The organism is Nostoc sp. (assembly GCF_036917615.1).
GTDB lineage: Bacteria > Cyanobacteriota > Cyanobacteriia > Cyanobacteriales > Nostocaceae > Nostoc.
The window spans coordinates 1-57,671 of sequence record NZ_JBALCZ010000059.1 but is presented as its reverse complement, the minus strand read 5'-3'; the positions used below and the strand labels follow the sequence as shown (position 1 = coordinate 57,671).

Genomic DNA, 57,671 nt, shown 5'->3' with positions numbered 1-57,671 from the left:
TAAATGACTGGTAAGACTTCTGGAAAACTTTGTGATCTACTGAATTCTGATTGAACAACTAGGATCAGGAGCGAAGCTTTTATCAAAAACGAATCTAGCATTGATTCCTCGACCACCTGCTATATAGGGGCCACCTAAGTAATGTTGATTATTATCTTGGATGCCTGCATCTCCGGTATTGAATCTTTTTGCGGGTAAGAATCCGTTGTCAACATAATAAACATTTGCTTTATTACCGCCGCGATTGCTTCTCTTGTTAATTTTATAGTTGATTCTTACTACTGGGCCTAGATATCTTCCGGAGGGAGTGTGATCTATTACAATTGTGCCTGTAAAACCTCTTGTACTACATGAATAGTTACTAATAACGGCATCAGCAGTAGCTGGAGTTAAAGCAATGCTACTGCAAGCAACAGTCATTGCACCAGTAGCAATAACAAAACGGTTTGTAGCCTTTCTAATTTGACGAGCAGTCAAAGTATTAACCATTTCAGACTTCCTTTTTGATTGAGTTATACTTGCATTAATAAAATTAAAATGAATAAATACCAATAATTTCAACCCTATTACAAAACTTTAAATAGAACTCCATTCCCCTCACACCCCCAAATTACACCCCGTATTACCTTCAGTCACCTAAAGCATTGAAAATTCCTTCATTATTAACCATAGAAGCTTTCTACAGCTTACCCCGACCCTATGAAGTAGCTGTAAATGATATGCTGATTGGGATGGGCGATCGCTCCTAATTTACCAACCTCCGCAAATGCTCACGAGTACGGTTCTACTGACACTGTATATTTAGATAATTTTTTATTGAAAATCCCTTGCTTACCCAGCCAAAAAAAGCTATCTCTGAATGCAAGTTGGTATCATTGTGCAAGACTACCCTAATCTGGTAGCGATCAAGTTACGATCTTGTCACACCCTTTTTTTGATTTGAGAAGTCCTATTCCAGTATTTTCTGGTTAAAATAGTATATCTGTTCTACTCAGACTCCCAGAGCAACACTCCTTAAAACCATATATTTAGAGGCATTAGAGGCAGGAATGGCTATCAACACCGATACTTCTGGCAAGCAAAAAGCGCTGACTATGGTGCTCAACCAAATTGAGCGCAGCTTTGGTAAAGGAGCAATCATGCGCCTGGGCGATGCCACCCGGATGCGGGTGGAGACGATTTCCAGTGGGGCGCTCACCCTAGATTTAGCATTGGGTGGTGGTTTACCCAAGGGGCGGGTAATTGAAATTTATGGGCCGGAAAGTTCCGGGAAGACTACAGTAGCGCTACATGCGCTCGCCGAAGTGCAAAGAAATGGCGGGATTGCTGCCTTTGTTGATGCTGAACACGCCCTTGACCCTACCTATGCTGCGGCATTGGGTGTAGATATTGACAATTTGCTGATTTCCCAACCTGACACTGGCGAATCAGCTTTGGAAATTGTCGATCAGCTTGTTCGCTCTGCTGCGGTTGATATTGTAGTCATTGACTCAGTAGCAGCATTGGTTCCCCGTGCTGAAATTGAAGGGGATATGGGTGATATTCACGTTGGTTTGCAGGCGCGGTTGATGAGCCAAGCCCTACGTAAGATTACAGGCAATATTGGTAAATCTGGTTGTACAGTAATTTTCATTAACCAGTTACGGCAAAAAATCGGTGTTACCTACGGTAGCCCAGAAACCACAACTGGCGGTAACGCATTGAAATTTTACGCTTCGGTGCGCTTGGATATTCGCCGGATTCAAACCTTGAAGAAAGGTACAGATGAATTTGGTAACCGCGTTAAAGTCAAAGTCGCCAAAAATAAAGTAGCGCCGCCCTTCAGAATAGCGGAATTCGATATTATTTTTGGCAAAGGTATTTCTACCTTGGGTTGTATTGTAGACTTGGCAGAAGAAACTGGCGTGCTTGTCCGCAAGGGAGCTTGGTATAGTTACAACGGCGATAATATCTCCCAAGGACGAGATAACGCCATCAAGTATCTAGAAGAAAAGCCTGAATTTGCTGAACAAATTAAGCAACTGGTGCGTGAAAAGCTAGATAAAGGTGCTGTTGTTTCTGCTAACTCTGTAGCTAAAGCCAGTGAAGGAGAGGAAGAGGAAGAAGTCGATTTAGAGCCAGAAGAATAAAGAATGTAGATTTATTAATCTGTAACTTTTAATGTGTAGTGGGTTACAAAGATAGCTAACCCACCTTTTCCAAGGGATTGATGAGTTACAGCAAGCCTAAGGAAATGATTGCTCCTCATCTAGTAGCAATCATTTTTATGGCGTTTCTGGTTGGAATCAGGTAAAAGTGGGGCACAACATTGTTATGCCCCTACCAATTATGTATACTTAACGCAATTTAAAGTTTCTATAATTTCCAATTTTTTAGCTGGGATTATATGGTATTTGTCTGCTCAAAAAGCGGTCTAAAATTTCTGATTTCTGTTCTGAACTGAAGTTCTCATACCAATGTTCAAACTTCTCAACTAGTCCGGAATTTCTGAAAATCTCTAAATTCTCATCTGCTTTTTCAGGTAGAGGTTTTTGTCTGTCACGAGAATAAGTAAGTATTTCTACTTTATTATCGCTCTTTCGATGCACAAGTTGCATCAATAACTCCATTGCTACAGTTGGCAAAACGCGGCACGAATAATTCACGAAAAAATCAAAAGTCATACTACCTAGACGGATGCGATCGCCATCTTTGAGTTTAATTGGCCGATCAGCGCGATCGTCATTCACAAACGAGCCATTGGTACTGTTGAAATCAATTAAGTAGAAGCCTTGATCATCAATATGTTGAATAGCAGCGTGACGACGAGACATATGACTATCAGCAATGCAAATACCACTGCTGCGATGACGGCCGATCGTCCAGATCTGCTGTGGCTGTCGTAAACTTTGAGTTTGATTGTCGCACAAGTTAGTCATCAAATAAACAGCAGTAGTATCCACTACACCATGTACATAACATGCCTTGACTCTCGTCAACGACGGTTGAGATCGGTTTTCTAGGTGAAGAATTTCATCTAAAAGGCTGCTGTGGTGTTCATACAACTTGAGGAATACTTGATATAAAATTAATCGCCGTTCTATTTCCGTTTGTGCAAAGTCAGCCATTATACGTAAACCTTGTACTACCTGATTTCGGTTATGAATCTTCTGCTTCAGCCTACAATCAGGAATAATTGATTTTTCGCTTTCCGCTGCCATCGAAAAACTTGAGTGGCTTAAAAGCGTTATGTTTTACAACTTTTAGGTGCGAGATTCCCTGTTGTTTCTAGCCATAAAAAGCATGAAAATCTCTTTAAAAAATTCTTATGATCCTTTATTGTTTATTGTAAATAATTATTTGTTATTTGTAACAGATAAAATCCATGAAGATTTGATTAAGAATTACCAAGCATCTGCGTATTTTTGCTAGACAACTGGATCTTTCGTAAAAGTGACTCTTGCTGGGGATTAGGGATTGGGGATTGGCGTAGGCAGTCCAAATCGAAAAATTATGGTGGTTGCTGATTACCCACTTGTCAAATTTAAAAAACTTTTCCAAGTATTGAGTACCAAGTATTGAGTCACGGAGCGGCGTCAGTAAAGCAGTGTCAGAACAGGGCCCCCCCAAGTAGAGCGTTTGAGTCCCCCACCATACGTAAAAAGTTGGTGGGGGACTCAGACGCTCTCCTAGCGAAAAAATATAAGCCGTGTGCTTCTTATAAAATAAATTTTTGAAAATTGTTAAAAAAAATATAAATAATAGATAGTTTAAAAAGCAGGAAGGCTATTTTCCTAATCTAAATAATCGGTTTTAAGAAAAAGGATTCATCCGTAAAGATAGTCTAGAATCTAATATCCAAATTAAGTCACCCAATCTAAAAATCATGCCACTTCGCTCAACTCTGGCAACCAGAACAAGCAAGTGGCTCCCAAATTTAAACTTTCAACTTACAACAAGCCTCGTTTACCATTGGGGCGGACGGTCATCCAATTTGTTTTTGCTAGTGTTAGCTGCTCATCAGAAATTTTGGCACTGGTGAGATTAGCACCACACAGATTAGCTCCTCGGAGGTTAGCATTGCTGAGACAAGCATTGCTGAGGTCTGCGCCTCGCAGATCTGCCCCTTCTAAATCAGCATGATTAAAGTATGCTTTGCTCAAATTAGCATCCTTGAGATTTGCTCGAGTCAGACTGGCTCTGCCAAAGTCACTACTGTGCAGATTAGCCCCCTGGAGATTGGTTTTTTGCAATTGAGCGGAATGGAAATTTGTTTGGGATAAGTCAGCACCTTGCAGATTCAGGAAACTTAAATTGTGTAGGGCAAAATCCCGTCTTCCCTTTAGATAGGCTGTTAATAAACCTTGGGTATCTAACTTACGCCCAACTTTAGAATTTTGAACTTGCGAGCTATTGCTGTTACTGTTAGCTAAAGTCGTTGATTTGGCCATCCCAGAACCTTGCTGTAATCCAGCCGCTTCCGCTGCCTTGGCTCGTCTAGCACGAATTGCTGCCGCTACCTGTGCTACTCCTGTACTGCTAACAGCAGCAGAAGGGTTGTTACATAAAACAGCAGAATTTTCCAGGTGGTTGTGTGTTCGCTCTTTAGATCCACTCTCAGATTTAATCAGTAAACCCTTTGCTAAACTATCTAAGTATGGTTCTATTTCCAATGCTCTAAGAACTTCTGCCGCTGACTGATAGCGATTACGTACAGACACGTCTAACATTTTCCGCAATACATTGCTCAAGTGGTCACTCACTTGTACAAGCTGCTCCCACATTATCTCGCCAGTGTTGGGATTGTAATCTAAATCTTTAGGAGTTTTGCTAGTCAGTAAATAAATGCATGTCACCCCCAGTGCATAGATATCACTGGCGTAGACTGGACGCATAGCCATTTGTTCTGGAGGTGCAAAACCAGGAGTACCAATGGCATATGCAGTTAATGCTGTCTGTCCCGATTGATTTGTCGCAACTTGGCTAACTTGGTCTTTGACGGCACCAAAGTCGATGAGTACCATTCTGGCATCTTGAGTGCGGCGAATTAAGTTGGCTGGCTTGATGTCACGGTGAATCACCTTTTGCTCATGGATGTATTGCAGCAGTGGCAAAATCTCGCTCAAAAATTGCTTGACTCCAGTTTCGCTCAAGATGCCGTTAAGTTTGAGCTCCTCCTGCAAGGTATCACCACTGATGTATTCTTGAACTAAGTAGAATTGTTCATGATCTTCAAAATAGTCTAACAATCTTGGTACTTGGGGATGATTGCCAATCTTACCTAGAGTTTTAGCTTCTCGCTCAAAGAGTTCTCTGGCCATCTGTAAAACGTGTGGGGCGGTTCCTGATGGGCGTAATTGTTTGATTACACAACTCGGTTCTCCTGGTAAGCCTTGATCATAGGCTAAGAAGGTTGCTCCAAAGCCACCCTGACCTAATGGTTTAATCACCTGATAGCGCGAGCGCAACAGTAGTTGCGAGCCACAAGACTGACACCTTTGGCTATTTACCAAATTTTCTGGATTGGGACAGGTAGGATTTAAGCAGTAGCTCATGCACTGTCAACTCGCTGCACGAATAATCACGGTGAGTGTTATACTCCCTTTCAATTATTTAGATATTAATCAACTCTTGCAAGGTAATTTTTGCTGGAAATCCTTTGAAGAGTTCCTAAAGTTTAACTAGTATTACGTAAAGCGCTCGCCAAAGCAAGATGATTTATTATACTTACAGCAACAATTAGTGTTTGAGCTACATAGGTAGTTTTGTTTGACATTGCTGGAACAGTCTTAAGGCAGAGACTTTGAATCCAAAATCCGGCGTTGCGCTTCCAGCGCACCAAAGGTGCGACCGAAAGTCCAAAATTTGGTATTAGAGGTATTGGAGGGCAGTGCCCATCCTACAAAAAATCGCTGTAGGATTTTGGATGCCCAAATTTGGAGGCAATTTAGAATCGTCTCCATTAGTCCTTAAGTGACTATTAGCTGGCTTTCATGTCCACACTAATCAGCTGTTCGATCAGTGCAAAAACATCACTGCGGCTGAGTTTCTCTTTACCATTAGCAAGGGCATCAAGGGTGCCATTAGCCAAGGTTAAGGGAATTTGGCAAAAATCTAAGGCTGGACCGGTAGGAAGGTCTTTGGTGTAAGCTTCTGCTAGGGCTAGATTGCGCCGAGCATACTCTTGCATATTTGCTGCACTCCAACCCTCTGGAAAAAAGTCTACCCCCCGCCCTAAATCTTCAGTATGGTTACGCAGGATATTAACTGCTTGTAAACTCCGACCAAACCCAATCGCCTGGGTACGGTTAGTTTGCGTTCCATCGTACCAAGTCCATAAGTCCGATAGTAATAATCCCACTGCACCTGCAACCCCAAAAGTATAACGATCCAAATCAGATTCTGTGTAAATTTTCCAGTTTCTTTCTGCCCAGTAAGCCATCCGGTCTGCCATTGCAGCAGTGGCATCCCAAATTCGAGGTGCAATGGTCTCTGGTGCTAGCAGCGACCATTCTCTAATCCTCACAGTGACTTCTTCTAAGGTATTCTCATACCCACTAAATCCTGCCAAGAAAGCATCTACCGCGAAGCCATCAACTCCTGCCTGTAATGTCAGACTAATCGTTCTTAACAGCTTTGCTTTAGTAGCGTTATCTAGTTCTGGATGATCTTCAATTTCATCAATGGCACGCATACACAAATATGCTGATGCTACTGCTTCTTGCAATCCTGGCGGTAAAAGACTAATTGGGATATAAAAAGTTCGGCTAGTTTCTTTGAGGATTTGCAATGCATCTCTACGTAAATTCATGTTTTCACTCCCCACTTGATTTTTGCACCACATGAAGTTTGCAGTTTTTTGATGATACTGGATATAGTTTTGACTAAACTTTAAAAACTATAGACCATAAGATACGCTAGTATTTCATCTAAAAATTAATAGTTTTTGGTGTTGCAATTAACAAAACTCTCAAATTTATCAAAGTCTAATCTAGTATAAAGGTTTTTGGTTGCAAAAATGCGTCAGGTGTCGTTTAATCTAGCTTTCATAAACTTTTAGTTTAGATATAAAGAATTATGGTAATATTTGGTTGATTACCGCGAAATTTTTCTCTGAGCAAACATCCATTTTTGGGATTTGAAAGTGTTTTAAGTCTGCGTTAATCTGACTAACAAAGTGTAATTGTTGTATATATAAAGACAATTCAGCAAAAGCTGACAACGGATAACAGTAACTGTACGCACCTTTAGATGCGAACGGCGGCTTGCCGAAGAGTTAGGGTAAGTTAAATTGGACATAAAGGGCTGTGATGCCTTGGTTGGGCTACGCTTACGCTTGAGCGGTTACAGTGGGAGCCTGCTTGCTGTTCAAGGTGACATAAAGTGACCATAACCCAGAAGAAGAAGTTCCCCTATATTTACGAGATTGACAATAAAACAGTGGGCTGTTTGCCCACTCAACAAAACATTTGTGAATATTTGACCTCTTATCCGTCTCAAGATATGGAAATTCAAGTAGTTGTTTCGAGTCAGGCTAAAGCTCCTTTGATTTTTTCTACGTGCGTCCCAGGATAAATTCTACCGCCACGGCGTTCAATTACTTCTGTAAGTCCAGCTAGATACTTGAGTGGGTCAAATTGCCCTTGTTGAGGAAAGCGTAGATACACTCCTGTATCAAAATCAGTCAGGGGCGATTTCTTTACCATTTCTACTGAGGTGAGTCCAGCCCGGTGTACTGCTTCTAACTCGTGCTGAATCTCATCTATTGATTTTCGCTCTGAGGGAAAGAGATAGCCGTCAGTCGCTCAAAGTCGCAGTTAATGTTTTCTTGGGTAGCGATCGCCTCTATAGTATTAATTGCTGTTGTATGACTTTGAGCAACAATTTTGCGCCCTCTTTACCGTGCATTTGCTCCAGTTCGTGGTAACGGGAAGTCAGCACATTCGATAGGTGTGCCGTTGTTATTGCCGTTTGACCGCCACCAATGGGGCGATCATCCAGCACCACTACTGACTCACCTTCACGGAACATATAAGCAGTTGACATCGCCGCTATCCCAGCACCGACAACGCACACATCTGCACTATGATCGACAGTAAAAATATACTTTCTTGGGGATAAATTTGCCAAAAAATATCCTATTAAAACAAGTTAGATTATTATATAATTTTTTTGACTTTTAATTTACCATAAATTATCAATAAAACCATTATTAGTATTGGCAAAGCTAATTTACGTTAATAAAATGCTTTTTAATTAAAAAATAAATATTAAATTTAAACCAATACGCTTGGTGTTAGTGATATTTTGCCTCGGAAGATTCTCCCAACCCCCTTTTTTCAGGCTAGCTCTAATTCCTAGGACTTACGCACTGTACAAATTTATTATCTTGTGCATTGACGAAAATACGTCGTTTCAGACTTTGACCAATTATGCTTTGATAAATAGCGATCGCCTAAAAACGGTCGAAAAATCAAGGCTTAATGCCTGAAATCCATACAACACATTTGGGATTTCCTGTCAATGCGTAAGTCCTAATTCCCTCCTTTTTAAGGACGGTTAGGGAGGATCAAGCCTTAACCCAAGCGTATTGAAATTTAAACTAGTATTTGCAAAATCTTTCGCTAGAGAGATGTAGACTATTGTCAAAGTAATAAAAGAAATATACTTATGTTGGCTATGGAGGGTCTAGGAATGCCAGAGCTTGATAAGTTGGCATCTGTAATTAATTGTTTATTAATATTGACATTGTTAGTTTCTTGCAGTGATAAAACGTCCGCAGAAGATATGGACAAAGAAACACAAAGTGTCTCTTCTTGGGTAGCAACAGCAAATATGGTTGGTGATGCCTGGATACGCGATGTTGTGCCAAATAAATATGCTGAACAAACATTGAAAAAAGCCCAGGAAGAACTGCGAAAACAAAAAGAGAAAATAGACAAAATAAAATTATCTAAAGATGTAAGTGAACATGATAAATCAGTGTTATTAGCTGAAATTTTACAGTTAGCAAATAAAACAGAGGAAATGTCCAAGGCTGTGGCACAAAAGAATCGTTCATTGGTACAGCAAAAACTTGGAGAATTAGCAGCAGAAAAGCAAGCGTTAAACAAGCTAAGAAAAGTTGCAGGGCAAACCAATGAATAAAATTTTTGAAATCGCTCTTGGTATTGTTACCAGTATCGGCAGCTTTTTGGATGTAGGTGCGATCGCTACTGCTGCGGAAGCTGGATCCATCATTAACACAACTTGGCTCTGGTTTATTGCCAACTCTGCCACAACAAGACATCGCACATTACTTATACCTTGCCGTTGGCATCCTGGGGGCAGTGATTAGCCCGTACTTGTTTTATTTCTACTCATCTGGTGCAGTAGAAGATAAATGGGATTGAAGGGTATATCAGTGTGAATCGCGCTGTTGCTGGTTTGGGGATGGGCTTTGGTAGTATCGTATCGCTGGCAGTCTTGATTGTGGCAGCACTGGTACTCAATCCCAAAGGTATCCAGGTTGATAGCTATGAATAGGCGGCGCTGATGTTGACAGAAACCCTTGGTTACTGGGGCTTTGTGCTATTTGCGGCATCTTTAGGGATTGCTTGCTTTGGTGCAGCACTGAAGGTAAGCCTCGATACAGCGTATATTGTGGCCCAAGCTTTTGGTTGGAATTGGGGCGAAAATCTTAAACCAAAAGATGCCGCACGCTTTAGTTTGGTCTATACTGTGTTTGTCTTTCTCGCCTCGTTACTGATGGTATTTGGTATCGATCCATTGCAATTGACTTTGTTTTCAATGGCAATTACAGCGGTGATTTTGCCGCCTGTAATTATACCTTTTTTTGTTTTAATGAACGATGAATTATATGTTGGCAAGTATCGCAACGGGTGGATTAGTAACAGCGTTGTTATTTTTACAATTGCGCTGACATTTGTGCTAGCGATCGTTGCTATTGCACTGGAAATTATTGGAGGATAAATCGATTTTATATTTTAGATTTTAAATTTTGGATTAGGATTTATAACATTTTATTCCTTTGCAATCTTTGCGACTCTGTGACTTGGTAAATCTATCAATAATTAACGGGAAGTGATAAGAAAATGGAATGTTATTAGAGATGTTCTTGATAACCAATTGGTTGACCGCAATCAACGCAAAATGGGTAAAGTCGATGGCATTGTGATGGAGTTGCGCGATGCCTTCGGCGGGCAAAGCCTACGCGAACCACCACGACTTGCTTATATTGAAGTAGGAGTGACAACCCTTACCAAACGGCTAAATCCGCGCTTGGCACGTTTGGTAGCAGCAATTGTAAGTAAATGGGGTGCTAAACAAAGTGAACCGTTTCGGATTCCGTGGTCAAAAGTGCGGGATATTGGTATTGATGTCGAAGTCGATGTTGAAGGTGAAGCAACACCAGTCTTAAATTATGAAAAATGGTTGCGCGATTGCATCATCGCCCGAATTCCAGGAGGGGGATAATGACAACTCGTGAAATTCATCTAGAATTACTACTGAGTAAACCACTATTAGACTCAACTGGTAAAGCCGTCGGACGCATTGAGGAAGTACGCGCCGAACAACAAGGCGAAGAATGGATTGTTAAGGAATATCTTATCGGTTATGCTGCGGTGTTAGAACGGCTATCCGCTTGGACAATTGGGTTAAAAATTTTGCATCTACTTGGGGCGCGTAAAATTTACGGTGGTTATACAGTACCTTGGGACAAGCTAGATTTGACTGACCCTGACAAGCCGCGTTTGCGTTGTAGTTTAGATGCATTAAAGTCATTAAACGAGCAACCGCAGGATATAGAGTAACTTGGCTTGAAGGAGACAGAAGTATGATGTCAAAATAATTCGTAATTGATAATGACGCTTTCTGGGAGACGCTGTTCGTAGCTTGCTTAAGAGTAGAGGTATGCGGACTCGCTTTGCGTGGCGCTTACGTAATTCGTAATTATTACCTGCTCTTAAGCAAGCTAGATTTTTATGATATGGCTTTCTACTTACGGTTAAGTACCTTGCTTGCTCCTAGCACAGCACCAACCGCCAATACAGCTAGCCCGATTCTAGGTTCAGGAACAACAGTTGTGTCTTCAGTGAAAGCCAAAAAGCCAGCCCCATTTAATCCGCCTCTACCGGCTGGGATAAAGGTGTCAATAAAAGCTCCTGTCTTGCCGTCATAACGCAACACATTGTTACTATTTAAATCACTGACATAAAGGTTTCCGTCGGGACCGAAGATTGGCTTAACAGGATCATTGAGTCCGCCACTGCCAGCCGGGACAAAAGTATTGATAAAGGCTCCTGTCTTACCATTAAAACGCGAAATATTGTTAGTCTTAAAGTTAGCGACGTAGAGATTGCCGTCTGGTCCAAAGGTCAAGCCACCAAGTTCTGACCCTTTTTGCTCTGTTGCAAAAGTGTCGATAAAAGCTCCAGTTTGCCCGTTGTACCTTAAAATACTATTAGTAAGAGTACTACTGACGTAGAGGTTTCCGTCTGAACCAAAGCTCAAACTAAAAGGTGCACTGAGTCCGCCGCTACCTGATGGCACAAAAGTGTCGATAAAAGCTCCAGTTTGCCCGTTGTAGCGTAGAACACTATTACTAGTGCGGCTGTTAATACTGGTAACGTAGAGGTTGCTGTCAGGTCCAAAAACCAAGTCTTCAGGTGAATCTAGTCCACCACTACCGGAAGGAACAAAGGTACTAATGAAATTCCCTGTTTTTCCGTCGTAACGTTGGACGCTACCGCTCAAAATACTACTAACATAGAGATTTTTATCGGGTCCAATAGTTAAACCAGTTGCTCCCTTTAGTCCGCCACTATCGGAAGGAACGAAGTCATCAATGAATTCTCCCGTTTTTTCGTCATAGCGCAGAACGGAGTTATTATAATAACTCCCCGCTAAAAGTGCTGCGTTAGCTCTTGGGGCTATCCACCCTAGCAAGACAAAGCTTATCAGTGGGAGGCTGATCTGACAAAAATTCAAAAATCTCATAATTTTGTTAGCTCCTATAACCATAATTACTTAGTACAGTTAATCATAGATTTGTAGCCTATCCTTGTTGGTTGTTAACTTTGGTTGTAAGCAAAAGTAATTTAGATGCGTTTACCCTGCCCTACTTTGCCTGCATCCTCTGCTCTGGCTGCCTCAACGGATAAATTTCCACAAAGCCAAGCGTATTGGTATTGAGTATGGTAACAGCAGTTTGTGCATTACAAAAACCATTCTTGGTAAAAAATATCTCCTAATCTTTCACCCAACTTCTAGCGAAAGAAAGAGTTTCAGGCTGAGTATCTCTGTAATCATGAAATGCGGACAAGTATTAATCTGTTTAATAACTGATATGCCGCAATATTTCGGAAAACTACCTACTACCAATCAACCTTGGACAACCATTGGCAATGTAAAAGCTGTAACCTGCGACAATAATATTATTAATTTTGACTGTGGCGACTCACGTCTGACCATCAGTGTACTTGCCCCCAATTTAATCCGCGTGCGTTTTGCACTGAATGGAGAATTTATGCCTCGCCGCTCTTGGGCAGTGACGCTGGATGATACAGAATGGGCGACAACACCTTTTACAGTCCAGGAAACTGAAACAACGGTAGAAATTGAAACAGCACAGATTCGTGTGTGCGTCCAGCGAGAAAAGTGTCGCATCGCCTGTTTCGATAAAGATAATCGCCCCTTTGCCCAAGATGCAGAGATGGGTACAGGTTGGCGGATGGGCGCAGTTGCAGGGTGGAAGGAAATTGCAGCCGATGAACATTTCTATGGCTTTGGTGAACGCACAGGCTTTTTAGATAAACTCAGCCAAGTAAAAACCAACTGGACAACGGATTCCTTAGATTATGATGCACTAACTGATGAAATGTACCAGGCAATTCCATTTTTTATGGCTTTGCGCCCTCAGGTAAGCTATGGCATCTTTTTCAATACCACTTTTTGGAGTCAGTTCGATATTGGTGCTGAACAACCAGGTATTTGGAAGATGGAGACTCGTGGCGGTGAATTGGATTATTACATTATCTACGGCCCTGAACCAGCCCAAATCCTAGAGACTTATACTCAGCTAACTGGGAGAATGCCATTACCGCCGAAATGGGCGCTAGGTTATCATCAATGCCGTTGGAGTTACGAATCAGAAAGCGTTGTGCGGGAACTAGCAAAGGAATTTCGTCAACGCCGCATTCCCTGCGATGTTATTCACTTGGATATTGACTATATGCGGGGCTATCGGGTGTTTACCTGGAGTCCTCAGCGTTTCCCCAACGCCGCAAAACTCATTAGTGATTTAGCACAGGATGGCTTCAAAACAGTTACAATCATTGATCCTGGTGTAAAGTATGAACCAGAAGGCAATTATCACGTTTTTGACCAAGGATTAGAAAACGACTATTTTGTGCGTAAAGCCGATGGTGCGTTGTTCCACGGCTACGTTTGGCCTGAGAAAGCTGTTTTTCCTGACTTTTTACTTCCTGATGTGTCTAACTGGTGGGCTGATTTACACAAAAGCTTAACCGATGTTGGTGTGGCAGGAATTTGGAATGATATGAATGAACCTGCTATAAACGATCGCCCCTTTGGTGATGAAGGTGAAAAAATTTGGTTTCCGCTAGATGCACCACAGGGGGGAGATGGGGATAATTCACAATCCAAAATCCAAAATCCAAAATCTAAAATTGATGTGACTCATACAGAAGTGCATAACTTGTATGGGTTGATGATGGCTAAAGCTTGCTATGAAGGCTTACAACGGCATCGAAACTCAGAGCGATCGTTTGTGTTAACGCGATCGGGTTATGCTGGTGTGCAGCGCTGGTCTTCTGTATGGATGGGAGATAACCAATCGTTGTGGGAGCATTTAGAAATGTCTTTGCCGATGCTTTGCAACATGGGACTTTCTGGTGTGGGGTTTGTGGGTTGCGATATTGGCGGGTTTGCTGGTAACGCCACAGCTGAATTATTTGCTCGCTGGATGCAGGTAGGAATGCTGTACCCAATGATGCGCGGTCATTCGGCAATGTCTACTGCTCGTCATGAACCTTGGGTATTTGGCGATCGCGTTGAAAATATCTGTCGAGAATACATTAATCTACGCTACCAGTTACTTCCCTACATCTATACTCTTTTCTGGGAAGCGGTAACAACGGGCGCACCGATTTTAAGACCATTATTATACCATTTCCCCAACGATCCGAAAACCTATAGCCTCTACGATCAGGTATTGCTAGGTGCGTCGCTGATGGCTGCACCAATTTACCGCCCTGGAATTGAGCATCGAGCTGTCTATTTACCCGCCGGCACTTGGTATGATTGGTGGAGTGGTGAGCATTATGAAGGCCCGATTCACATTCTTGCTCATGCACCACTAGAAAGAATGCCACTGTATGTCCGTGGCGGTGCGATCGTTCCCATGCAACCTGTCAGGCAATACGTTGATCAAGCCCCACTCGACGAGATCCGATTACGGATTTGGCCTGGTAATAACGAATATCAGCTATTTGAAGATGATGGCCAGACAAACGAGTATCAAGATAAAAAGTTTTCGCTAACAAATATAAGCGTATTTACTCAGGCAAACCAAATAGTAGTCGAAATTGGAGCAAGAGTTGGGGAATGGACACCTCCAGCGCGTGAAGTGATTGTAGAACTTGTTGGTGTTGGAGAGCAACGTTTCCAAGACGATGGTAAGCGTCATCCTCTGCAATTTTGAAATACTCGTAAAGGTGGTTTTTTGAACCACCATTATTTCTTACTCTAAATTGTGCAACAAAAAATATGCATAGAGGTAGATGAAAAGCAAGTCAAGGCGTAACATACAATACAAAAGATAGAAATGATTAAACCGTAAGAAATACGTAAGTTTACTACGCTAGATAGATGCGGTTAGAGAACACTCAATGTTAAACATTAACCGCTTGCGGCTGCAAGATATATCTAAAATCCCTACAGATTCACTTGTGGCAAAAGTCGCAAGTGCGATCGCTGTTTTGGTTGGCAGCTTGGTACTAGTTGGCTGGTGGCTTGGCATTGAAGTTCTGAAGCGCGGCTTCCTTGGTAGTCCTGCCACAATGAAAGTCAACACAGCGCTGTGTTTTGTGCTGTGTGGTGTGTCGCTATGGCTATTTTTAAAAGCAGGGGAAAACAATTCAAAATCACCGAAGTTCAGATCGCTGGAAGCCAGCGCTCCGACTTCTCTCAAAATTCAAGTTGCGCTGGAACCGCACCAAAGGTGCAACTCAAAATTATTTCCCCACTTCCCTATTCTTCTAATTTCTAAGGTGTGTGCAATAGCTGTCACCACAATTGCTGCGCTCACACTCTGTGAATATCTGTTTAGCTGGAATTTCGGCATTGACGAGCTACTGTTTCGTGATTCGCTAACTAGTATAGCGACGCATTCAGGGCGAATGGGAGTAAACACAGCAGTGAACTTTATGCTGGTCAGCGTCGCCCTACAGTTTCTGGTTTATCCAAAAACCCACCGCAGTTATTGGTATGCCCAGATTATCGCTCTGATCGCTACTTTAATTTCCTTTCAGGCGCTCATGGGCTATACCTACAAAGTAAAAGTTCTCTACGGACTTGCCCCTCATACAACATCAATGGCCTTACACACAGCGGTGTTGTTCCTCTTACTAAGTATAGGCATTCTGTGGGCACGGGCAAAACAGGGGTTAATGAGGGTAGTTACAAGTGATACTGACGGCGGCTTACTTGCACGTCGTTTATTAATTGCCGCGATCGCAGTACCTTTTGGATTGGGGTGGGTAATTGTTGAAGGTCAACGGGCAGGACAATACGATCCGGCGTTTGCAATATCGGTGTTTGCGATCGTCCTGATTGTGATTTTTACTATTTTGATTTGGCAAAGTGCGGCGATTATTGAACGTCTCAGCTATCAACATGATCTTGCCCAAGAAGCACTGAGAACCTACGAAGCTAAACTGGGAAGTTTTGTAGATGCTAACGTCATCGGCATTCTGTTTGGCGACGTGTATGGCGGTATCCAGCAAGCAAACGACGAATTCTTGAGGATGATTGGTTACACGCGGGAGGATTTGTTAGCAGGCAGGCTAAGTTGGAGCAATATCACACCACCAGAGTATCTATATTTGGATGAGCGAAGTGTCGCCGAAGCACAAGGAAGCGCCAACGCTGCTTGTACGCCCTACGAGAAAGAATATATTCGCAAAGATGGTAGCCGTATCCCGGTTTTAGTTGGTTACGTGCTGCTAGGAGAAAACCGGGAAGAGTCAGTAGCATTTATCCTCGACTTGAGCGAACGCAAGCAAGCAGAAGCAGAGCAACAAAAATTAGTATCGCTGGTAGAAAATAGCTCTGACTTTATCGGCATCGCCACCCTTGAAGGTCAATTACTCTACATAAATGATGCAGGTCAAAAGCTGGTAGGGCTTGCAAGTCTTGATGAAGTCAGGCAAAAGGCAGTATTAGATTACTTCATGCCCAAAGACAAAGCCTATTTTCAAGAACATATACTGCCGACTGTACTATTACAAGGGCGCTGGCAGGGAGAATTCTGCTTTTGCCACCTCCAAACAGGTCAACCGATACCAGTTGATTACAACATCTTCACTCTTACAGACAATAAGACAGGTCAGCCAATTGCCTTAGCAACTGTGACTCGCAACATCAGCGAACAAAAACAGGCTAAGGAACAAATCTTACAACTAAACAAGGATTTACAGCGCCGCATTGCTGAGTTACAAACTTTGTTGGAGGTGATTCCCATTGGAATTGGCATTGCCGAAGATCCAAAATGCCAAAATATCAAGGTCAACCCTGCTTTTGCCAAGCAGTTGGGGATATCCTCAGATACAAATGCCTCGCTCAATGCTCCCAGTGACGAAAAACCGACAAGCTTTAAATTCTACCGAGAAGGAAGGGAACTCTCAGCAGAGGAACTCCCGATGCAATACTCTGCCACTCATGGTGTCGAAGTTCTGGATTATGAACTCGATGTTGTCCATGAAAATGGAAAAATTGTCAACCTGTTGGAGTCCATTGCACCCCTGTTTGACGAAGAAGGTAAAACCAGAGGAAGCGTTGGTGCATTTTTAGATATTACGGAGCGCAAACAGGCAGAGGAAGTACTCCTAAATCAGCAAAAATGGCTGGAGGATGTGTTAAATCTGATGCCAAGACCGTTGCTGTTTATTGAACCAGGAACGGCGCGGGTAACTTTTGCTAATCGCTCTGCTGACGAATTAGCTGGGGGCGAATTTCCCAAAGGTGTACCAGCCGCAGAGTATCACACAGTTTACCACTACACGAATGCGGCTGGCGATCGCATCCCCAATGAGCAAATGCCAGGAGTGCGGGTTGCCCTTGGCGAACGCCTGAATGGATTGGAGGTAGACTGGCACACTCCTGCTGGTGTGCGCTCTCTACTAATATTTGCCGATACCTTGCCAGCAATGCACGGTCATCCGGCTACCTGTATTTTGGTGTTCCAAGAGATTAGCAACCTCAAGCAGGCAGAAAAAGCCCTCTCGTTAGGTTACAAAAGGCTAAAGCTACTATTTGACACAGCCAACGATTTACTATCAAGCCAAGAACCAGTACTACTAATCGATAGCGTCTACCAAAAACTAAGAGACCAAATTGGTTTAGATATTTACTTTAACTATTTGGTTGAGGATAACTCTCAGGTAATGCGGTTGGGGTCTTACAGTGGCATTTCCCAGGAACTGGCTAAGGAAATTGAATTTTTGGCATTTGCTGAAGCGGTTTGCGGTACTGTAGCGCTCTCACGCCATCCCATAGCTGTAGAAAATGTGCAGCAATCAACTGACCCGAAAACAGAATTGATTCGCTCTTTAGGTATTACTGCTTATTATAGTTATCCGTTGATCGCCCAAGGACGGCTGTTGGGTACTCTTTCTTTTGGTAGCCGGACTCGGTTAAGCTTCACCGACAATCAAAAGGGAATGATGCAAGCAGTATGCGACCAAATAGCGATCGCAATGGAACGGGCTAGTTTAATTGCTTCTTTGCAACAACAAACTGAGCAGTTGCAAGAGGCCAACCGTATGAAGGATGAATTCTTAGGGATATTGTCCCACGAGTTGCGATCGCCACTCAATGCCATCCTTGCCTGGGCGCAATTACTGCAACGAAGCAAGCTCAGTGAAACCCAAATGGCTAGGGCTATGGAGACAATTGAGCGGAATGCGAAAGCGCAAACCCAGCTAATTGAAGACCTGCTGGATATATCGCGAATGATTAGAGGCAAGTTACGCCTCAATGTTGGTACTTGCGATTTGGTTGGGATGATTGAGTCAGCCATCGAGACTGTTAGTTTAGCCGCCCAGTCCAAGGAAATCGATTTGAGATTTTCCCTCATTCCCTCAAAAGAAACGCGAAATGCGCCACCAGGGATACTCCCCGTGGTCACTTTCGCGCCAAAGTCAGATTGGGGATTAGGAATCAATCGCGAAAATCTAGAATCTCTAGAAGCACAATCCCAAACCAATCAACACTCAGAGGACAGCAAGCTTGGCGAAAATTCTCAATTCTTAATTTCTGGGGATTTCGAGCGCTTGCAGCAAATCATCTGGAATCTGCTATCCAATGCCATCAAATTCACACCCGTAGGAGGACGGGTAGAGGTGCAATTGTCAGTAGTCACTGACCCAGAAAAACAACAGACAACGGATAAATATGCCCAAATTCAGGTGATTGACACAGGCATTGGTATCAGTCCTGACTTTCTTCCTTACGTCTTCGATCGCTTTCGTCAAGCTGATAGTTCTAGCACTAGATCCTATGGTGGATTAGGACTAGGATTAGCGATTGTGAGTCATTTAGTAGAATTACATGGCGGTACTATCCACACAAATAGTCCAGGTGAACAGCAAGGAGCGACGTTTACAGTCAAACTACCACTTCTGAAGAGTCCGCCCCTTTCCCATTCCGCCTCTTTGCTCCTCTCTCCCTCTCCCCCTCCCTCCCTCTCTCTGTTTGGCGTGCGCGTGCTGGTTGTAGATGACCAAGCCGATACCCGTGAATTTATCACCACAGTACTCGAACAGTGCCAAGCCGAAGTTCAGGCTGTAGCATCAGTTCAAGAAGCATTGCAAGTAATTACACAGTGGAAACCAGATGTTTTAGTCAGCGACATCGGTATGCCCCAGGAGGATGGTTATTCTTTGATCCGCAAAGTGCGATCGCAACCACCAGAATTAGGAGGAAATATTCCCGCAGCAGCGTTGACAGCTGATGCTAGAGCAGAGGATCGGATGCGAGCTATACAAGAAGGTTATCAGCTGCATTTACCTAAACCTATTGAGCCAGCTGAGTTAGCTACAGTAGTCGCCAGTCTTGTTGGACGGACTTAGAGAAAATAGGAAATAGAGAATATGAATTAAATTCTGTCCCATTCCCTTTTTCCTAATATCAAAATTTATCTAAAATTCCAAGTTTTTTCCAATTACCAAAAAACAGTTTTTTTCTTTGCAATTTAGCGTAGTTAGTGAATACCTGCATTATAAAAATATTATTTATGTGTATATTTTTATTTAGATCTGAATAATTATTGTCTTTTGGGGTGTTCGTTATTTAGTATATAGCGCTTCTCCTTTGGATGCAATACACTCTGACCTCACTTCCATTCCTCTCTCCTAAAAGGAGAGAGGAATGGAATCTTACTCCCCAACGCTACAAGGGTTGGGGCTGTTCTTGTTAGGTCTGTATTCTATGCAATTGAGAACCGCTATAAGTTGCTTCAAGACAGAAATATTATCCGAAGCCTATTAAAGCGGCTTCCGAAATAGGCAATTCAGGAGTTGTATTGAAATTATGTAACCTAACTTAATTTAAGTAGACTACATAAACTGTCACTTGAGTATTTTAGGTAATTAATGTAAAAAAAACTTTCATTTATCTTGATTAGCGTGATTCATCTGGAGTATTCACTCTTCGGGTGACGCTTCTACATCGCTATTGCTACGCTAACGCTACTTGCTTTATGCCTCTTAACCCGTCCACTGCGGTGGCTGAGCAAATTTGCTCAGATAATCATCCAAAAAATCAATGGTGCATATTTAAATGCCCATGATTCTAATAAATAAGCATGATTTTATACATTACCATACCTCATATGATTGCCCTAACAAAGACATTAGTAAAAACAGTAGCTGAACCAGAACAGCTAGATAGTATTGACTCATATGACTCGAAGCGAGCTGATTTTTTACAAGAAGTAATTGAAGGCTTAGAAGACGGTATATTAATTTTAAGCCAAACTGGTGAAGTAGTTCATGCTAATGCATCTGCTCATCGCTTTTGTTGTCAATTCAATCAAGGTAATTTCAACCAAAATTTTGTCCCGCCAGCCATTTGGAATCTTTGTGAATCGTTACTTAGCAATCGGTATTTGTTTTCTGATAAACTGATCATTCTGTCGGATGAGGTTGTGCTTGATAAGTCAAATGTTTTTCGTGTTAGGGTGAGACTGCTAGATTTAGATGGTTTTGAACTGCCTTGCTTATTAGTGACCATCGAAAACCAATATGAGTCTCTGAAAAATTTAGCAATCACTGAAGTTAAAAAATTTGACCTGACGCCACGAGAAGCTGAAATTTGGTTTCTCTATAGAAGTAACTACAGCTACAAAGAAATTGCCACTAAGCTTTACATCACTATAAACACAGTGAAAAAGCACATGAAAAATATTTACACCAAGCGACAAGCATGTCTTGTAGTTGAATAGTATTAAGGGACTTCCAAGAAATAAAATATACAGTTGCTGAAAATGATAATCATTCGAGAGGGGGGAGAGCAACCTTTGCCCTCCCCAAATAAGCATGAAAATCTGCACTTTCCTGACTTTGCGTCAAAAGTGTTATTATTGGTAGTATTATTAATTATGTGACAAAAAACGTTAATAACTATTTTTTAAAACTATGTTATTCCATAGCAAATATCAATAAACTATTTCCCTAAATCCGGGAAAGTTTCATGGCTTGAATAAGTCAAACGCTTGATTTGTTTCTCAATTGTTGACATAACTTCAATAGTTAGCTTAGCTCCTAGTTCATAAGTTTTAGTGACTAGTTTAACAACAGGATGTTTGCCATTCCAATTTTTTGATATAGCAACGGACAGGAAGCTTAGGACAAAAATAAATTCACAATGTACGCTTGTTGAAAGCATCTACCGCCAACTTGTCCTAACGGCTTTGTCCACTGCTATACTGTCTTCGCAGCCTCAACTCTTGGAGAGGCTGCCGCCAACGAGTCCACGTCCCTTACGCGTCTCGTAGAAAGCGTCATTACGAATTACGAATTAGTAATTCTTTGGTCATATCATAAGTAAAGCTAATCAATTAACAGAAGAGGTAATGTCAACCCTGGTATAAGAACAAAGTTTTGCATGGCGACTGAATAATTTTTATAATTCACATAAGTCGCAACAAGCAAAATCGTGAAAAGTCAGAATAATCTATAGCTGATCAAATCTTTATGAAAGTTTTAACTACGGAGACTCAGGAGTTTTTTGCAGGCGTAATAGGGTATTGTAAACCTGCCGTTTTAACATATTGTTATTTTGTAGTTCTAGAGTAATTTTGTTGAACTGATCAATGCTCAAACCATTATCTTCAACAATTTTTTGAGAGTGGGTACAGTAATTGACTGCGATGTCTTGAGCCTTCCTGGGAAGACCATTTATGCTATTAGAATCGTTACAAACAATCTTGGGAATTTCTCCATTGCCAATAAGTTTTTTAATTTCTTCAAAGGCATTTTGACGTGCTGGCTCCATTGCTAGGACAGCTTGAGCGTAGCTGTTGATTTCAGTATTATTAACTATTGGTGGTGGAGTTTGAGCGTCAGCTTTTGAACTTAATGAAAAGGCGTTGGAAATTACACCCGCAGTGGCGATCGCGCCGAAAAAGAATGATCGGCAAAGGATTCGCTTTCGGCTAGGTCGGAAAAAGAAGTTGGAAGTTTTCTTCATATACTGTGTAATACAAAACTACATCAGGGATATTATAAGAACTTGGAATTATTTTCGGAGTTGGAAGTTCCAGCAACCGCTGAATACATCAAGCTTTTATATTTGATTGTCAACTTCCTCGGCATACTTGACAAAGTTCGATGACTTTAGTCTGGAGTGTTGACATTTCTGATCCTCCTTGCTTGAGGCTCACTTCTAACTCCAGTAGTAGGGGTAAGCAAGAGATTAACTGTTGCATAGAAAGCAGCCTGATTTCTTGCTGTAAGAAGTAGATCCGTTTAGGATTACCGATATCAGCAGCTTGAGCGATCGCTTGTTGATTGCGCTCACCACTTTCTATCATAATCTTGACCCATACCCAGGTGCGAAATTGTCCAATTAGTGTGGCAACTATCCGTAATCCCGGCTCGGAAGCATTGATCAGATCCGCCAACGTTGTCAAAGCTTTAGCTGTATCTCCTGTTCTGATTGCTGCTGCTAATTGTAAGCTATTTTGAGTAGTATTTATTACTAACTTCGTAACAGTATCTGTGTCTAAAGGCTTATTGCTACCTTGGGCATATAGCCGCAATTTCTCTAACTCATTGAAAAGAAGCCGTGTATCATTTCCTACTGATTCTGCCAACAACTGGGCACTATTGGCAGTCAGTTTCACGCCCACAGCCTGGGCTGCTTGATTAACAGATTGCACCAGCAATTCTGTTTTCCAAGGGGGAATCAGCGGAAATTCTCGGAATTCGGTAGCAAATTGTTTTAACAATTTCGTAGATTTGAGGCGTTCATCTGGTTTGTTTCGGCTGGTGAGCAATAAAAATGAGTTTTCGGGAATGACTGGTAGCGATCGCACCAATTCTGCTAACACATTCTCTGGACAGTGCTGGCAAAGAGTAGTATTTATCAGCCATACCAAGCGCCCACCAGCGCCAAAAGTGGGTGTCATCACCTGATTTAACCCCTGGATCGCAGCATCAGCTTGATCTGGGGGGAATGAAGTGTAGTTAAAACTTATCCATTGGGGATCGAGGACGCGATCGCGCAAAAGAGCGATCGCTTTTTCTATGGCAAAATCATCTTCACCCCAGTAAACATAGATTGGCATAGATAAACCTCATTGGGCATGGGGCATTGGGCACTTGTACTGAGCGAACGCAAGAGCGTCTCTACGAGAAGCCGTTGGCGCAGCCTCTTGTAGAGAAGTATTGGGCATTGGGAAAGAATTCTTATGACTCCTAACTCCTCACTCCTAACCGGAGGCAAACCGTCTCCGGTTTTGCTCCTAACTCCCTCAATCATCACACCCAAAAACTAAATACTTTTTAAATGACTCTGCTAATCGGGATAATTTTCCCTAAAATCTATCAAGTGAGAGCGTGAGGCTATGAAGATTGGACGACAACTATCAAACTTACTTAAATCGGTTAGCACGACTGACGCTGCCAGAAACTTACAGATCCCAAGTCCAGCATATTCAAGAATCCTCTAAATTCCAGCCACATTCTGGGTTGAGACAAGCAGCGTCCTTTCCTGGCTATTCGCTAATTACCCCGCCCGCAGAAGAATCACAAAACTCTGCTTTCTATGCCAAATTACAGACTTACCAACAGGAACTTTTACAGTTGCCTGTAGACCGTAATTTGATTGTACCTGTACCTCCTGCTAGCTTCCATCTGACTTTAGCGGATTTAATTTGGGACAGTGCTTACCTTGATGCCTGCGAAAAAAATCCCAAATTTGACCAGGAGTTACACTCTTGTTTAGCCGAAATGTTTCAGCAATATCAACAATTGATGACAAACAGGAGTCATCCGATTCAATGGCAAATGCTGGGACTGATACTAATGCCAAGAGCTGTAGCCGTTTGTTTAGTACCTCAGGATGAACGCTGCTACGAGGAAATTATTAAATTTCGCCGAACAATTTATCAAAATCCCAAGTTAATTGCTTTGGGTATTGAGCAGCATTATCACTTCACAGCCCATGTTACATTAGCCTATTTTGGGGAGGTTTCATCTGACTTAGACCGCACAAGTTTCAGCACAATGCTTTCTCAATTGAATGAACAATGGCTGTTGAATTTGCCAGAATTTGTGATCAATCGCGTCGAATTGCGAAAGTTTGACAACATGACACGCTATTATCGCCAACCAGACTGGCCGATTTTAGATTTTTAAGTAATTAGTTAGTAGTTAGTAGTTAGTAGTCAGTGGTTTCCACTTACTAACCACTGACTACTGATTATTAGTTATGTCTTCTTGAAAATGAAGCAATTGTCTAAAGTCAGTTAATAGGGGTATTGCAAATGCATTTTGGCTAAATTACCCATCAACTAACGATTGTTGCGAGGAGAGGAATGAAGATTAGTAATGCATTAGCTAAATGTTTCTCGATACAGCACCTGTAATTACGCGCTAGTTGTAGACATACATAGCAGAGAAAATAAGCTCAAAGATAAATCCGATGATTTTGTCTTTTAGGTAAACCTAGCTTTTTGTCAATTCTCTAAATAAAATCTCTAGCCTAAGAGGTTGTTTGAAAAGTGTTTTCCTGTGATAGGCACTTTTAGATTCCCCCTAACCCACGCCAGTCGAGGAAAGGGGAAAACCTCCAAGTAGAGGAGCCAGCCGCATGGGCGGGTTTCCCGACTTGAGCGGACTAGCGTCAAGTGGCGTAGATTTGGAGGGATCTAAAACTTTTGATACCGAAAAGAGAACTTTTCAAACATCCTCTAAAATTCTGGTTGTTGATAAACGAGGTAAACAGCTTCTAAAAATACATCAGGTGTAACAGCTTCTGGTAGCTTTTCTAAATTAATAATAGTTTTAACTTGCTCGGCTAACTTTAGAGATAGTGAGGCTCTTGCCTTTAATGACATTGCATCACGTCGCTGTAAATACTCACGAATAACAGCAAAATCATCGGGCAACAATTGCGATAAATCGGCAATTTCTACTAACTGCTGATTGAGTACCTTAGCCTGTTCTGAAATTGTTAATGTCGCTGATGCAGTAGGTGTTTGGACTTGAATCACAATTGTGCCAGCTGCCAAATCACCTAAGCGCTTTTCTTGACGGCCAAACATAATTAAAAATGCGCCAATAAACAAAGTCTCATCAAAGGGTCGCAGTAAGGCTCGTAGCGTTGCTTGTTGTAGCCCGATCAGTCTACCATTATCTCGAACCACGCGAATTTTAGCAAACCGTTTACCAGGAGTTTGCCCAAACCAGAAAGTTTCAAAAAATACAAAATAGCTGATATAAATTGCAAAAACGATAATGAAGAAAATTGCTAACAACCAAAGTCTTAAACTCTGAGCATTCGTAATAAAATCCTCAAAAAAATTGAACAGTTGCGTTGAAAAGATAGTCCAGGTAAGAAAAAACACAAGCAAGGTTACAGTCAAGACTGTATAGTCAATTAGCAGTGCCAAAGCTCGATTGCCGATTCCCGCTAAAGTAAATTCCAACTCTACACTTTCTGGAGTCTGGAATGTGATGCGATTAAAAAAGCGCATATTTTAACTAATTCAAAATTAATAGAGTTGAATCAAGGTGTTGAGTTAACGAAAATCTTGCGAGGGTGGTTCTCGTAACTGCAAACCTAGACCCTCACGCCGAGTACGCAAGTCCAAGTATAAAACAGCTTTTAGTGCTTGCCAGAATGGCATGATTAAAATTCCACCTATAAAGCTTCCAATCCAAGAAATCAAATACACAAGCGAGTAGATAGCAGAACCTTGCTCAAGCTTTATTAAAAATAGGCTAGGTATATAGTTTAATACAAACAGCAAGGGTAGTGTCACCACAAAACCAACTAAAACTACGCCCTGAATGCGAAATACCGAGGCTTTAGTTAACTCCCAACTTCTGGCAACACTTTCGCCACCATTGATATTTTCCTCAACTGCTAAGGGCACCTCAGCTACTATCCAACGGGAGTAAAACCATGTTAGTCCCAACAGCACAATACATGCCGTTACAATTATTGCCAATGTGGTTGTGACTATAATACTTGAAGTACCTAATATTCCTTTTAATACTACTCCAATCAAGCCAGCTAGCACACCGCCCGCGATCGCTAGTCCCAAATAAATTAGAATCAAAAATATTCCTACTTGGAAAGCAACTCTTAAAAATGACCAAAGACGTGGATTAATATAGCTGCTGGCAGTTTGAACACCTTCAGGTTGGTAAATCAATTCTCCAAAAGCCAAGCGTGAAATTAGTCCAGAAATGGCTGCATATTTTGCCCAGCCGTAGATAGGAACTATAATCCACAAGTGAGCAATTAAAGCCAGTTTCAGATAAATCTTTAGATGAGAACGATACAACCGTACCGCAGCACTGACAACGTTACCGATACTCAGTGGTTGTATCTGACTGAAAGATCCAAAATTTTCAGACATAATGGCAAATTTACCTTTAAACTACGGAGATGAATTTGAGGCTATCTTAAGCTAAGTTAAACTCAGTGTTGCTAAAATTCATGAATATTCAACGTTGGATTGCGCGACGAGAACCGAATTGGCAGCGTTTGGATGCCCTATTAAGGCAGATAGAAAAAAAAGGGTTAAAGTCCTTACGGGCAGCAGAAATTAGAGAGTTAGCGAGTTTGTATCGTTCAGTAGCGGCAGATTTAGCTCGTGCCCGCACGCAGCAAATCGGCAATACTTTGATGCAAAGTTTACAATCTTTAACAACTCGTGCATATACGCAGATTTACCAAGGTTCGCGGCGCCAGGAATGGCAGGCAATCCGAAAATTTTACAGTTGGGGATTACCATCTATAGTCCAGAAAACATTTGCATATATTGCTGCGGCGACAGGGCTGTTTCTGGTGGGGGCACTAGTAGCTTGGTGGTATTCCTGGCAAAACCCTAGCTTTATGTCGTTGATAGTACCTGAAAGCTTGATTACCAAGGTGCGAGATGAGCATAAATTGTGGATGGGGTCAATTGTCGGCGTTGAACCTCTGGCATCTAGCAGTATCATGATCAATAACCTGTCGGTGTCTTTTGGGGCTGTTGCTGGTGGCTTCACGGCTGGAGCATACACAGCTTATTTGATGGTATTTAATGGCTTATTGATTGGTGCTGTTGGTACTTTGGTTGCTCAAAATAATCTGGCTTATCCTTTTTGGGCGTTTGTGTTGCCGCATGGTTCCTTGGAATTACCCGCCATCTTTTTTGCTGGGGGTGCGGGATTTTTATTAGCAAGAGCAATTTTATTTCCTGGTAAATATCGCCGTGGGGATGCACTTAAATTCTACGGTTCGCAAGCGGTGCAGCTAGTATTTGGGATTGTACCAATGTTGATTATTGCTGGTGCGATCGAAGGCTTTTTTTCACCTAATCCCAGCGTACCTGAGCCGATTAAATATTTGGCAGGAATAGGATTATTTGTACTTTTGGTAATGTATTGTAGCCGCAAGCAAACATGAAATAACTTAGGTGGCAGCGGATTGTTGAATTTAAAAAATATTTTTCCACAGACTCACTGATAACCACAGATTTTTTATTTATTTAAATTAAACTGAAGTTTGTCATCAGCATATTTTTACCAAACTAATCTACTCAATCAAATATCAATAAATAAAAAAATATTTAAAGTAAGATTTAAACGCACCTTAATCCTTTGTTTATTCATCGTTAACCAAAAAAAATGTAAGTTATTTTAAGGCTGGAATTACAGCAGAAAAGTATTCCTTGAATCAGAGGTAATATGGTTTTTTTGACCACCATCTTGAATCGTGTCGTTGCTACTTCAGTGGTGACAACTTCTGTTGCACTCAGTCCATTTTTTGGTGCGATCGCACAAGCTGAAACTCTTAATGGTGCAGGAGCAACTTTTCCGGCTCCGCTTTACGAACGCTATGCTCGTGAAGTTAAGAATAAATATCCAGACTTGAAAATTAACTACCAAGCAATTGGTAGTGGCGGTGGTATTCGTCAAGTCACTGCTGGAACCGTTGACTTTGGTGGTAGTGATGCTGCAATGAAAGATGATGAAATCGCTAAAGTCAAGAACGGTGTAATCTTAGTACCTACAGCAGGTGGTGCCGTTTCTGTGGTTTACAATCTTCCAGGCGTTAATAATCTTAAATTGTCCCGCAGTACACTACCAGCAATTTTCTCAGGTCAAATTACCAAATGGAATGACGCAAAAATTAAAGCTGATAATCCGGGTGTCAATCTACCAAATCAATCAATTAAATTTGTTGTTCGCGCCGATGGTAGCGGTACAACTTTCATTTTCACTAACCACTTGAGTGCTACCAGTGGTTATTTTAAAGGCAGAGTTGGAACTAACACTGCTCCTAAATGGAATCTGCCAAACGTCCTCAAAGGCAAAGGCAACCCAGGCGTAGCTGCCTTAGTATCTCGTACTCCTGGTTCTATTGGTTATGTTGAATATGCCTACGCTGTAAAAAACAATCTGAAATCAGCGCTGGTACAAAATAAGAGAGGAGAATTTGTGGCTCCTTCTTTAGAATCTGCAAATGCAGCTTTGTCAACTGTCACTTTCCCAAACAACTACCGCGTTTTTGTAGGAGATCCAGGACAAGGTTATCCCATCGTAGGTCTTACCTGGATTATGGTTTACAAACAGTATGCTAATGCTTCTAAAGCTGATGCTGTCAAAAAATGGATTAATTGGGTATTGAAAGACGGTCAACAATATAACGATGACCTCAACTACACCAAGATTCCATCTGATGTGGCAAATCGGGTGCTTCAGACAGTGAATAGCTCTGTCAAACCTTAATTTGCAATCTTTAGGACTTATGCAGAAGAGATCCCCCAATTTCCTTAAAAAGGGGACTTTTAAGATCCCCCTTTTTAAGGGAGGTTAGGGGGGATCATCTTACTACTTTGCTCTCCTAATAGGGTGAGTTAACAACTCAATCTATTAATAATAAAAAAATCTATTTGATTGATTTGGAATGGCAAATTCATCGCAACCAGGCGGCAGAAATTCATCACATGATTCAAATCTAGGCGATGAAAATTTCAATTTAACAGCTATCAGCGGCACAAATTTCTGGTTTGACCAAAGTTTTACATGGTTAGTATACTTTTTTGCCGTGATTACCGTTGCAGTGCTATTTTTGATGAGTTGGGTAATTTTACACGAAGCTCTACCAGCCATTAAGCAGTTTGGACTGGGATTTTTGTGGGGACAAGATTGGGATACAGGTAATCAGGTTTTTGGTGCATTACCCTATATTTATGGAACTTTGGTAAGTAGTGCGATCGCTATTTTATTCGCTGTCCCAGTGGGAATAGCAGTAGCCTTAGTTACGAGTGAAAATTTCTTCCCTTCATTGCTAGGAATCACCTTAGCATTTGTTGTTGAATTAATTGCAGCAATTCCCAGTGTCATTATTGGTTTGTGGACAATTTTTGTCTTTATTCCAGTTCTAGAACCTCTTCAAAAGTGGCTAGCCAGCACTTTTAAATGGATACCACTGTTTAATACAGAAGATCCTTCTGGGACAAATATGTTGACTGCTGGAATTATTCTCGCCATTATGATTTTGCCCACAATGGCAGCAATTACTCGTGATGTCTTAATGGCTATCCCTAAAGAATTACGTAGTGCATCTATGGCTTTGGGTGGCACCCGTTGGGAAACAATTTTTCGGCTTTTGCTACCAGCAGGATTTTCTGGAATCGTGAGTGCAGCAATGCTCGCCTTAGGACGTGCTTTGGGTGAAACAATGGCTGTCACTATGGTGATTGGCAACTCTGCTCAAATCAGTGCTTCTTTTCTCGATCCAGCTTATACAATCCCCTCTGTATTAGCTAATGAATTTGCCGAAGCTGAACCGGGATTGCATATAGGTGCTTTAAGCTATTTGGCATTGATTTTGTTTGGGTTGACTCTAGTTGTAAATCTTGGCGCTGTACTATTGATAAAGTGGGTTGGCAGGAAAAATAAATAATGCTATTTAAATTTAATATGGACACAAACATGCAACAGTTTAGATATAAGATATAACAATATTAAAATATGTGTTAAATTCTCTATTTTTTCTGTTTGCACCCTTTATTATTCGTTAAAAAACTTTATAACTCAAAAGTTTTTTATCTTAGTGTAGCAAGACGTTTACCAATCAAAATTTGTAAAAATATGAGTGGTTACATCCAGTCAGAAACTGATGAATCTCTGGCGACAGAATTATGCAGTCCTCTGCCAACAGAACGAGTAATATTTACTTATATAATGAATGCGATCGCCTTTGGTTTGACAGGTCTAGCACTCATTCCTTTATTATCAATTTTGTGGGAAATTCTCGTCCGGGGAATATCTGGACTGAAATCAGATATGTTTGTCAAAGCAGTGATTGACAATGGCTTTGGCAATGCCATCTTGGGAACCATAATCATGGTGGTAATTGGTGCTATTTTAAGCATTCCCACAGGGATAATCACAGGAATTTTCTTGGCAGAATTTGGTCAAACCAATCCAATCACTGGACTTGTTCGTTTTATTAGCAGTATTCTGACAGGCGTGCCTTCAATTGTTGTAGGCGTATTCGCTTACGGTATGATAGTTTTGGTAACTAAAGGATTTAGTGCGATCGCAGGTGGTTTTGCTTTAGCCGTGATTATGCTACCTGTGATTATACTGACAACAGAAGAATCCTTAAAACTTATTCCCACATCTCAACGCCTCGCCTCTGCTGCTTTAGGCGGAACTCGCTTTCAAACTATTTTTCGCATCGTTGTCACTGCTGCAATTCCCGGAATTACTACAGGCATTTTATTAGCTGCAGCTCGTGCGGCTGGTGAAACAGCACCCTTAATTTTTACTGCCTTATTTAGTCTAGATTGGTCAGAAGGATTGTTAAGTCCAACAGCTTCCTTACCAGTATTGATTTTTAACCTCTACAATGACCCCGACCCGCAAAAAAGCCAATTAGTATGGACTACTTGTATAGTTCTACTCGGCTTAATTTTATGTGTCAGTATTGTCTCTCGCTTAGTTATTAGCCAAAGAAGAATAAAGTAAAAATAAATTTTGTTTTGTTTTGTTTTACAGCTTGGGTAAGTATGAATAACCTAATTCCAGCTATCAAAGTTAAAAATATCAGCTTTTACTATGGCACAACAAAAGCAATTGAAAAGGTGTCAATAGATATTTATCAAAATCAAGTAACTGCAATTATTGGGCCTAGTGGTTGTGGTAAATCTACCTTCATCAAAATTCTTAATCGCATTAGCGAATTAGAAGGGCCTGTGAAAGTTGAAGGAGATGTAGAATTTTTTGGCCAGAATATTTATGCTCCTCGTGTCAACATCAATCGGTTACGCCGCCAAATTGGTATGGTGTTCCAAAAACCGAATCCTTTTCCTATAAGTATTTACGAAAATGTTGCCTACGGTATGAGAATAGCAGGTAGGTATTCAAAATTAAAATTAGATGAGATTGTCGAATCTGCACTTCACAGTGCTGCTCTTTGGGATGAAGTGAAAGATAAGCTAGATAAATCAGCTTTAGGGCTTTCTGGTGGTCAACAACAGAGATTATGTATTGCCCGTGCTTTAGCAGTTAAGCCGAAAGTTCTGCTGATGGATGAGCCTTGCTCTGCTCTTGACCCTATCGCTACCATGAAAGTTGAGGAACTGCTCCATAGTTTGCAGTCTGAGTTGACAATTGCGATCGTTACCCACAACATGCAGCAAGCCGCTCGCGTTTCTGATTTTACGGCTTTCTTTAGCACCGATGAAAGTCGGATTGGTCAAATGGTTGAATTTGGCTCTACAGAGCAAATCTTTAACAACCCATTAGACCCCCGCACCCGCGACTACATTTCAGGGCGTTTCGGTTGAGGAACATCCAAAAATTAAATTACTCAATTCCTGCATCGCATACGACTATCAGGTTTCTTCTCGCCCTGCTTCCCCTGCTCACCCCAGGGCAAACGCATCTAATTTTGGCAAAATATTTGATTTATTTTATTTATCATCCCATCAATTTTTACAATTATCTATGTCATTTTGAAATCTTCCTTAGTTTTTATTAGTAAATAAGATACGTTTGCCCTGCCAACTATAGTCGAGAAAACCATTGTATAGTAAGCATTTCGCATTTGCGGATAAGTCTAATCAGCAGCAGTCCTACGATTAATCCGAGGTAGCGATGTAGAGTAAATGCAATGTTTCGGAGTGATTTAGATTTCATGGTGGATGATCCTGATTCCGTTGGAGATGGAGAAATCTGCGTGAGTCCGTAGTCGTCTGTAACAATTCCTGAGAGGAATACACAAAATTGCAAAGGATGTCCCTGAGCAGGAATTTTAATTAATACATCATCGTGATATTCATAGTCGGAAATTGAAAGCCACAGATCGGGATATACCTCGATATTTCGCACATAGCCCTTACCAAGTTGCCTAGGTACTTGATAAATAAATTCATCAGGCTCTGAGTTTTGCAGGCTGTTTTGTATAGCTTCTGCCCACAGTTCACTATTTTCCTTTTGTGTGAGAGTAATGGTCATGACAGATGATAGTGATTAATCAAACCAAAACTTATTAAGATTAATTATCACTATTTATCCGACCAATACAATTGAGATTACTGATAATATTTTCAATTTTTGAGGAAAAAACCCTCGCTAGTACTGAGTTGTTAGTTGTATCTAGCAATAAATACTGTGGCATTCCCACTAGGGCGATCGCATCATGTCAATAAGACTGATATATTCTCAACAGTTTCAAAAATAATCTCATTAATCCCTACTTATTGACAAAGTTTTTAGCGTAGGCGTAGCCCGTCGTAGACATCGCATTGAGTCTTGGAAAGTAAATAAAACGATAAATCCTGATTTTTTCGTTAGTTCTTAATCTTGTTTGTGATTAAGGGTAATTTAGATGCGTTTGCCCTGCTGCTCCCCTTACTCACCAAAGCGATTGATTATTTTTTTATTTGGAAGTCCCTGATGTATGTCCTAGCTCCTGACTACCTATGAGGGGTATATAATATTTTTATTTCTACATAGCTATTTCTAAGTCGAACCAACCCAAATCTTTTTTAATAGGAAAGGATGGCATATAGGTTAAGTTGCGAAAGGTAGGTATAAAAAGTCTGTAAAAGATCAATTCTGGAACACAGTCTACTAACACGTTATCTGCTGTATAGCTACGTAATTTCCATGAATATATCCTTTTGGGAGTAACATAATGAAACAGCAACGCTGATTTGTACTGTTTTACTTAGTCAACTTAGTCAAGTTTTGTTTCACACGTTTTAGGAATAATGAGTAAACTAATTCCAGCCATCAGAGTCAAAAACTTCAGCTTCTATTACGACACTCAAAAGATAGTTGAAGGCGTGTCAATGGATATTTTCCAAAACCAAGTCACGGCAATTATTGGTTCTAGTGGCTGTGGCAAGTCTACTTTTCTTAAATCGTTAAATCGCATGACTGAATTAGAAGGAGAAGTGAGGGTTGAAGGAAAAGTAGAATTTTTTGGACAGAGTATTTATGAGCGTCGTGTTAACATCAATCGCTTACGTCGCCAAGTTAGTATGATTTTTCCTAAGCCAAATCTTTTTCCCATGAGCGTTTACGATAATGTTGCCTATGGGGTGAAATTAGTTGGATGGCATCCGAAAGTAGAATTAGATGGGATTGTTGAATCTGCCATCAAAGCTGCCGAACTTTGGGATGAGGTAAAAAATAAGCTGCACAAATCTGCTTTGGAGCTTTCTGGGGGTCAACAACAAAGATTATGTATTGCCCGTGCTTTAGCAGTCAAACCGAACGTTCTGTTGATGGATGAACCTTGTTCAGGTCTTGATCCTGTCGCTAGTATGAAAATTGAGCATCTGATCCATAACTTGCGCTCTGAATTGACAATTGTGATCATTACCCACAATATGCAGCAAGTTCCTCGCCTATCTGATTTTACGGCTTTCTTTTATAGTAATGAAAATCGCATTACTCAAATGGTTGAATTTGGTACTACAAATAAAATCTTTACTAACCCTGTGGATTCTCGTACCCGCGACTACGTTTTCGCCCGCATCAATTGAAGTGTTTGATTCTAGCTATTTAGAGGGCTACCACATAGTATAAGAGGAAATTAGGAGTTGAATTTAATTCCACTCGCATACAGTTTTTCTTTCGTTGAATAATAAAAACTTACTTGCACAGTATTTTTTATACTATATGCTTCTAAATAAGTATCTGTTCTAGACTACCTGAATCCCAAGATGAAATGTCCCTGATGCGGTATGTACTCTAGGTATATTTTCCAACACAATAGAATACGAGCGCCATGATATACCCGCACCTGAAAATGAAATACTAAATAGTCCTTGAACACAGTGAAGAAGACTGCGGTGCAGCGTGCCTAGCAATTGAAAGTTGATCAAAACAATAAGGGTTTTAAGGAGGTTATTGGGGCTTTCCATCAGGTTAAATTTAATTTCCCCTTGTTTTGAGTTTTTCTTGTATTGGGCAATCCGAACTGACGTTGACAGTAAGTTTTTATACTGTATACTTAAATAAAAATCTCTGCTCTAGACCACCTGAATCCCAAGATGAAATGTCCCCGGTGCGAATCTACTTTATATCGAAAAAATGGTCGTCGGAATGACAAGCAGAATTACCTTTGCAAAAATTGTGGCAAACAATTCCTTGAGCCTGGATTCCCTTGTTCCCTGGAAAGTGACTTGCTTGCTAACAGCAACGGGCATACTAAAGTATTTATACCTGAAGCTAGAGAACTTTCTTTAGTAAAAAACCTATCAGAAGAAAAAGTTACAGAGAAAAGTCTTAGTTCTTTTAGTTTGACATTAGCCGAAGAACTACTGCAAACGATATTATCGCCTGATTGGCTAGAATCTGCTACGTTCAGTCAATTACTCCTAAAAATTCAGCAAAAAAATGAAATTAAACACAACTTAGAAACAGGAATTTCTCTTCTACTTTTGGATGCAGAAAACTTAAAATTAGATATTAATTCAGAATTATTTTTAGCCAGTATCTGTAAGTATCCTCTCCAAGTTAAAATGGCATTTGCTAACTGGAGAAATCCCAGTATTGGGAAGCAAGATATTGAACTATATAACCGTGGCTATCAACTTGTCCATGTACCTGGAGGTAAGGACAGCGCTGATGCAAAAATGATCGCACTTGGTGCTTGTGTTTTACGCTCTTATCCCACAGTTAAAGAAATCTTAGTCTGTTCTGGCGATGGAATTTTGATCCACCTCTGTAACGAACTCCAAAATCAAGGATTAATTGTCTATTGGGTACGTAGACAAGGACAAAATTTGCATATAGAAAACCGGAATACTGGCAAATTAACTCATTATTCCTTATCAATGGCAACAGAAGTTCCATCCTTTGAAAAAGTGGTTGAGCAAATTCAAGATTTAATTAAAAATGAACAAGATTCAATCAATGCTCGATTAAACAGTTTAGCGGCTATTGCTAGTTTATTTCAAGAAACATGCAATATCAATATCAACTATAATCAAAAGCAGCCACAAATTGAGGAAATAATTTCTCTTCCAGAAGAGTCATCTAGACAATTTATTCAAGAGGAAAAACTAGAAGATTTTGCTAAAATTTCTGATAGAGAAACATTAGATAAATTCCTATTGGAAATAATTCAAAATATCCAAACAAATTCTCCCAAAACTAAATTATCTGTGTCCAAGCTAGGTACTGAGATACAGAAAATAACTGGAGAATCTCCTAATTCAATTATTAAAAAATTAAAGTTAGGTTCCAATTTTACCAAATATCTAGAATCATCTCCTACATTTACATTAAAGGCGAGTGGCAAGGAATATGAGATAACGCCGCTACTCTACAAGTAAATACTTTCTCAATGTCTACGTATAATCTTCACCTATAATTCAGTATTATATAAAAAGATATAAATAAATGTAAATAATTGAATGCAGGATAAAGTTATTGTCGTTGTCGGTGCTAATGGTGGCATTGGTTCAGCCTTAACACACAAACTTGCGCCCACCAGCGCACGGTTGGTACTGGCTGCCAGAGATACGGTTCGTTTAACAACACTGGCAGCTGATTTACCAGGGCAAGTTTTGACCGTTCCCACCGATATTACTGACCCTCAACAAGTAGATACTTTGATCAAAAAGACCGTCGCTGAGTTTGGTCAAATCGATATTTTGGTGAATGCAGCTGGTGCTGGTATACTCAAGCCTTACAACAACCTGGAACCCGCTGATTTAGACAAGATGCTAGATGTCAACTTAAAAGGCAGCTTTTATACAACTCAGGCAGCTGCTGAAGAGATGCAAAAGCGCAAGTCTGGTCACATTTGTAACGTGGTTGGAATTCTGGGCAAGCATTCGATGGGGATGGCAGCGGCTTATTCTGCTTCTAAGTTTGGTGTTGTCGGTTTCAGCAAGTGCATGGCAGAGGAACTCAAGCGTTTTGGTATCAAGTTCACGCTATTCTACTTTGGTGGGGTAGATTCTCCTTTTTGGGATAACGTCAACCTAAAAGTAGACCGGAAAAAAATGCTCAGTCCTGAAACTGCCGCCAATGCAATTTTCTTTGCCCTTTCTGCCGAACCGCAAGCTGTGCCAATGGAAATTAACATTCAACCTGATAGTCATTTGTTTTTTTAGAGTGCCAGTACACCTACATAATTCTTGCCTGGGAAAGACCTGAAAATTTAGCAAAAAAGGCAAAATTTACAGAGATATAAGCTGTTATGCTGGATTTTCAGTATTTATGAAAATTGATCACGTTCATTTCTATGTAGAAGACGCCAAAGTATGGCGGGATTGGTTTGTACACCATCTTGGTTTTCAAGCAGTAGCCAAGAGGATCAGTTCGTTTCACACTTGTACAGAAGTGGTGAATAGTGGTGCCGTCAACTTTTTGCTGTCTTCACCACTGTTGCCTACAAGTCCAGTAGCTGAGTTTTTGCGTCAATATCCACCTGGTGTGGCAGATGTCGCTTTTGCTGTCGAAGATCTAGAAGGCGCGATCGCACTAGCTCAAATGCACGGTGCTACAATCCTACAACCCATCCAGGAACGCCAGGTGGGTACGGCATTCCTCAAGTGTGGCAAAATTGCCGCCTGGGGTGGACTGACTCATACGTTGATAGAAAGGTCATTGGTCAGTAGTTATACCCTGCGGGAAGGCGTTCGCGTAGCGTCTCGTAGAGAAGCACCTACGTCATTAGTTTTTGAAAAAGGACAAATGACAAATGACAACACTTTTACTGCCATAGATCATATAGTGCTGAATGTGGCAGTTGGTGAATTAGAGCGTGCTGTCGCTTGGTACGAAAACATCTTAGATTTTCAACCCCAGCAGGCATTTAAAATTAAAACTGATCGCTCTGCTTTACACAGCCAAGTGATGGTTTCGCGTAACAGCAACGTTCAATTGCCAATTAATGAACCGGCTTCCAGCAATTCCCAAATTCAGGAGTTTCTCGATGTCAACCGGGGGCCAGGAATTCAACATATTGCCTTGCGGACGACTAATCTTGTGAGTGCGATCGCTAAATTTCGTGCCAGTGGTTTATCCTTACTCTCAGTTCCCCAAAGCTACTACTCGCAGCTAAAACAGCGTCCAGGATTGCCTTTATCACCCCTAGAACTGGAAGCGATCGCTCAACAGGAAATTCTGGTAGACTGGCAAGAATATACTCCCGTAGGGGCAGAACAAACCTCGCCCTTACTACTGCAAATTTTCACCCAGCCCATTTTTGAACAGCCGACATTTTTCTTTGAGTTTATTGAGCGCCGTTTCCAAGCTAAAGGTTTTGGCGAAGGTAACTTTCGCGCCTTATTTGAAGCTATTGAAAGCGAACAAATCAAACGCGGTACCCTGCAATGATGCCTGAGTACAAAATATCAATTGAAATTCAGCCAGACTCCAAACATGTTGATTTTGTAGACAAGCAACTTCAGGAATTTAATGTAGGCAAAATTGGAGATTAAGTAAGTTGGCGTTAAAAATAAACCTATGTAACTAAGTATAAAGTCGGCAAAGAGCTTATAAATGAATCGTTATTCAGACAAGGGAAAAAGCTAGGGGCAGATAGAAAGCATTGGTTTCGAGCAAAATTTTTTCAACGGTTCCGTTTATTTTTTCGTTACAGTAGTACTGATAAAATAATTATTTACGCTTGGGTAAACGACGAAAAAACGCTGAGAAAAGAAGGATCCAAAACAGATCCTTATCAAAAGTTTACAAAAACGCTTGATCAGGAAAACCCTCCAAATTCATGGAGCGAACTTTTAAAAGCTTCTTTAGATATAGACAATTTCAACAAAGAAGATTTAAATATAGAAACAATATCTGAAGATTCTGAGACTTTAATTTAAGAGGTTAAAAATACCTCTAATAAATCTAAAGTGTTAGTTTTTTAAACCGCGATGATAAAACCTGGCAGCATGTTGATTGAGAAGTTTACAGCCGATGGTGAAACTATGAAGTTTTTGGAGAGTTAGAAGATTTTCCTCCAGGTCATCATCGATACTTTCTTAAAAAGAGTTTACAAAAAAATCTTAGCAAGACTTGCTCCTCTCGAAAAATAGCCATATATCTGAGATAATTTTAATAAAAATTAACATTTTGCGCCGATGCTAAGACTTATTACTGACTTCGACGGGCCAATTATTGATGTTTCCGAACGGTACTACCGTGTTTATCAATTTTGTTTGGACAAAACCCGTCGCCCAGACCAAGTGGTGCAACAACTTCCGAAAGCGGAATTTTGGCAGTTAAAGCGATCGCGTGTTCCCGAAAAACAAATCGCTTTAAATTCTGGCTTAGACGAAGCCCAAGCACAGGAATTCGGCCAGTTGCGGCGGCAAACAGTGCATACAGAACCTTACTTTCACTATGACACTCTCGCACCCGGTGCTGTGGATGCTTTGTTAAAAATTCAACAAGCTGGAATTGATTTGGCTGTTATGACCATGCGCCGATTTCGGGAACTAGATTATGCCTTCAAAAAACACGATTTAGGGAGATTTTTCCCGGAAAATCGTTGTTATTGCCTGACTAACGACTACATTAAAACTCGCGATATTGAAGATAAGCCCTTGTTAATGGCTAGGGCTTTAGAAGAACTGCCCCCAGCTGCCGATACCTGGATGGTGGGAGATACGGAAGCCGACATCACCGCTGCTAAAAATTATGGTATTAAGATCATGGCTGTGGAATCTGGCATCCGCGATCGCACCCAATTGGAACTTTACCACCCCGACTTAATCGTTAAGGATTTCAGCGCTGCTGTAGATTTAGTCCTAAAACCTAAACTCCATGTCTAGAAAGGGCCTGTGGCTGCAACAGATTGAATTAATCGGCATTTGTTTATTGTCTTTTAATATTGGGTAACTTACCTTTTGCATCAATCTCAATTATGCCAATCATCCCCCAGGAAATTAATTTCCTCTCTTATAGTCAAATAATGGACTCAAGCCCTTATTCAGTCTTCATTAGAAAACTTTAGCTATTAGCCTCAGATTAATTCTGAGGCGGTTGTTGGCAATGCTGGAAGATACCAGGTAATAACCTAATTAGCAAACAGGAAAGCAAATTAAAGCATGAGTCAGCATACCTATTCTGACTCCTGACTCTCTTATTTGAGAAGAACACACATCAACCATTTCTTCTTTATAGAAACTTGCTTACGGGTAGTGATTTAGCGTAGAAAGCTACTAACCAACCACAACAATATAAACGTTACTACCGTAGAGAACTGATTTGTTCCCAGAGTGGTAAGTGATATTTGTGGTAAGAGCCAGCTAGCAACTAGTCCCCCAGCGATTAAGCCAATTATTAAACTGACGAGCGTGAACAAAACTGCTCGGCCAAATTTGCCTTCTTTGCGATTCAGAAAATAAATACTGGCACTTACCCCAACCACTAATGCTAACTGCAAAACCTGATCGCCTCCCTCTGGGTAAAACACACTAATAGAACTCAAACCAAGAAACCAAGCTCCTGGTAAGAGTATATCCGCAGGTGTTGGCTGATCCAGCATCCGTTGCAGCCATGCAGGTGACTGCTTCTGAGGGGTTTGAGTTTCTTTAGGAGGCGATTGCACTCGCAACTCTGGAAACCGGATACGCTCAGGGACTTTAATTTTACCTTCCTGGCGCATCCGTAAGCGATCCATTAAAATCGCATCGTAAGCTGCTTCAATTACTTCTAAATGCTTGGCATCGCCACTATATTGCTCGAATAGGCGATTACGAGCATCCTGAATTTCATCGAAGCTAGCCTCTTCTGATACCCCAAGTTTTTCGTAGGGATTTTGATCGCTCATGGGAGTTTGTTACTTCAGCCTCAGTCAGCGGCAGTCTTTTGTCGAATATAAAACAGCTTTAGGTTTTTCTTTGATCGAAACTAAAGTCTCGACCTATTTTTATGCCCTACCAGGATAGTAGCACGGGTTAGTTTAATCGACTTTGTAATTTCAACTATAGTCACTTTAACATATCGCTATAACTCCGTGTATACCCTCATGTCGTTGCCCAGTTCAGGCTCTAATCTAGAATTTGGACGGAGAGTACCTAAAACACATAGTTTTTATGAAAAAATCAACTTTACTGTTTCAGATTTGGCAATTTACCGTGCCTTAACAGAGTTTTTTTAATTATACTGAATAATCGCTTGTGGTATATATCCGCATATCGATTTAAAATTGAAAAGTTTTAAGTTACCACCTAACTGGGATCAAGAAGGTGTCTTGGTGTCAAGAACTGTTGCGGCTAAAGTCAGAGCGCCTATATACTGTGGCTAACATAAGTTACGCGTTCTCATCGCCCACAATCCTGATTAGAGTATTTATTTTTGAATAATCAGGATTCTTATACCTTAGCCATGTAGATTCTTAGTTAGTTCCAAAGTGGCAACTGCGTTTTTACGCAACCCTTTTGTTAATCTTACGAATTTTTGTGCAAAGTAATGGTCATGGCTCCTGCCAAGATTCTTGTAGTTGACGACGACCCTGCGGTTCGGAATTTAATCCAACGCTTTTTGATTAAGCAGAACTATCAGGTAGAGGCTGCCGAAGATGGAAAGACAGCCTTAACTCTATTTGAGCAATTTAACCCTGATTTGGTGATTCTAGATGTGAACTTACCAGATGTAACCGGGTTTAACCTCTGCCAAGAGATGCAAAGTCGTAATGGTGTTTTTGTTTTGATGTTGACTAGCCGTGCTGATGAAGCTGACAAAATTCGCGGCTTTGCTAAAGGTGCTGATGACTATCTCACCAAGCCTTTTGGGCTGGGAGAGCTAGAAGTCAGAGTTGGAGCTATTTTGAGGCGTCAGCGAGTGATAACTACCGCCGAGCAGAAACGCTTGGTATTTGAAAAACTTATGATTGATCCAGTGCGACGGGAGGTGGCACTCAATAACCAACCAGTACTTTTAACTGCTCTAGAATTTGACTTGTTGCATTTTTTAGCCAGTCATCCAGGTCGAGTTTGGCGGCGTGCAGAACTAATTCAAGAGGTGTGGGACTATGAATATGTCGGCGACCAGCGGGTTGTAGATGTACATATTGGTCAAATTCGCAAGAAGATTGAAATTGATGCTAGTCAGCCAGCATTAATTCAAACTGTACGTGGCGTAGGGTATAAGTTTGAATCTGCTGCTCACCCTCAGCAATTAGAAGCCAAGTCCTGAGTTTATAGTCTAGAGTTTTTTAACTCTTGACTGTTGACTCTTGGGGGAGCAATTAGTGAATTTATTTGGCTTTAGTAAAAGACAAATTTAGACAATCAAAATAGGTAGATATCGCTCAAATACAGACCAGGCAGTTATTTGAGATATTGATTTATCCGTTTAAGACAGTGGACAGGCAAAGAGTCCACTGGAAAATCTTTCTTCACATCTGACCGTTTTAGTAGATATAACGGTGCTTAACTTGGAGTTCGTAGGGGTGTCTAGCTATAGCTGTGCATTGGTTTTAACTTAAGGTGAAAAGGGAGCAACGCTAAAAATACCGCTTATAATAGTTGGTTGTTTGTAATATTAATAACTAAATACAAACCCGGAGCATTTTTTATGGGAATCGGAAATATTTTTTCAGGGATTTCTGATTTTATCGGTATCTTTAGACGCAGCGATGATAGAGGAGATCGCTATTTATCTTCTTATCAAGCTTCAACTACTGCCACATCAAGACAAGAGAAGCCTAAGCTTAAGAAAAATTCATCTGCTATCAGCAGCAAAAAACAATATACCCCTCCTGTTAAAAAAGAGCAATCTCTTCAACCACTTTGGCAAAAACCAGAAAATTATGATAAGAACGCTTGCCAACTAATAGTTAACTGCTTAAAGCAAGTTAAGTTAGACCGTGCAGAATCATCGGTATAAAAATTACAGAAGCAGTATTCCTACAAAACTAATCGTGAACTTGCTCGTATCCTAATTGTTAAAAAATCGTTTGCTTTAGCTAATGTAGCTTTGGATAGTAGAGATCCCGGAGCTTTTGCTGATAAAAGTGCAAAAGAAATTCTTGAGGGAATGGAAACCGTTCAGATACCTCGAATCGTCAGATTTTCAGCGGAAATGATTTATCAAATTGCTCTGATATAGGGTCTTCTTTTCCGCTATCTAAATTGGGAAGTAGAACTTATTTCGGTTTTTTATGCAGCGCTTTTAGCTGATGTTGCGACTCAATATGGAATAGATTGGCTTAAGTTTGGTACTAGCCCAGAGAAAAGCATTTCATCTGAAATAAAAGCTTTAATGATCTACGCTATAGGAGAGACAGCTTGCCTATTTTATGAAAAAATACATTCTCATGACTTCAATCCCTTTAAAAAAGCTAATGCCTTCAGTAAAATAAGCAGACAAGCCCAAAACTACCTAAAACTATTTAATTCAGAAGCAAAAATTAAGAAAATGGTATCAAAGGAAATCGAAAAAGCATTTCCTATTGAGTATCATAAGCTATGTGACTTACTAGAAGCAAAATCGTGGAAAGAAGCCGACAGAGAGACTTTTGACATTTTCTTGAAACTAATGAGTAGGAAAAAGCTTAAATTGTGTGAAGCGGTGCTTCTTGCAAATGCAAAATTTTCCCCTACAGTCTGGATATCAAAACTGGATTATGAGGATCTAGAGATTCTTAATAATATTTGGATAAAAAATAGTGATGCTCACTTTGGATTTGCTATTCAGAGTCAAACATATATGCAAACCCAAAGCCTAGAATGTTTTTATCAGGGTGTGGGGTGGAAAATTAATTCTGAATTAAAATCCTACGAGCAATTAACTTTTGACATAGATTCTCCTAAAGGCCATTTACCAGGATTTTGGTTATATCCTGACTTTCCTATCGAGCCGGATAACACAATAGCAGATTGGCTAACAGTTTTTTTTAAGTACGTTTCTAGCCTACCAGTAAAAGTAATGGGAATAGACGATGCGGAACCCATAATTGTTAATAGTAGTGAGCAATCATCAGATGTTAATAGTGATGACTAAACCAAATAGCTATTGAGAGTATAACGACTAATCACTAGCCAATGGGAGCATCTCCTACTGATTCAACTCAAAATGTCGTACCATCCGCAAGATAAGCTAATCGTCATTCATTGTCACTGAGAGGTAGAGTCAACTAGCAGCTTTCATCCCCGACTTAAAAGACGTTCAAAACCCAAAAATTTTTGGGTTTTGAAGATTGAACTTCGGAGTTTTCACCCTGCATTCTTATAACAAGTACTAAGAGTCAGCTAATATATTTAAGTCTTGCCTCAATTGTAAATATTGCGCTATTGCCAACTAGTTTTAGCAACACGAGAAACTATTGGAACCTTTTTAAGGATCAGAATCTACTGATCTTTTTTGTTGTAATATTACCCCGATATGCCCCAGTACGGTTCGTTTAAGAATATTTGTAGGTTGGGTTGAACTTTAGTGTTACCCAACAAACCCCGCAAAATGTTGGGTTTCGTTCCTCAACCCAACCTACACATTTTTATTTTTTGGGCTTAACCGAACCGTATTGCGATATGCCTGATCGCTATTAGCTTAAAATCCCGTTAATGGGGCACGGTATGCCGTGCCCCATTAATAAATAGGGGAATAACGCCCTTTATACCAGTACCTATGGGGTATCTAGTAGATTAGCTGTTGCGGGTGAATCGATGCTGGGGATTTCTACTGAGGAGTGATGGAACAAAGTTTCCAGATAGACTCGGGCAGCACGGCGATCGCTATCTCCATTTTGGAGTAAAAACAATGATAACGCTGCCGTGAATACTCTGTTTTCATCCCAATCGGGATGGGTTTCTAAGTAGTTTTTTAAGGATTCGTGGAGTGTTTCGGGAATTTCTGTAAAGATGCTAACCGTTGCTTTCATGAGATTTTCCTCCTATGAGGTCAATCAAGAGGGACAAGTTGCTTGCGGTGAAGCGGCTTAGGGCTACCTCACACGCTCTTTCGCCAGCCCGACAATCGGCGTCCACATCTGGTGGTAATATATTTTACACATTTGATGCCCACGGTTGAACGGACTACAAAAGCAAGCCGCATCATTGTGCGCCAAGAGGGGGTGGGTTTGTCAATGCTGCGAAATGTTAAAAACGATTGTATAAAAAATAAATACGAACGGAATAATAAGGTTTAAAGCCGACTTTTCGTTACTTTACTTTACAAAAACTCAGTCCTTGAAGTTCCTTGTCACTGTTAATTCACAATCCCCAGTCAGACGGCAAGAAGCCCATTAGCTCGTTGAGCACCTGTGGAAAACTGCTAAAATCTCTGTGGAAACCCTGTGGAATGAGTCAGGAAAATAGCAGGGAATGATAAGAATTACCAAAATGTCACGAAACTATGACATTTAAGCTCATGAAATTAGCTTCTCAATCTCAGTTATCATCGTGGCTGCCCTCAATACATCCCCAGGTCTGGATTTTCGCAATTGGTAGATTCTTCTCGGAAGTTGGCACCGGCTTTACCCTGTTTTACGCCCCCATCTTTTTTGTCAATGAAGTTGGTTTATCTGCAACTGCCGTTGGTCTAGCCTTGGGTAGCGCCTCGATTTCCGGCATTGTAGGGCGGATTGTAGGTGGTTCTTTGGCTGATTCTGGGGAATGGGGACGCCGCCGCACTTTGTTGCTCGCGACGGCGATTTCAGCCATTGGTTCTCTAGTTTTAGCTGCAACTAATAATTTTACTATTTTGGTAATTGGTAGCTTGATTAGCGGTTTAGGGATAGGTTTCTATTGGCCGGCTGCTGAAGCTGTTGTTGCTGACGCCAGCCAGATTGACAATCGCCGGGAAACTTTTGCGATCGCCCGACTAGCAGATAACCTTGGGTTAGCGATCGGAATTGTGCTTGCTGGGTTTTTAATCGCGATAATTGGAAGTTATCGGTGGCTATTTGTCATTGATGCCATCTCTTTTCTGGTATTTTTTGGGGTTGTCTATGTGGGAATTAATGAAACTGAACAACAGCAGATGGAGGAATCTGAAAAGACACAACATTTTGCTTCTTGGATGACAGTATTAAGCGTAGACGCCAAGCGGCTTGTCGTCAGACATCGCCGTTTCCTTGTCTACATAGCAGTTAATATATTCTTCACAATCTATATTTCTCAAATACACAGCACCCTACCGCTTTACTTTAAAAACTTTGTTATCAAAAGTACTACCGAAGGATTTGCTCAAACTACAATTAGCGTTCTATTTGCTTGGCATCTGGTGCTAGCCATCATTTGTCAATTGCCTGTTACTAGTGCTTTAAAACGCTGTTCTCATACATTCGCACTTACTGTGTCTGCTATTTTGTGGGCAATTGGTTTTGGCCTCATTTGGGTAAGCGGTATTGCCCCATCTCATAATCTAGTTTGGGTAGCATTGGCATTGGGAGTATTTGCTGTTGCGATTGTTTCTTATACCCCATCTGCTGCTTCTTTAGTCACTGAGTTAGCCCCTGAAAATAAACGCGGACTTTATTTCTCCATCAATGCTTTGTGCTGGTCTGTTGGCTCTTTTATTGGTCATCCCTTGGGTGGATGGGCATTAGATCAACCGCGAATTATTACTGATAGTTTCTGGCTAGGCTTTTCTTTGAGTGTGGCGATCGTCGTGGTAATTTTACAGTACCTGAATCGAATTTTGGCTGATTAATCACCAAAATGGTGTTATGCTTGCATTTAGCAATTTTCTCAGGAGTTAAATTACAGTGGTACGTTGATATAACAAACAGGCAAATAATTATAAGTCGCTGCGCTCGGGTTAAAAGTCCAATAAACTTTGGTTTTTTGTTTGTTGTAATTGTGTCTGGATTTACTGTGAATATTTCTTTCTCCTATCTCGAAAGAATTCGTGCTGTCTATCCCAATATCTCAGTTTGTTACCAGATGTTATCGACCGGGCACATTTCTGGGTGGGGACACTTGAACTTCAGTGGGCTTTGGCTGGAATAAAGTTTAACCAGACATCATTTGTCGTTGGCACATATTGGTTTGGCCAGAGAGGTTCAACCTGTAGGTACACGGCTAAGTTAACTCGCTATAGCCACTAACAAAGGGCACGCTTGTTTAAGTCTGGCAACTGACAAAGCTAGGGAATCAAGTTTTTTATCAACTTCCCGTGCGCGCTTATTTTACTGCGATTTGCCTACATTCTTTATTGACGACGTTCTTGCAGCTTACGATACACTGATTTTAAATCAACTTGATGGTGAGCTAAGGCAACCAAAGTATGATAAAGCAAATCCGCCACTTCACCTGCGATCGCATCTGCTTGATCATCCTTAAAGGCCATTACCACCTCAGCAGTTTCCTCACCGATCTTTTTCAAAATTTTGTTATCACCACCTGCTAATAACTTACAGGTATAAGAACTTTCAATAGGATTGTCGCGGCGATCGCATATTACTTGAAACAATTGCGACAATGTATCCCCTGGTGGTGGGGCAATTTTCCCTTCTATTTGGTGAAAGCAACTGCGTTCTCCAGTGTGGCAGGCAACATCTCCTAATTGCTCTACACCTATGAGCAGCGCATCACTATCACAGTCATAACGGATACTTTGCACTTTCTGAATATGCCCAGAAGTCGCCCCCTTGTGCCACAATTCTTGCCGAGAACGGCTCCAAAACCAAGTTTCTTCAGTTTCCAAAGTCTTTTGTAACGACTCTTGATTCATCCACGCCATCATCAGGACAGTACCATCCAAATAATCTTGGACAATGGCAGGTACTAGACCCCGTTCATCGTAGCGAATTTCCTCAACAGGGATGGCGTAATGTAGTGAATGCGAATCCTTAAAAGACATACCAGCTAGTTTGCTCTAATGAGAATAATTCATGGATTCACGATACCATTCTGAATAGACCAGCTGGCATGTTTTTTTAATTGCACTATCTTATCTAACTCTCAACAAGAGCATTCCGTTCCATAGCAGACTGCATCTTTACAGCACTCAACGCGACTTTGTGAGCTTTTGAGGCTTCACCATACCAATGGATCGCCGAGTTAAAAGCTGCTCGGTAAAGATCCTGGTATGCTTCAGATAATCGAGTTTGAACATCTAAAGGCAAATCTTTATTCGACTTGTATAACATATTATTATTTTTCTATTCAACTAATTTTATACGATAGAAATTCTAAGGAGTTTTTGACCCTATCCTAAGATAGAGCTTTTTATTGCCCACTGTTAGGAGAGAACCTTGGTAAATACCACAATTAAAACAACAAAATCACAAGAAGTCTTCGCCGCTGCTCAAAACCTCATGCCAGGAGGAGTTAGTTCTCCAGTTCGTGCCTTTAAATCTGTAGGCGGACAACCCATCGTTTTTGATCGTGTTAAAGGCGCATACATTTGGGATGTAGATGGCAACCAATACATAGACTATGTAGGCACTTGGGGCCCAGCTATTTGCGGTCATGCTCATCCAGAAGTAATTACAGCGTTGCAGGAAGCTTTAGAAAAAGGCACCAGTTTCGGTGCTCCCTCAGTACTAGAAAATGTTTTGGCAGAAATGGTCATCGATGCCGTTCCTAGCATCGAAATGGTCAGATTTGTCAACTCTGGAACTGAAGCCTGTATGGGAGTTTTACGGCTGATGCGGGCTTTCACCAACCGGGACAAAATCATCAAGTTTGAAGGCTGCTACCACGGACACGCCGATACGTTTCTAGTGAAGGCAGGTTCTGGTGTTGCCACACTTGGTTTGCCAGACTCGCCAGGAGTTCCTAAAGCAGCAACTAGCACCACTCTAACCGCACCTTTCAATGACCTAGAATCCGTCAAAGCCTTGTTTGAAGAAAACCGCGACGAGATTGCTGGCGTTATTCTTGAGCCAGTTGTCGGCAATGCTGGATTTATTGCGCCTGATGCTGGCTTCTTAGAAGGATTACGAGAACTGACTTACGAGCATGGAGCGTTATTGGTATTTGACGAAGTGATGACAGGCTTCCGGATTGCTTACGGTGGCGCTCAGGAAAAATTTGGTGTCACTCCCGATTTAACAACCTTGGGTAAGGTGATTGGTGGTGGTTTGCCAGTAGGAGCCTATGGTGGTCGCCGAGATATTATGTCAATGGTTGCGCCCGCTGGCCCCGTATATCAAGCTGGGACTCTTTCTGGTAATCCTTTGGCGATGACTGCTGGCATTAAGACTTTAGAATTGCTGCAAAAGCCAGGTACTTACGAGTATCTTGACCGGATTACTAAAAAGCTAGCAGATGGTTTGCTGCAAATTGCCAAAGAAACTGGTCATGCGGCTTGTGGTGGTCAAATCAGCGCGATGTTTGGCTTATTCTTTACGTCTGGCCCAGTTCATAACTACGAAGATGCGAAAAAGTCTGATACGGCTAAATTCGGACGCTTCCATCGGGGGATGTTAGAACGTGGTGTTTACTTAGCACCTTCTCAGTTTGAAGCTGGGTTTACGTCTTTTGCTCACACCGAAGAGGATATTGATCAGACTTTAGCAGTAGCACGGGATGTAATGTCGAGCCTCTAACCTGTTAAGGGATTTCCAAATAAAAAAGCATCCAGTGACCTCTTGTGGGGCAGGCAAGATGCCCACCCCACAAAATGGATGATTTATTGGAAGTCCCTTTTTAAGCGAGTAAGACAAAAGTAAGCGTGCGAGATTCTCTGACTATGGTGTTCACTCATCTTGCGCGGTCGGGGATAAAAGAAATTTTTTAAAGGGTCTGCCCTATGCCGTCATCACTCAAGGAAGGTCACATCTTCGTCATAATTTCGCAATGGCTTCGTCAATACAATATGCAATATTTAACCTACATAAACCTACATAAGTATATTCATATTAACAAGGCAGGATTAATTGCCTTTTACAGTTCTCGAAATTCCCCTCATACCCCATAGTCTACAAAAATTAACGCGCAAGAAGGCTCTCACCTTCATCGTGAGGGTTTTGCTTATAGATATTAAATTATCCGTAGGGTAAGGCATTTTCTCAGAGTTAGGGTTGGATCTAACTTTAAAAAATATATCAATCATCCTGTAGCTTGCATGGCAAGGCTTACCAGAGTAGAAAAAACTCCAGAAGTATTCTGAAAAAAAAGATGGTTCGACCCTTGAAGGAGCTATAAAGTGGAGGACAATAAGTCATTTTTTGGTCTGCAAAAAATATTAATTACGTTGCTTGTCTTGAGTGCAAGTTTGAGTGTTAGCACGATGATGCTTATTAAGTCAAGCTCCTCTGAGGCTGAAAGTACAGAGAATATAAATGTAAACAATTTACCAGCCAAGGTTGGAATTGAGCAGCATATTGAAGAACTAAAAGCGGTGATGCTTAAAAGTTGGCAGCAACAAGCTCAAACAAAGGGTTTCTCCTATGCTGTGCCTCTACGCTTTCAAGGGGCAGTAGTTGGGTCGGCAAAACTTACTCCCGAACAGAAAGTAATTGCTCTCACCTTTGATGATGGCCCATGGCCTGAGAGTACCGCACAAGTACTGGATATTCTTAAACAAAATCAGATCAAAGGGACATTTTTCCTGATTGGGCAGAACGTGAAGAATTATCCAGGCTTAGTAAAGCGGGAGATTGCTGAAGGTCACGTAATTGGCAACCATACTTGGCATCATTGGTATCAATTCTTGAATCCACAAGCAGCTGCCTATGAAATTGTCCACACAGCAGACCTGATTTATCAAGTGACAGGGATTAAAACAAATTTGTTTCGACCACCAGGTGGAATCATGCACAATGGGGTAGCTGATTACGCTAGAAATAGCAAGTATGCGATCATTCTCTGGTCATCTGACTCTGTGGACTACTCGCGTCCTGCTGTACCAAAATTAATTAATAATGTGTTCAGGAAGGCCAAGCCAGGTGGGATTGTGCTGATGCATGATGGTGGTGGTAATCGCTCTAAAACTGTGCAAGCTTTACCAGAAATTATTGCCAACTTTCGCAAACAGGGCTATAGCTTTGTTACTATCCCTGAACTTTTAGAAATGCAAGATAAAGATCAAAGGGTGATTGCAAACAAAAAGTAACAGGACTTACCGTCAGACGGCGAGAAAGCCCATTCCTTCTAGGTATGGGATTCTTCGCCACTCGGCAACTAAAAACAAGTTGAATTTTTTTGGCGATTTGCCGGTTTTTTTCGCTAAACTCGTGAAAAGTCAGGTAGGCGAGGTTGCCAATTTAACTCACCGTTCTTACAAAAAAACCGTCCAAAATTAACATCTGAACGGAATTCTTGCGTATTAATACTTTATACCAACCTAGTTCTGTTTCCGGTTGTACTTGTACCTAAAAATTACAAGTCAGGAGGCAAAATCACCTGATCAATCGCGTGGATTACACCGTTAGTGCCTGTGATATCTGCCTGTGTCACTTTAGCATCATTGACAGTCACACCGGTAGCAGGATCAACTTTAACGTTGATTGTGCCGCCTTCAAGGCTTTTAACTTCGCCAGACTTCAAATCAGTTGACAATACCTTACCAGGTACTACATGGTAAGTTAAGATTTTGATCAATACTTCTTTGTTGGCTGGTTTAAACAATTCTTGCAAAGCATCTGGTGGCAATTTAGCAAAAGCTGCATCAGTGGGGGCAAAAATAGTTAAGTTATCTTTGCCTTGCAAAGTTCCGGTCAATCCTGCTGCTTTCAAAGCCTTGGTTAAGGTGGTAAAAGAAGCGTTTGACTCTGCCAACGCTAACAGGTTTTTGCCTTGATTGTCGCTTGCCCCTGGCCCTGGTGGAGTTGTAGTCGGTGTCTCCGTAGATGGCCCTGGTGGAGTTGTAGTCGGTGTCTCCGTAGATGGCCCTGGTGGAGTTGTAGTCGGTGTCTCCGTAGATGGTACTTCTGTTGGTGGTGTGCTGGGTTGAGCTTCCGGGATAGTACGTGGGGTGCGGGGTGCAGGTTCACTAGGTGTAACATTACCACCACGGTTATAGGGAGGCTCGTTGAAAATACTTGGTCTGGGATTTACCGCTCCACCAGTATTCTGCGCCACTTGTTGGCCTTTGGTATTGCCCTTGTCTATTTGGTAAGCGGACTCAGCAGGTGTGTATTGAGCGTTTACTTGAAGGCGTTGTCCGTGGTTATATGGGGCTTCGTTGAAAATACTGGGGTTAGGAGTTAGTGCCGATTTCGCATCAGATGGTAAAGTAATGAGAAGGCTGAAACTAGTACATCCTGCTATGCCTGCCAACGTAGTCAGCAATTTGCTGTAAGTTGTCTTCATAAATTTTCTTTGTCTTTTTTGTCCATACATTACATAAAGATTTATAACATTTTACTATGCACAAAATCTAACCGAAGAGGGAAGTAAAATTTTTCTCCAGAAGAGTTTGTGCTGGTCAGGGAAATTATCCAACCTCAACTCACGCTGGCAAGTATGAAATATATTTAGCATATATTTAATGAAAATTGAGTAGATTTTCTCCGTCACACTAAAAGGAGTTAAAAAGCCTCACTTGGTATAGGTCAACTCTAAAAAAGTGGGGAAATCTCACATCTAGAAGTTATGAGTTACAATAAGCTCTGAGAAAGATGATACTTAAAAACTAATTATTGATATACAATCTTGTACGTAAATTAATAGTTGATTTAAAAATCATGAATCCCATACGGGAGAAGGCTATATCTCTGAATTAACCATTGATTACTCAGCAAAAGCACAGAAATTAAGTAGCTAGATATTTGAAGGTAGGCTAACGGTGACAGAAATTAAAATCACTGCTGAAGATTCACGACTGAGCGGTTAGGTTTATTTATATATGCCGAATTAAATTATTTAGTTATTTGATATTTTAATCAATCAGAAATAATATTTTTTAAATCGAGAATTTTGCCAAAAATCAGGCATGAGTTCAACCCTGATGTCAATTCAAGAGACAACTAAGCAACTAATACCAACAAAAATTACTTTAACTAAAGATACAATTGTAAAGTTAAGAAGTTGACCAGTTAAAAGGCAGACAATATGTTGGAATTATACCAATGGGAGCTATCTCAATACTCAGAGAAAGTGCGCCTAATTCTAGATTTTAAAGGACTAGATTACCGCAAAATAGAGGTTACGCCTGGGATTGGACAAGTAGAACTGTTCCGGCTGACTGGTCAAAAACAAGTCCCAGTATTAAAGGATCGTAATAGATATATTGCGGATTCTACGGAAATAGCTAAGTATTTAGACTTAGAGTATCCCGATCGCCCAATAATACCGCAAGATCCCAAAAAACGGGGTTTGACTTTATTAATAGAAGAATGGGCGGATGAGTCCATAGGCATAAAAGGTCGGAAAGCACTATTTGCTGGAATAAGTCAAGATCAAAATTTCCGCAAGTCTTTATTACCCACCTCAACACCAGATATATTTAAAAGTCTGGTTGGAGGAGTACCTAGTGACTTCCTGACACTATTGGGTTTTGGGGTAGGTTATAGCCCAGATATGATCCAGTCAGCGATCGCATCCTTAAAACAAGACTTGGAAGCCTTAACATTATTACTGGCAGATAGTCCTTATTTAACAGGAGATGAACCGACTTTAGCTGACTTATCGGTAGCTGGCTTATCGATATTGCTCAAGTTCCCCTCTGGCCCTTATCTGGATTTACCAGCTTCTATTAGAGGTAAAGGATTGCCAATCTTTGCAGAGAATATAGATTATGCACCATTCTTTGCCTGGCGCGATCGCCTTTATGCCCAATTCCGTAAACCATTTATCAGTACCACTTTCCCAACAGGGGGTGCGCCAACTCCCATTCAGATTGACTAGATAATTGGGTATGGGGCATTGGGCATTAATTATTTCCTCACACTCAGCACTCAGCATTCCTAACTCCTAACTCCTAACTCCCAACTCCTAACTCCTGACAAATTCGCAACTTTTGCCCTACCCAACTAAAATTCAACATAAGAGATAGCACCAACAATCATGTAATTAATTAGATGAATTCGGGACAGCCATTAGGTTCGGTTATTCAAGGTTCTCTGACTGAAGGTTTAGAAGTACGATTGCATCCTGACATTTCTGTGGAAGATATGCGGGTGGGTAAGTTTCTTGTTGTGCAAGGGATGCGATCGCGTTTTTTTTGTATGCTGACAGATGTGGCATTAGGAGCTGCTAATGCGCGAATTATTGCTAATCCCCCCAGTTGGGAAGACACTTTTTTACGAGATGTTTTAGCCGGAAGTGGCACATACGGTACTGTCAACCTCGCGCCGATGTTGATGTTCACTCCCGAATCTGAAGAATCTTTCTCCCCAACAAATGGCAAATCGGCAAATCCCTTTATCCCATCGGTAACGGGTTTAGCTTCATTTGTGCCACAAACCAGTACGACGATGGAATTGTTGCCTGTTAAAACTATTCCTAGTCACTTTAGTCAAGTTTACGAAGCAAGTGTCGAAGATTTTCGCCGGGTATTTGGTTGGGAAGATGACCCTCAAAGGCGCAATTTTTCTATCGGGAAACCTTTAGATATGGATGTGCCCGTTTGTATCGATTTGAACCGCTTCGTTGAACGGAGTAATGGGGTTTTTGGGAAATCTGGTACTGGTAAATCTTTTCTAACACGGCTACTTTTAGCTGGCGTTATCCGTAAAAATGCGGCAGTAAACTTGATTTTTGATATGCACTCTGAGTATGGCTGGGAAGCAGTCGCAGAAGGTAAAAATGTAAGTACTGTTAAGGGTCTAAAGCAACTTTTTCCCAGTAAAGTTGAGGTCTACACCCTCGACCCAGAATCGACAAAGCGTCGGGGTGTGCGTGATGCTCAAGAACTTTATTTGAGCTACGAGCAAATAGAAGTTGAAGATATTAAGTTATGTAGCCGAGATTTAGGACTCTCTGATGCAGCCTTGGATAACGCCAATATTCTATATAGTGAGTTTGGCAAGTCTTGGATTGTCCAGTTGCTGAATATGACCAATGAAGAAATCGAGATGTTCTGCGACGAGAAGCGCGGACACAAAGGCTCGATTATGGCATTGCAGCGTAAACTCTTGCGGATGGATAGTTTGAAGTATATGCGAGCGGTTTGCCCCCAGAATTACATTAGTAAAATTGTCCAGTGCCTGGAATCTGGGAAGAATGTTGTGATAGAATTTGGTTCCCAGTCTAATATGCTCTCTTATATGTTGGTGACGAATATGATCACCCGACGGATTCACGAGCATTACGTCAAAAAAGCAGATAAATTCCTGCAAAGCAAAAATCCCAGCGATCGCCCAACACCATTGATGATTACCATTGAAGAGGCGCACCGTTTCCTTGACCCAGGAGTGGTACAAAGTACTATCTTTGGGACTATTGCCCGTGAACTGCGGAAATATTTTGTCACACTTTTGGTAGTTGATCAACGTCCATCAGGCATAGATAATGAAGTTATGTCCCAGATTGGGACTCGGATTACCGCTTTGCTGAATGATGATAAAGATATTGACGCGATTTTTACAGGTGTATCTGGTGGTGGCGGATTGCGATCGGTGTTAGCAAAGTTAGACTCTAAACAACAAGCCTTAATTTTGGGTCACGCCGTTCCTATGCCAGTAGTAGTGCGTACCCGTCCTTACGACGCAACTTTTTACGAAGAAATTGGTGAGCCAGCCTGGGAAGAAAAACCTGACGCAGAAGTATTCGCCGCTGCTGAACTAGCCAAAGCTGACCTGGGATTCTAGATAGTTATTTGTCAGTTGTCCTCTCTTACAAGGTTCTGATGCCTTCTCTACGAGACGCTACGCATAGCTTACTTCGACCTAGGAGTACGGCGGGCTGCGCCAACTGATAGCGTAGCCTCTTCTCTACGAGAGGCTATGCCAACGAGTCCGCGAGCGTCGGAAACCTCCGCTCAACGCCAGTTCCTTTAAGTGGGGGAACCCCACCAACGGACTGGCTCGACTTTGCGTTTTGTCCTTTGCAAATGACCAATTACTAATAACTAATGACTAATTCGTGACATCCCTCCATCCTCACAGCAAATTAAGTTCGGTTATCCGGCTAGGTTTTGGCAACAGAAGAGGAGTTTTTGGCGTCACTATAGATATAGTAAGTAATTTCAAGGAACTTTAAATTTATTTTCGCAAAAGACTGCTTTTGAATTATAATTATACGCTTTATATTAAGATACTTTACTATTTGCCTGATTTATCGTATTATAAAGCTATGTAGAACTCATACCGACTTCGGATTTTTCAGTTACTGTCAGTAACTGTCCAAAAGAAGAATTCTCAAAAACAACCAACGTGCTTATAAGAGATTGAAAATTTAGGGAAGGTAGGGGAACCTATCATTGAGGGCTTACCGTCTTAACAACGGCTGTATCAATTGATTAATTGCTTTTGGTAGCTCCCAATATTTCGTGATAGATGTACTACCTTTCCCAAGTCATTTTAGTAAGAAAACATATATTGTGTTTACGGAGTAGAGGAAAACGCACCAATGCCTACTGTCAACACCCAAACGGAAAACCTCAATACCAAATTCACGGCTGATATGGTGCGAACCTATCTGCGGGAAATTGGTCGTGTACCACTGCTAACCCGTGAACAAGAAATTGTCTATGGGAAGCAGGTGCAACAAATGATGACGCTGATTGACGCCAAAGAAGATTTGGCCAAGAAGCTGCACCGCGAACCGAATATGTCAGAGTGGGCTGACCAGGTTCAACAATCGGAAACCGAGGTACAACAAACGGTGGCGCAAGGTAAGCGGGCAAAGCAAAAAATGATCGAAGCGAATTTGCGCTTGGTCGTTGCTATTGCCAAGAAGTACCAAAAGCGGAATATGGAGTTTCTGGATTTAATCCAGGAAGGAACACTAGGATTAGAACGGGGTGTGGAGAAATTTGACCCAACCAGGGGTTATAAGTTCTCAACCTATGCTTACTGGTGGATTCGCCAAGCGATTACCCGCGCGATCGCCCAGCAAGGGCGCACCATCCGGTTACCGATCCACATTACCGAGAAACTGAATAAAATCAAAAAAGTGCAGCGCGAGTTGGCTCAAACCTTGGGGCGATCGCCGACTCCAGCCGAAATTGCCAAAGAACTGGAAATAGAACCTGCTCAGATCCGCGAGTACCTGAATATGGCTCGTCAACCAGTGTCTTTGGATGTGCGAGTTGGTGAGAACCAGGATACTGAGTTGCAAGAAATGCTCGAAGATGATGGCCCATCACCAGAGTATTACACCAACCAGGAATTCTTACGCCAAGACTTGAACAACCTGCTAGCAGAACTAACCCCGCAACAGCGAGAAGTTTTAGCTCTACGTTTTGGTTTAGAGGATGGTAACGAAATGTCATTGGCGAAAGTGGGTGAGAGATTGAATCTCAGCCGTGAACGCGTCCGCCAGTTAGAGCATCAAGCTTTGGCTCATCTGCGTCGCCGTCGTGCCAATGTCCAAGAATACGTTGCTAGCTAAAACGAGAGACGCGGGATTTCGCATCTCTACACCACCTTGGTGATCCGCCTTCTGAATTCAGGGGGCGATTTTTTTCTGCTGGCAATCCAATTACGCTTGGGTTACCTCTACTGATTTAATGGTTGTAGGTCGGATGCGATCGCATTTTCACCGAATGCAAGCCCATCATTAGTAGTTTTGATGCTGCGGAGCGTTTGCTCAAGAAAATTAACGAAAAGTGCAGTAATTTGGCAAATTTTCCCAATATGGGACGCAAGCGTGATGAACTTCTATTTTTATTACGTAGCTTTGCTGTAGATGATTATCTGATTTTCTATAGTGCGATCGCAGGCGGGATTGAAATTTTACGGGTAGATAGCGATTATCGCAATTTAGATGCACTTTTTGCTCAGGAGTAACAACGCGCTGCAAAATCTAAACCTACTCAAAATTATAAATAGCCTTTAAGCATTATCGCGCAATAATTTCAGATTTTTATGGATAGTAATTGTGTTGGGATGATTTACCCCTAAAATAAGTTCAGCAATTTCTAAAGCCTTTTGATACAGTGGTTCTGCTTCCAAGTACCGTCCTTGGGATTTGTAGAGTGACGCTAGGTTGTTGAGGCTAGAGGCGACAGATGGATGTTCATCTCCAAGCACTTGACACCTGAGTGCCAAAGCTTGGATGTAAAGGGGTTCAGCTTCGCTGTATCTGCCTTGGGAGTAATAGAGTAACGCTAGGTTGTTGAGGCTAGTGGCGACATCTGGATGTTCATCTCCGAGCAGTTGACGCCTGAGTGCCAAAGCTTGGATGTAAAGGGGTTCGGCTTCGCTGTATCTGCCTTGGGAACAGTAGAGATACG

Annotated in this window: 51 protein-coding genes and 1 pseudogene; 32 read left to right on the top strand and 20 right to left on the bottom strand. The window is 41.3% G+C overall.

Features of this window, described 5'->3' with window-relative positions; all coding sequences use genetic code 11:
• Positions 1 to 36 precede the first annotated feature (36 nt).
• The gene (locus tag V7K85_RS20265; RefSeq protein WP_334815919.1) at positions 37 to 489 is read right to left on the bottom strand and encodes a hypothetical protein; all 453 of its coding nucleotides are present in this window, start codon (positions 487 to 489) and stop codon (positions 37 to 39) included.
• Positions 490 to 1,049: 560 nt separating this feature from the next.
• Between V7K85_RS20265 and recA the strand changes: the two genes are divergently transcribed.
• On the top strand, positions 1,050 to 2,129 hold the full coding sequence (gene recA, locus V7K85_RS20260) for a recombinase RecA (protein WP_298904194.1): 1,080 nt from the start codon (positions 1,050 to 1,052) through the stop codon (positions 2,127 to 2,129).
• 243 nt (positions 2,130 to 2,372) lie between these two features.
• On the opposite strand, the gene V7K85_RS20255 is transcribed toward recA, so the two are convergent.
• The 6 genes from V7K85_RS20255 to V7K85_RS20230 all read right to left on the bottom strand — a co-directional run bounded on the left by V7K85_RS20255 (position 2,373) and on the right by V7K85_RS20230 (position 8,109).
• On the bottom strand, positions 2,373 to 3,107 hold the full coding sequence (locus V7K85_RS20255; protein ID WP_334815988.1) for an FHA domain-containing protein: 735 nt from the start codon (positions 3,105 to 3,107) through the stop codon (positions 2,373 to 2,375).
• Between the two features lie 822 nt (positions 3,108 to 3,929).
• Positions 3,930 to 5,534, bottom strand: coding sequence for a serine/threonine-protein kinase (locus V7K85_RS20250; RefSeq protein WP_334815918.1), 1,605 nt, complete (start codon positions 5,532 to 5,534; stop codon positions 3,930 to 3,932).
• Positions 5,535 to 5,768: 234 nt separating this feature from the next.
• On the bottom strand, positions 5,769 to 5,942 hold the full coding sequence (locus V7K85_RS20245; RefSeq protein WP_334815917.1) for a hypothetical protein: 174 nt from the start codon (positions 5,940 to 5,942) through the stop codon (positions 5,769 to 5,771).
• Positions 5,943 to 5,959: 17 nt separating this feature from the next.
• Complete coding sequence (locus tag V7K85_RS20240) at positions 5,960 to 6,790, bottom strand: phytoene/squalene synthase family protein (RefSeq protein ID WP_334815915.1); 831 nt, start codon at positions 6,788 to 6,790, stop codon at positions 5,960 to 5,962.
• A gap of 718 nt (positions 6,791 to 7,508) precedes the next feature.
• On the bottom strand, positions 7,509 to 7,736 hold the full coding sequence (locus tag V7K85_RS20235; protein WP_334815986.1) for an FAD-dependent oxidoreductase: 228 nt from the start codon (positions 7,734 to 7,736) through the stop codon (positions 7,509 to 7,511).
• 88 nt (positions 7,737 to 7,824) lie between these two features.
• Positions 7,825 to 8,109 carry an FAD-dependent oxidoreductase gene (locus V7K85_RS20230; RefSeq protein WP_334815913.1) on the bottom strand — a complete coding sequence of 95 codons (285 nt, stop codon included), beginning with the start codon at positions 8,107 to 8,109 and terminating at the stop codon, positions 7,825 to 7,827.
• A 564-nt stretch (positions 8,110 to 8,673) separates the two neighbouring features.
• Between V7K85_RS20230 and V7K85_RS20225 the strand changes: the two genes are divergently transcribed.
• The 6 genes from V7K85_RS20225 to V7K85_RS20205 all read left to right on the top strand — a co-directional run bounded on the left by V7K85_RS20225 (position 8,674) and on the right by V7K85_RS20205 (position 10,793).
• Positions 8,674 to 9,126, top strand: coding sequence for a hypothetical protein (locus tag V7K85_RS20225; RefSeq protein WP_334815911.1), 453 nt, complete (start codon positions 8,674 to 8,676; stop codon positions 9,124 to 9,126).
• Positions 9,119 to 9,316, top strand: a complete 198-nt coding sequence (locus V7K85_RS20220; RefSeq protein ID WP_334815909.1) for a hypothetical protein — start codon at positions 9,119 to 9,121, stop codon at positions 9,314 to 9,316. The genes V7K85_RS20225 and V7K85_RS20220 overlap by 8 nt, the downstream gene beginning before the upstream one ends.
• Positions 9,267 to 9,371 (top strand): hypothetical protein, encoded by a 105-nt coding sequence (locus V7K85_RS36595; protein ID WP_442940606.1) that lies wholly within the window; start codon positions 9,267 to 9,269, stop codon positions 9,369 to 9,371. Before V7K85_RS20220 ends, V7K85_RS36595 begins: the two co-directional genes overlap by 50 nt.
• A 142-nt stretch (positions 9,372 to 9,513) precedes the next feature.
• Complete coding sequence (locus tag V7K85_RS20215; RefSeq protein ID WP_334815907.1) at positions 9,514 to 9,951, top strand: divalent metal cation transporter; 438 nt, start codon at positions 9,514 to 9,516, stop codon at positions 9,949 to 9,951.
• Positions 9,952 to 10,062: 111 nt separating this feature from the next.
• Positions 10,063 to 10,455, top strand: a complete 393-nt coding sequence (locus V7K85_RS20210; protein ID WP_334815905.1) for a hypothetical protein — start codon at positions 10,063 to 10,065, stop codon at positions 10,453 to 10,455.
• Positions 10,455 to 10,793: a hypothetical protein gene (locus V7K85_RS20205; protein ID WP_334815903.1), complete on the top strand. Its 339-nt coding sequence runs from the start codon at positions 10,455 to 10,457 to the stop codon at positions 10,791 to 10,793. The genes V7K85_RS20210 and V7K85_RS20205 overlap by 1 nt, the downstream gene beginning before the upstream one ends.
• Positions 10,794 to 10,977: 184 nt before the next feature.
• On the opposite strand, the gene V7K85_RS20200 is transcribed toward V7K85_RS20205, so the two are convergent.
• Positions 10,978 to 11,979 (bottom strand): Vgb family protein, encoded by a 1,002-nt coding sequence (locus tag V7K85_RS20200; RefSeq protein ID WP_334815901.1) that lies wholly within the window; start codon positions 11,977 to 11,979, stop codon positions 10,978 to 10,980.
• 349 nt (positions 11,980 to 12,328) lie between these two features.
• Between V7K85_RS20200 and V7K85_RS20195 the strand changes: the two genes are divergently transcribed.
• The 3 genes from V7K85_RS20195 (at position 12,329) to V7K85_RS20185 (ending at position 20,725) form a co-directional block, all read left to right on the top strand.
• The gene (locus V7K85_RS20195; protein WP_334815899.1) at positions 12,329 to 14,704 is read left to right on the top strand and encodes a glycoside hydrolase family 31 protein; all 2,376 of its coding nucleotides are present in this window, start codon (positions 12,329 to 12,331) and stop codon (positions 14,702 to 14,704) included.
• A gap of 187 nt (positions 14,705 to 14,891) precedes the next feature.
• A complete protein-coding gene (locus V7K85_RS20190) occupies positions 14,892 to 19,352 on the top strand; it encodes a PAS domain S-box protein (protein ID WP_334815897.1) in 4,461 nt (1,486 codons plus the stop codon).
• Between the two features lie 761 nt (positions 19,353 to 20,113).
• The gene (locus tag V7K85_RS20185; RefSeq protein ID WP_334815984.1) at positions 20,114 to 20,725 is read left to right on the top strand and encodes a helix-turn-helix transcriptional regulator; all 612 of its coding nucleotides are present in this window, start codon (positions 20,114 to 20,116) and stop codon (positions 20,723 to 20,725) included.
• Positions 20,726 to 20,946: 221 nt separating this feature from the next.
• Here the strand turns inward: V7K85_RS20185 and V7K85_RS20180 are convergent, their stop codons facing one another.
• From V7K85_RS20180 to holA, 3 genes are all read right to left on the bottom strand, one after another.
• Entirely contained in the window at positions 20,947 to 21,168 is a 222-nt protein-coding gene (locus tag V7K85_RS20180; protein ID WP_334815895.1) for a hypothetical protein, read from the bottom strand.
• Between the two features lie 321 nt (positions 21,169 to 21,489).
• Complete coding sequence (locus V7K85_RS20175; RefSeq protein ID WP_334815893.1) at positions 21,490 to 21,972, bottom strand: DUF4168 domain-containing protein; 483 nt, start codon at positions 21,970 to 21,972, stop codon at positions 21,490 to 21,492.
• Between the two features lie 109 nt (positions 21,973 to 22,081).
• On the bottom strand, positions 22,082 to 23,071 hold the full coding sequence (holA, locus tag V7K85_RS20170) for a DNA polymerase III subunit delta (protein ID WP_334815891.1): 990 nt from the start codon (positions 23,069 to 23,071) through the stop codon (positions 22,082 to 22,084).
• A 286-nt stretch (positions 23,072 to 23,357) separates the two neighbouring features.
• Here holA and V7K85_RS20165 point away from each other — a divergent pair, with 286 nt between their 5' ends.
• Positions 23,358 to 24,143 carry a DUF1868 domain-containing protein gene (locus V7K85_RS20165; protein WP_334815889.1) on the top strand — a complete coding sequence of 262 codons (786 nt, stop codon included), beginning with the start codon at positions 23,358 to 23,360 and terminating at the stop codon, positions 24,141 to 24,143.
• 554 nt (positions 24,144 to 24,697) lie between these two features.
• On the opposite strand, the gene V7K85_RS20160 is transcribed toward V7K85_RS20165, so the two are convergent.
• Both V7K85_RS20160 and V7K85_RS20155 read right to left on the bottom strand, forming a co-directional pair.
• Positions 24,698 to 25,483: an RDD family protein gene (locus V7K85_RS20160; RefSeq protein ID WP_334815887.1), complete on the bottom strand. Its 786-nt coding sequence runs from the start codon at positions 25,481 to 25,483 to the stop codon at positions 24,698 to 24,700.
• A 45-nt stretch (positions 25,484 to 25,528) separates the two neighbouring features.
• Positions 25,529 to 26,374, bottom strand: a complete 846-nt coding sequence (locus V7K85_RS20155; RefSeq protein WP_334815885.1) for a hypothetical protein — start codon at positions 26,372 to 26,374, stop codon at positions 25,529 to 25,531.
• Positions 26,375 to 26,454: 80 nt separating this feature from the next.
• Between V7K85_RS20155 and V7K85_RS20150 the strand changes: the two genes are divergently transcribed.
• From V7K85_RS20150 to pstB, 5 genes are all read left to right on the top strand, one after another.
• Positions 26,455 to 27,408, top strand: a complete 954-nt coding sequence (locus V7K85_RS20150; RefSeq protein ID WP_334815883.1) for a stage II sporulation protein M — start codon at positions 26,455 to 26,457, stop codon at positions 27,406 to 27,408.
• 281 nt (positions 27,409 to 27,689) lie between these two features.
• Positions 27,690 to 28,733, top strand: coding sequence for a phosphate ABC transporter substrate-binding protein PstS (gene pstS, locus V7K85_RS20145; protein ID WP_334815881.1), 1,044 nt, complete (start codon positions 27,690 to 27,692; stop codon positions 28,731 to 28,733).
• A gap of 178 nt (positions 28,734 to 28,911) precedes the next feature.
• Positions 28,912 to 29,913 (top strand): phosphate ABC transporter permease subunit PstC, encoded by a 1,002-nt coding sequence (pstC, locus tag V7K85_RS20140; protein WP_334815879.1) that lies wholly within the window; start codon positions 28,912 to 28,914, stop codon positions 29,911 to 29,913.
• 188 nt (positions 29,914 to 30,101) lie between these two features.
• A complete protein-coding gene (gene pstA / locus V7K85_RS20135; protein WP_334815877.1) occupies positions 30,102 to 30,983 on the top strand; it encodes a phosphate ABC transporter permease PstA in 882 nt (293 codons plus the stop codon).
• Positions 30,984 to 31,024: 41 nt separating this feature from the next.
• Positions 31,025 to 31,804, top strand: coding sequence for a phosphate ABC transporter ATP-binding protein PstB (gene pstB / locus V7K85_RS20130; RefSeq protein ID WP_334815875.1), 780 nt, complete (start codon positions 31,025 to 31,027; stop codon positions 31,802 to 31,804).
• A gap of 220 nt (positions 31,805 to 32,024) precedes the next feature.
• Here pstB and V7K85_RS20125 read toward each other — a convergent pair whose 3' ends face one another.
• Positions 32,025 to 32,474, bottom strand: coding sequence for a hypothetical protein (locus V7K85_RS20125; RefSeq protein WP_334815873.1), 450 nt, complete (start codon positions 32,472 to 32,474; stop codon positions 32,025 to 32,027).
• A gap of 758 nt (positions 32,475 to 33,232) precedes the next feature.
• Here V7K85_RS20125 and V7K85_RS20120 point away from each other — a divergent pair.
• The 6 genes from V7K85_RS20120 (at position 33,233) to V7K85_RS20095 (ending at position 39,265) form a co-directional block, all read left to right on the top strand.
• Entirely contained in the window at positions 33,233 to 34,012 is a 780-nt protein-coding gene (locus V7K85_RS20120) for a phosphate ABC transporter ATP-binding protein (RefSeq protein ID WP_334815871.1), read from the top strand.
• 510 nt (positions 34,013 to 34,522) lie between these two features.
• Positions 34,523 to 35,809: an IS1/IS1595 family N-terminal zinc-binding domain-containing protein gene (locus V7K85_RS20115; protein WP_334815869.1), complete on the top strand. Its 1,287-nt coding sequence runs from the start codon at positions 34,523 to 34,525 to the stop codon at positions 35,807 to 35,809.
• 81 nt (positions 35,810 to 35,890) lie between these two features.
• Positions 35,891 to 36,595: an SDR family oxidoreductase gene (locus tag V7K85_RS20110; RefSeq protein WP_334815867.1), complete on the top strand. Its 705-nt coding sequence runs from the start codon at positions 35,891 to 35,893 to the stop codon at positions 36,593 to 36,595.
• Between the two features lie 106 nt (positions 36,596 to 36,701).
• Complete coding sequence (gene hppD / locus V7K85_RS20105) at positions 36,702 to 37,823, top strand: 4-hydroxyphenylpyruvate dioxygenase (RefSeq protein WP_334815865.1); 1,122 nt, start codon at positions 36,702 to 36,704, stop codon at positions 37,821 to 37,823.
• A gap of 161 nt (positions 37,824 to 37,984) precedes the next feature.
• Positions 37,985 to 38,314: a type II toxin-antitoxin system YhaV family toxin gene (locus tag V7K85_RS20100; RefSeq protein ID WP_334815982.1), complete on the top strand. Its 330-nt coding sequence runs from the start codon at positions 37,985 to 37,987 to the stop codon at positions 38,312 to 38,314.
• 258 nt (positions 38,315 to 38,572) lie between these two features.
• Positions 38,573 to 39,265, top strand: a complete 693-nt coding sequence (locus V7K85_RS20095; protein WP_334815863.1) for an HAD family hydrolase — start codon at positions 38,573 to 38,575, stop codon at positions 39,263 to 39,265.
• Between the two features lie 374 nt (positions 39,266 to 39,639).
• Here the strand turns inward: V7K85_RS20095 and V7K85_RS20090 are convergent, their stop codons facing one another.
• Positions 39,640 to 40,266 carry a CPP1-like family protein gene (locus V7K85_RS20090; protein WP_334815861.1) on the bottom strand — a complete coding sequence of 209 codons (627 nt, stop codon included), beginning with the start codon at positions 40,264 to 40,266 and terminating at the stop codon, positions 39,640 to 39,642.
• Between the two features lie 647 nt (positions 40,267 to 40,913).
• Between V7K85_RS20090 and V7K85_RS20085 the strand changes: the two genes are divergently transcribed.
• From V7K85_RS20085 to V7K85_RS20075, 3 genes are all read left to right on the top strand, one after another.
• Positions 40,914 to 41,633 carry a response regulator transcription factor gene (locus V7K85_RS20085; RefSeq protein WP_334815859.1) on the top strand — a complete coding sequence of 240 codons (720 nt, stop codon included), beginning with the start codon at positions 40,914 to 40,916 and terminating at the stop codon, positions 41,631 to 41,633.
• A gap of 381 nt (positions 41,634 to 42,014) precedes the next feature.
• Positions 42,015 to 42,326 (top strand): hypothetical protein, encoded by a 312-nt coding sequence (locus V7K85_RS20080; RefSeq protein ID WP_334815857.1) that lies wholly within the window; start codon positions 42,015 to 42,017, stop codon positions 42,324 to 42,326.
• A gap of 375 nt (positions 42,327 to 42,701) precedes the next feature.
• Positions 42,702 to 43,442 carry a GUN4 domain-containing protein gene (locus V7K85_RS20075; RefSeq protein ID WP_334815854.1) on the top strand — a complete coding sequence of 247 codons (741 nt, stop codon included), beginning with the start codon at positions 42,702 to 42,704 and terminating at the stop codon, positions 43,440 to 43,442.
• A 685-nt stretch (positions 43,443 to 44,127) separates the two neighbouring features.
• On the opposite strand, the pseudogene V7K85_RS20070 reads toward V7K85_RS20075, so the two are convergent.
• Positions 44,128 to 44,319 (bottom strand): annotated as a pseudogene (locus tag V7K85_RS20070) (DUF2811 domain-containing protein); the annotation flags it as partial.
• Positions 44,320 to 44,792: 473 nt separating this feature from the next.
• On the opposite strand from V7K85_RS20070, the gene V7K85_RS20065 reads away from it, so the two are divergent.
• Positions 44,793 to 46,091, top strand: coding sequence for an MDR family MFS transporter (locus V7K85_RS20065; RefSeq protein ID WP_334815852.1), 1,299 nt, complete (start codon positions 44,793 to 44,795; stop codon positions 46,089 to 46,091).
• A 501-nt stretch (positions 46,092 to 46,592) separates the two neighbouring features.
• Here V7K85_RS20065 and hisIE read toward each other — a convergent pair.
• Entirely contained in the window at positions 46,593 to 47,243 is a 651-nt protein-coding gene (gene hisIE / locus V7K85_RS20060) for a bifunctional phosphoribosyl-AMP cyclohydrolase/phosphoribosyl-ATP diphosphatase HisIE (protein WP_334815850.1), read from the bottom strand.
• Positions 47,244 to 47,337: 94 nt separating this feature from the next.
• A complete protein-coding gene (locus V7K85_RS20055; RefSeq protein WP_273769461.1) occupies positions 47,338 to 47,532 on the bottom strand; it encodes a ChaB family protein in 195 nt (64 codons plus the stop codon).
• A 105-nt stretch (positions 47,533 to 47,637) separates the two neighbouring features.
• Between V7K85_RS20055 and hemL the strand changes: the two genes are divergently transcribed.
• Positions 47,638 to 48,936 (top strand): glutamate-1-semialdehyde 2,1-aminomutase, encoded by a 1,299-nt coding sequence (hemL, locus tag V7K85_RS20050; RefSeq protein ID WP_334815848.1) that lies wholly within the window; start codon positions 47,638 to 47,640, stop codon positions 48,934 to 48,936.
• 599 nt (positions 48,937 to 49,535) lie between these two features.
• Complete coding sequence (locus V7K85_RS20045; RefSeq protein WP_334815847.1) at positions 49,536 to 50,444, top strand: polysaccharide deacetylase family protein; 909 nt, start codon at positions 49,536 to 49,538, stop codon at positions 50,442 to 50,444.
• Between the two features lie 266 nt (positions 50,445 to 50,710).
• Here V7K85_RS20045 and V7K85_RS20040 read toward each other — a convergent pair whose 3' ends face one another.
• Positions 50,711 to 51,643 carry a fasciclin domain-containing protein gene (locus V7K85_RS20040; RefSeq protein WP_334815845.1) on the bottom strand — a complete coding sequence of 311 codons (933 nt, stop codon included), beginning with the start codon at positions 51,641 to 51,643 and terminating at the stop codon, positions 50,711 to 50,713.
• Positions 51,644 to 52,384: 741 nt separating this feature from the next.
• Here V7K85_RS20040 and V7K85_RS20035 point away from each other — a divergent pair.
• From V7K85_RS20035 to V7K85_RS20020, 4 genes are all read left to right on the top strand, one after another.
• Entirely contained in the window at positions 52,385 to 53,179 is a 795-nt protein-coding gene (locus tag V7K85_RS20035) for a glutathione S-transferase family protein (protein WP_334815843.1), read from the top strand.
• Between the two features lie 173 nt (positions 53,180 to 53,352).
• A complete protein-coding gene (locus tag V7K85_RS20030; protein ID WP_334815841.1) occupies positions 53,353 to 55,083 on the top strand; it encodes an ATP-binding protein in 1,731 nt (576 codons plus the stop codon).
• A gap of 760 nt (positions 55,084 to 55,843) precedes the next feature.
• Complete coding sequence (locus V7K85_RS20025) at positions 55,844 to 56,827, top strand: RNA polymerase sigma factor, RpoD/SigA family (RefSeq protein WP_334815839.1); 984 nt, start codon at positions 55,844 to 55,846, stop codon at positions 56,825 to 56,827.
• Positions 56,828 to 57,021: 194 nt separating this feature from the next.
• The gene (locus V7K85_RS20020) at positions 57,022 to 57,225 is read left to right on the top strand and encodes a type II toxin-antitoxin system RelE/ParE family toxin (RefSeq protein WP_334815837.1); all 204 of its coding nucleotides are present in this window, start codon (positions 57,022 to 57,024) and stop codon (positions 57,223 to 57,225) included.
• Between the two features lie 45 nt (positions 57,226 to 57,270).
• On the opposite strand, the gene V7K85_RS20015 is transcribed toward V7K85_RS20020, so the two are convergent.
• Positions 57,271 to 57,671: tetratricopeptide repeat-containing protein (locus V7K85_RS20015; protein ID WP_334815835.1), on the bottom strand; the 401-nt coding region annotated here is incomplete at its 5' end.

What these genes read in the sequence shown, in the direction of transcription:
- V7K85_RS20265 (WP_334815919.1), bottom strand. Translation starts at nt 489, where the DNA reads ATGGTTAATACTTTGACTGCTCGTCAAATTAGAAAGGCTACAAACCGT.
- recA (WP_298904194.1), top strand. Translation starts at nt 1,050, where the DNA reads ATGGCTATCAACACCGATACTTCTGGCAAGCAAAAAGCGCTGACTATG.
- V7K85_RS20255 (WP_334815988.1), bottom strand. Translation starts at nt 3,107, where the DNA reads ATGGCTGACTTTGCACAAACGGAAATAGAACGGCGATTAATTTTATAT.
- V7K85_RS20250 (WP_334815918.1), bottom strand. Translation starts at nt 5,534, where the DNA reads ATGAGCTACTGCTTAAATCCTACCTGTCCCAATCCAGAAAATTTGGTA.
- V7K85_RS20245 (WP_334815917.1), bottom strand. Translation starts at nt 5,942, where the DNA reads ATGGAGACGATTCTAAATTGCCTCCAAATTTGGGCATCCAAAATCCTA.
- V7K85_RS20240 (WP_334815915.1), bottom strand. Translation starts at nt 6,790, where the DNA reads ATGAATTTACGTAGAGATGCATTGCAAATCCTCAAAGAAACTAGCCGA.
- V7K85_RS20225 (WP_334815911.1), top strand. Translation starts at nt 8,674, where the DNA reads ATGCCAGAGCTTGATAAGTTGGCATCTGTAATTAATTGTTTATTAATA.
- V7K85_RS20220 (WP_334815909.1), top strand. Translation starts at nt 9,119, where the DNA reads ATGAATAAAATTTTTGAAATCGCTCTTGGTATTGTTACCAGTATCGGC.
- V7K85_RS20215 (WP_334815907.1), top strand. Translation starts at nt 9,514, where the DNA reads ATGTTGACAGAAACCCTTGGTTACTGGGGCTTTGTGCTATTTGCGGCA.
- V7K85_RS20205 (WP_334815903.1), top strand. Translation starts at nt 10,455, where the DNA reads ATGACAACTCGTGAAATTCATCTAGAATTACTACTGAGTAAACCACTA.
- V7K85_RS20200 (WP_334815901.1), bottom strand. Translation starts at nt 11,979, where the DNA reads ATGAGATTTTTGAATTTTTGTCAGATCAGCCTCCCACTGATAAGCTTT.
- V7K85_RS20195 (WP_334815899.1), top strand. Translation starts at nt 12,329, where the DNA reads ATGCCGCAATATTTCGGAAAACTACCTACTACCAATCAACCTTGGACA.
- V7K85_RS20190 (WP_334815897.1), top strand. Translation starts at nt 14,892, where the DNA reads ATGTTAAACATTAACCGCTTGCGGCTGCAAGATATATCTAAAATCCCT.
- V7K85_RS20185 (WP_334815984.1), top strand. Translation starts at nt 20,114, where the DNA reads ATGATTGCCCTAACAAAGACATTAGTAAAAACAGTAGCTGAACCAGAA.
- V7K85_RS20180 (WP_334815895.1), bottom strand. Translation starts at nt 21,168, where the DNA reads ATGCTTTCAACAAGCGTACATTGTGAATTTATTTTTGTCCTAAGCTTC.
- V7K85_RS20175 (WP_334815893.1), bottom strand. Translation starts at nt 21,972, where the DNA reads ATGAAGAAAACTTCCAACTTCTTTTTCCGACCTAGCCGAAAGCGAATC.
- holA (WP_334815891.1), bottom strand. Translation starts at nt 23,071, where the DNA reads ATGCCAATCTATGTTTACTGGGGTGAAGATGATTTTGCCATAGAAAAA.
- V7K85_RS20160 (WP_334815887.1), bottom strand. Translation starts at nt 25,483, where the DNA reads ATGCGCTTTTTTAATCGCATCACATTCCAGACTCCAGAAAGTGTAGAG.
- V7K85_RS20155 (WP_334815885.1), bottom strand. Translation starts at nt 26,374, where the DNA reads ATGTCTGAAAATTTTGGATCTTTCAGTCAGATACAACCACTGAGTATC.
- V7K85_RS20150 (WP_334815883.1), top strand. Translation starts at nt 26,455, where the DNA reads ATGAATATTCAACGTTGGATTGCGCGACGAGAACCGAATTGGCAGCGT.
- pstS (WP_334815881.1), top strand. Translation starts at nt 27,690, where the DNA reads ATGGTTTTTTTGACCACCATCTTGAATCGTGTCGTTGCTACTTCAGTG.
- pstC (WP_334815879.1), top strand. Translation starts at nt 28,912, where the DNA reads ATGGCAAATTCATCGCAACCAGGCGGCAGAAATTCATCACATGATTCA.
- pstA (WP_334815877.1), top strand. Translation starts at nt 30,102, where the DNA reads ATGAGTGGTTACATCCAGTCAGAAACTGATGAATCTCTGGCGACAGAA.
- pstB (WP_334815875.1), top strand. Translation starts at nt 31,025, where the DNA reads ATGAATAACCTAATTCCAGCTATCAAAGTTAAAAATATCAGCTTTTAC.
- V7K85_RS20125 (WP_334815873.1), bottom strand. Translation starts at nt 32,474, where the DNA reads ATGACCATTACTCTCACACAAAAGGAAAATAGTGAACTGTGGGCAGAA.
- V7K85_RS20120 (WP_334815871.1), top strand. Translation starts at nt 33,233, where the DNA reads ATGAGTAAACTAATTCCAGCCATCAGAGTCAAAAACTTCAGCTTCTAT.
- V7K85_RS20115 (WP_334815869.1), top strand. Translation starts at nt 34,523, where the DNA reads ATGAAATGTCCCCGGTGCGAATCTACTTTATATCGAAAAAATGGTCGT.
- V7K85_RS20110 (WP_334815867.1), top strand. Translation starts at nt 35,891, where the DNA reads ATGCAGGATAAAGTTATTGTCGTTGTCGGTGCTAATGGTGGCATTGGT.
- hppD (WP_334815865.1), top strand. Translation starts at nt 36,702, where the DNA reads ATGAAAATTGATCACGTTCATTTCTATGTAGAAGACGCCAAAGTATGG.
- V7K85_RS20095 (WP_334815863.1), top strand. Translation starts at nt 38,573, where the DNA reads ATGCTAAGACTTATTACTGACTTCGACGGGCCAATTATTGATGTTTCC.
- V7K85_RS20090 (WP_334815861.1), bottom strand. Translation starts at nt 40,266, where the DNA reads ATGAGCGATCAAAATCCCTACGAAAAACTTGGGGTATCAGAAGAGGCT.
- V7K85_RS20085 (WP_334815859.1), top strand. Translation starts at nt 40,914, where the DNA reads ATGGCTCCTGCCAAGATTCTTGTAGTTGACGACGACCCTGCGGTTCGG.
- V7K85_RS20080 (WP_334815857.1), top strand. Translation starts at nt 42,015, where the DNA reads ATGGGAATCGGAAATATTTTTTCAGGGATTTCTGATTTTATCGGTATC.
- V7K85_RS20075 (WP_334815854.1), top strand. Translation starts at nt 42,702, where the DNA reads ATGATCTACGCTATAGGAGAGACAGCTTGCCTATTTTATGAAAAAATA.
- V7K85_RS20065 (WP_334815852.1), top strand. Translation starts at nt 44,793, where the DNA reads ATGACATTTAAGCTCATGAAATTAGCTTCTCAATCTCAGTTATCATCG.
- hisIE (WP_334815850.1), bottom strand. Translation starts at nt 47,243, where the DNA reads ATGTCTTTTAAGGATTCGCATTCACTACATTACGCCATCCCTGTTGAG.
- V7K85_RS20055 (WP_273769461.1), bottom strand. Translation starts at nt 47,532, where the DNA reads ATGTTATACAAGTCGAATAAAGATTTGCCTTTAGATGTTCAAACTCGA.
- V7K85_RS20040 (WP_334815845.1), bottom strand. Translation starts at nt 51,643, where the DNA reads ATGAAGACAACTTACAGCAAATTGCTGACTACGTTGGCAGGCATAGCA.
- V7K85_RS20035 (WP_334815843.1), top strand. Translation starts at nt 52,385, where the DNA reads ATGTTGGAATTATACCAATGGGAGCTATCTCAATACTCAGAGAAAGTG.
- V7K85_RS20030 (WP_334815841.1), top strand. Translation starts at nt 53,353, where the DNA reads ATGAATTCGGGACAGCCATTAGGTTCGGTTATTCAAGGTTCTCTGACT.
- V7K85_RS20025 (WP_334815839.1), top strand. Translation starts at nt 55,844, where the DNA reads ATGCCTACTGTCAACACCCAAACGGAAAACCTCAATACCAAATTCACG.